At 72.6% G+C, this 46,437-nt stretch carries 40 protein-coding genes and 1 pseudogene (1 of these 41 cut by a window edge); 17 read left to right on the forward strand and 24 right to left on the reverse strand.

Annotated elements, in window-relative coordinates:
- The 4 genes from ACYVPE_RS11805 to ACYVPE_RS11820 form a co-directional block, all read right to left on the reverse strand.
- Window positions 1–2,799: the 5' portion of a hypothetical protein gene (locus tag ACYVPE_RS11805; protein ID WP_461033450.1), read on the reverse strand. The gene continues 312 nt to the left of window position 1, outside the view; the window shows 2,799 of its 3,111 coding nt (coding positions 1–2,799); the start codon lies at window positions 2,797–2,799; its stop codon lies beyond the left edge, outside the window.
- A 98-nt stretch (window positions 2,800–2,897) separates the two neighbouring features.
- Entirely contained in the window at window positions 2,898–3,677 is a 780-nt protein-coding gene (locus ACYVPE_RS11810) for a nickel/cobalt transporter (protein WP_461033451.1), read from the reverse strand.
- The gene (locus ACYVPE_RS11815; protein ID WP_461033452.1) at window positions 3,674–4,375 is read right to left on the reverse strand and encodes a hypothetical protein; all 702 of its coding nucleotides are present in this window, start codon (window positions 4,373–4,375) and stop codon (window positions 3,674–3,676) included. Before ACYVPE_RS11815 ends, ACYVPE_RS11810 begins: the two co-directional genes overlap by 4 nt.
- A gap of 100 nt (window positions 4,376–4,475) precedes the next feature.
- Window positions 4,476–6,140 (reverse strand): purple acid phosphatase family protein, encoded by a 1,665-nt coding sequence (locus ACYVPE_RS11820; protein WP_461033453.1) that lies wholly within the window; start codon window positions 6,138–6,140, stop codon window positions 4,476–4,478.
- 305 nt (window positions 6,141–6,445) lie between these two features.
- Between ACYVPE_RS11820 and ACYVPE_RS11825 the strand changes: the two genes are divergently transcribed.
- Both ACYVPE_RS11825 and ACYVPE_RS11830 read left to right on the forward strand, forming a co-directional pair.
- Window positions 6,446–6,922, forward strand: coding sequence for a hypothetical protein (locus ACYVPE_RS11825; RefSeq protein WP_461033454.1), 477 nt, complete (start codon window positions 6,446–6,448; stop codon window positions 6,920–6,922).
- Window positions 6,923–7,018: 96 nt separating this feature from the next.
- Window positions 7,019–9,889 carry a family 43 glycosylhydrolase gene (locus tag ACYVPE_RS11830; RefSeq protein ID WP_461033455.1) on the forward strand — a complete coding sequence of 957 codons (2,871 nt, stop codon included), beginning with the start codon at window positions 7,019–7,021 and terminating at the stop codon, window positions 9,887–9,889.
- A 55-nt stretch (window positions 9,890–9,944) separates the two neighbouring features.
- Here the strand turns inward: ACYVPE_RS11830 and ACYVPE_RS11835 are convergent, their stop codons facing one another.
- From ACYVPE_RS11835 to ACYVPE_RS11850, 4 genes are all read right to left on the reverse strand, one after another.
- A complete protein-coding gene (locus ACYVPE_RS11835; protein WP_461033456.1) occupies window positions 9,945–10,796 on the reverse strand; it encodes a hypothetical protein in 852 nt (283 codons plus the stop codon).
- Complete coding sequence (locus ACYVPE_RS11840; RefSeq protein WP_461033457.1) at window positions 10,793–12,811, reverse strand: hypothetical protein; 2,019 nt, start codon at window positions 12,809–12,811, stop codon at window positions 10,793–10,795. Before ACYVPE_RS11840 ends, ACYVPE_RS11835 begins: the two co-directional genes overlap by 4 nt.
- Window positions 12,808–13,653 (reverse strand): hypothetical protein, encoded by an 846-nt coding sequence (locus ACYVPE_RS11845; protein ID WP_461033458.1) that lies wholly within the window; start codon window positions 13,651–13,653, stop codon window positions 12,808–12,810. The genes ACYVPE_RS11840 and ACYVPE_RS11845 overlap by 4 nt, the downstream gene beginning before the upstream one ends.
- Window positions 13,654–13,764: 111 nt before the next feature.
- The gene (locus tag ACYVPE_RS11850) at window positions 13,765–14,397 is read right to left on the reverse strand and encodes a Crp/Fnr family transcriptional regulator (RefSeq protein WP_461033459.1); all 633 of its coding nucleotides are present in this window, start codon (window positions 14,395–14,397) and stop codon (window positions 13,765–13,767) included.
- Window positions 14,398–14,723: 326 nt separating this feature from the next.
- Here ACYVPE_RS11850 and ACYVPE_RS11855 point away from each other — a divergent pair, with 326 nt between their 5' ends.
- Genes ACYVPE_RS11855 through ACYVPE_RS11870 form a run of 4 tightly spaced genes read left to right on the forward strand, consistent with a single transcriptional unit; the run spans window position 14,724 to window position 18,044 of the window.
- Complete coding sequence (locus tag ACYVPE_RS11855; protein WP_461033460.1) at window positions 14,724–15,029, forward strand: hypothetical protein; 306 nt, start codon at window positions 14,724–14,726, stop codon at window positions 15,027–15,029.
- An 8-nt stretch (window positions 15,030–15,037) separates the two neighbouring features.
- A complete protein-coding gene (locus ACYVPE_RS11860; RefSeq protein WP_461033461.1) occupies window positions 15,038–16,363 on the forward strand; it encodes a putative T7SS-secreted protein in 1,326 nt (441 codons plus the stop codon).
- A complete protein-coding gene (locus ACYVPE_RS11865; RefSeq protein WP_461033462.1) occupies window positions 16,360–17,061 on the forward strand; it encodes a hypothetical protein in 702 nt (233 codons plus the stop codon). Before ACYVPE_RS11860 ends, ACYVPE_RS11865 begins: the two co-directional genes overlap by 4 nt.
- A complete protein-coding gene (locus ACYVPE_RS11870; RefSeq protein WP_461033463.1) occupies window positions 17,061–18,044 on the forward strand; it encodes a hypothetical protein in 984 nt (327 codons plus the stop codon). The genes ACYVPE_RS11865 and ACYVPE_RS11870 overlap by 1 nt, the downstream gene beginning before the upstream one ends.
- Before the next feature lie 13 nt (window positions 18,045–18,057).
- Here the strand turns inward: ACYVPE_RS11870 and ACYVPE_RS11875 are convergent, their stop codons facing one another.
- Window positions 18,058–19,185, reverse strand: a complete 1,128-nt coding sequence (locus ACYVPE_RS11875; RefSeq protein ID WP_461033464.1) for a helix-turn-helix domain-containing protein — start codon at window positions 19,183–19,185, stop codon at window positions 18,058–18,060.
- A 203-nt stretch (window positions 19,186–19,388) separates the two neighbouring features.
- On the opposite strand from ACYVPE_RS11875, the gene ACYVPE_RS11880 reads away from it, so the two are divergent.
- Window positions 19,389–20,087, forward strand: coding sequence for a DUF4232 domain-containing protein (locus tag ACYVPE_RS11880; protein WP_461033465.1), 699 nt, complete (start codon window positions 19,389–19,391; stop codon window positions 20,085–20,087).
- Window positions 20,088–20,351: 264 nt separating this feature from the next.
- The gene (rpmB, locus tag ACYVPE_RS11885; protein ID WP_132819321.1) at window positions 20,352–20,579 is read left to right on the forward strand and encodes a 50S ribosomal protein L28; all 228 of its coding nucleotides are present in this window, start codon (window positions 20,352–20,354) and stop codon (window positions 20,577–20,579) included.
- Window positions 20,580–20,708: 129 nt separating this feature from the next.
- On the opposite strand, the gene ACYVPE_RS11890 is transcribed toward rpmB, so the two are convergent.
- The 3 genes from ACYVPE_RS11890 to ACYVPE_RS11900 all read right to left on the reverse strand — a co-directional run bounded on the left by ACYVPE_RS11890 (window position 20,709) and on the right by ACYVPE_RS11900 (window position 23,874).
- Window positions 20,709–21,911, reverse strand: a complete 1,203-nt coding sequence (locus ACYVPE_RS11890; RefSeq protein ID WP_461033466.1) for an aminotransferase-like domain-containing protein — start codon at window positions 21,909–21,911, stop codon at window positions 20,709–20,711.
- Between the two features lie 53 nt (window positions 21,912–21,964).
- Window positions 21,965–23,569: an esterase/lipase family protein gene (locus tag ACYVPE_RS11895; protein WP_461033467.1), complete on the reverse strand. Its 1,605-nt coding sequence runs from the start codon at window positions 23,567–23,569 to the stop codon at window positions 21,965–21,967.
- A 107-nt stretch (window positions 23,570–23,676) separates the two neighbouring features.
- Entirely contained in the window at window positions 23,677–23,874 is a 198-nt protein-coding gene (locus ACYVPE_RS11900; protein WP_461033468.1) for a hypothetical protein, read from the reverse strand.
- Window positions 23,875–24,159: 285 nt separating this feature from the next.
- On the opposite strand from ACYVPE_RS11900, the gene ACYVPE_RS11905 reads away from it, so the two are divergent.
- Window positions 24,160–24,987: a helix-turn-helix domain-containing protein gene (locus ACYVPE_RS11905; protein ID WP_461033469.1), complete on the forward strand. Its 828-nt coding sequence runs from the start codon at window positions 24,160–24,162 to the stop codon at window positions 24,985–24,987.
- Complete coding sequence (locus ACYVPE_RS11910) at window positions 24,977–25,183, forward strand: DUF397 domain-containing protein (RefSeq protein WP_461033470.1); 207 nt, start codon at window positions 24,977–24,979, stop codon at window positions 25,181–25,183. Before ACYVPE_RS11905 ends, ACYVPE_RS11910 begins: the two co-directional genes overlap by 11 nt.
- Before the next feature lie 9 nt (window positions 25,184–25,192).
- Here ACYVPE_RS11910 and ACYVPE_RS11915 read toward each other — a convergent pair whose 3' ends face one another.
- The 3 genes from ACYVPE_RS11915 to ACYVPE_RS11925 all read right to left on the reverse strand — a co-directional run bounded on the left by ACYVPE_RS11915 (window position 25,193) and on the right by ACYVPE_RS11925 (window position 27,250).
- Window positions 25,193–26,065 carry an alpha/beta fold hydrolase gene (locus ACYVPE_RS11915; protein WP_461033471.1) on the reverse strand — a complete coding sequence of 291 codons (873 nt, stop codon included), beginning with the start codon at window positions 26,063–26,065 and terminating at the stop codon, window positions 25,193–25,195.
- 33 nt (window positions 26,066–26,098) lie between these two features.
- Window positions 26,099–26,563 (reverse strand): hypothetical protein, encoded by a 465-nt coding sequence (locus ACYVPE_RS11920; protein ID WP_461033472.1) that lies wholly within the window; start codon window positions 26,561–26,563, stop codon window positions 26,099–26,101.
- 81 nt (window positions 26,564–26,644) lie between these two features.
- Entirely contained in the window at window positions 26,645–27,250 is a 606-nt protein-coding gene (locus ACYVPE_RS11925; protein ID WP_461033473.1) for a dihydrofolate reductase family protein, read from the reverse strand.
- A gap of 161 nt (window positions 27,251–27,411) precedes the next feature.
- On the opposite strand from ACYVPE_RS11925, the gene ACYVPE_RS11930 reads away from it, so the two are divergent.
- The 3 genes from ACYVPE_RS11930 to ACYVPE_RS11940 are packed head-to-tail and all read left to right on the forward strand — an operon-like array spanning window position 27,412 to window position 31,252.
- Entirely contained in the window at window positions 27,412–27,987 is a 576-nt protein-coding gene (locus ACYVPE_RS11930; RefSeq protein WP_461033474.1) for an ArsR/SmtB family transcription factor, read from the forward strand.
- On the forward strand, window positions 27,984–28,724 hold the full coding sequence (locus tag ACYVPE_RS11935) for an ABC transporter ATP-binding protein (RefSeq protein WP_461033475.1): 741 nt from the start codon (window positions 27,984–27,986) through the stop codon (window positions 28,722–28,724). The genes ACYVPE_RS11930 and ACYVPE_RS11935 overlap by 4 nt, the downstream gene beginning before the upstream one ends.
- On the forward strand, window positions 28,724–31,252 hold the full coding sequence (locus tag ACYVPE_RS11940; protein WP_461033491.1) for an ABC transporter permease: 2,529 nt from the start codon (window positions 28,724–28,726) through the stop codon (window positions 31,250–31,252). Before ACYVPE_RS11935 ends, ACYVPE_RS11940 begins: the two co-directional genes overlap by 1 nt.
- Here the strand turns inward: ACYVPE_RS11940 and ACYVPE_RS11945 are convergent.
- From ACYVPE_RS11945 to ACYVPE_RS11955, 3 genes are all read right to left on the reverse strand, one after another.
- A complete protein-coding gene (locus ACYVPE_RS11945) occupies window positions 31,245–32,102 on the reverse strand; it encodes a glycoside hydrolase family 16 protein (protein ID WP_461033476.1) in 858 nt (285 codons plus the stop codon). The genes ACYVPE_RS11940 and ACYVPE_RS11945 overlap by 8 nt on opposite strands.
- A 140-nt stretch (window positions 32,103–32,242) precedes the next feature.
- On the reverse strand, window positions 32,243–33,100 hold the full coding sequence (locus ACYVPE_RS11950; protein WP_461033477.1) for a glycoside hydrolase: 858 nt from the start codon (window positions 33,098–33,100) through the stop codon (window positions 32,243–32,245).
- Between the two features lie 91 nt (window positions 33,101–33,191).
- Window positions 33,192–33,620, reverse strand: coding sequence for a helix-turn-helix domain-containing protein (locus tag ACYVPE_RS11955; protein ID WP_461033478.1), 429 nt, complete (start codon window positions 33,618–33,620; stop codon window positions 33,192–33,194).
- Between the two features lie 69 nt (window positions 33,621–33,689).
- Here ACYVPE_RS11955 and ACYVPE_RS11960 point away from each other — a divergent pair, with 69 nt between their 5' ends.
- Window positions 33,690–34,901 carry an MFS transporter gene (locus tag ACYVPE_RS11960; protein ID WP_461033479.1) on the forward strand — a complete coding sequence of 404 codons (1,212 nt, stop codon included), beginning with the start codon at window positions 33,690–33,692 and terminating at the stop codon, window positions 34,899–34,901.
- Here the strand turns inward: ACYVPE_RS11960 and ACYVPE_RS11965 are convergent.
- Window positions 34,871–39,115, reverse strand: a complete 4,245-nt coding sequence (locus ACYVPE_RS11965; protein ID WP_461033480.1) for an aKG-HExxH-type peptide beta-hydroxylase — start codon at window positions 39,113–39,115, stop codon at window positions 34,871–34,873. The two genes, ACYVPE_RS11960 and ACYVPE_RS11965, sit on opposite strands and share 31 nt — an antisense overlap.
- Window positions 39,116–39,235: 120 nt before the next feature.
- On the opposite strand from ACYVPE_RS11965, the gene ACYVPE_RS11970 reads away from it, so the two are divergent.
- Together ACYVPE_RS11970 and ACYVPE_RS11975 are read left to right on the forward strand one after the other, a co-directional pair.
- On the forward strand, window positions 39,236–40,468 hold the full coding sequence (locus ACYVPE_RS11970) for a KAP family P-loop NTPase fold protein (protein ID WP_461033481.1): 1,233 nt from the start codon (window positions 39,236–39,238) through the stop codon (window positions 40,466–40,468).
- Window positions 40,469–40,587: 119 nt separating this feature from the next.
- Window positions 40,588–40,788 (forward strand): hypothetical protein, encoded by a 201-nt coding sequence (locus ACYVPE_RS11975; protein ID WP_461033482.1) that lies wholly within the window; start codon window positions 40,588–40,590, stop codon window positions 40,786–40,788.
- Here ACYVPE_RS11975 and ACYVPE_RS11980 read toward each other — a convergent pair.
- Entirely contained in the window at window positions 40,778–41,953 is a 1,176-nt protein-coding gene (locus ACYVPE_RS11980; RefSeq protein WP_461033483.1) for a cytochrome P450 family protein, read from the reverse strand. The genes ACYVPE_RS11975 and ACYVPE_RS11980 overlap by 11 nt on opposite strands.
- A 182-nt stretch (window positions 41,954–42,135) precedes the next feature.
- Here ACYVPE_RS11980 and ACYVPE_RS11985 point away from each other — a divergent pair, with 182 nt between their 5' ends.
- A complete protein-coding gene (locus ACYVPE_RS11985; protein WP_461033484.1) occupies window positions 42,136–42,930 on the forward strand; it encodes a VOC family protein in 795 nt (264 codons plus the stop codon).
- A 20-nt stretch (window positions 42,931–42,950) separates the two neighbouring features.
- Here the strand turns inward: ACYVPE_RS11985 and ACYVPE_RS11990 are convergent, their stop codons facing one another.
- From ACYVPE_RS11990 to ACYVPE_RS12005, 4 genes and pseudogenes are all read right to left on the reverse strand, one after another.
- A complete protein-coding gene (locus tag ACYVPE_RS11990) occupies window positions 42,951–44,441 on the reverse strand; it encodes a tripartite tricarboxylate transporter permease (protein WP_461033485.1) in 1,491 nt (496 codons plus the stop codon).
- A gap of 55 nt (window positions 44,442–44,496) precedes the next feature.
- On the reverse strand, window positions 44,497–45,009 hold the full coding sequence (locus tag ACYVPE_RS11995) for a tripartite tricarboxylate transporter TctB family protein (protein ID WP_461033486.1): 513 nt from the start codon (window positions 45,007–45,009) through the stop codon (window positions 44,497–44,499).
- On the reverse strand, window positions 45,006–45,995 hold the full coding sequence (locus tag ACYVPE_RS12000; RefSeq protein ID WP_461033487.1) for a tripartite tricarboxylate transporter substrate binding protein: 990 nt from the start codon (window positions 45,993–45,995) through the stop codon (window positions 45,006–45,008). The genes ACYVPE_RS11995 and ACYVPE_RS12000 overlap by 4 nt, the downstream gene beginning before the upstream one ends.
- A 20-nt stretch (window positions 45,996–46,015) precedes the next feature.
- Window positions 46,016–46,437 (reverse strand): annotated as a pseudogene (locus ACYVPE_RS12005) (hypothetical protein); the annotation flags it as partial.

Consider the following 46,437-nt stretch of genomic DNA (forward strand, 5'->3'; position numbering starts at 1 on the left):
CGCGCCGGTGTAGGTGATGCGGGAGTCGCCGTTGTCGAGGCGTTCGGTGGCGTAGGGGGCGTGGCCGGGGATCGAGCGGACCTCCAGGTTGTCGAAGCGGTTCTGGTAGAAGCCGCTGGAGATCACCACGCGGCCCGCGACGGTGTCGGCGGTGGGGTCGGTGTAGGTGAATACCTGTTCGCCGTCGAGGTAGCCGGTGTACTGGTTGCCGCGCAGGTCGAGCCGGATGGTGTGGGGCGCCGCCGGGTCGAGGTCGGGGAGGGTGCCGCTGAGGAGTGTGCCGCGGGCGCTGCCGGTCGGGAAGGCGGTGACGTTGCCGCGCTTGAGGAGGCCCCAGGTGCCGTCGGGTTGGACGGCGAAGGTGATGCCGTCGTGGGTGTCGCCGCCGCTGCCGCGGGAGTTGCGGCCGCCGAGCGCCACGTAGTTCTCGTAGTACGCGTCGGGGTCGGAGTCGACCCTGCGGGCCGGGTCGAAGGGGGTCAGGTCGAAGGCGAAGTCCAGCGACGTGGAGTAGTTGGTCCAGTGGTCGTCGCCGATCAGGGTGTGGGGGTAGGAGTTGCCGCCGTACCGCCACAGGCCCGGTTTGTTCCAGTAGGGGATGTTCTGCTGGAGGTGGTTGCCCTCGCCGGGGCCCGTGCCGGTCGTCTCGACCTCGAACGCGCCACCCATGTCGGTGGCGTAGCGGGGGCTGCCGCCGCGGCGTGCCACGTAGTCGCCGGGGTAGTCGGCGTACTCGAAGTCGTCGCGGTAGAGGACGCCGCCGGGGCGGCCGACGTCGAGGACCGTGCGGGGGTGGCGCTCGGAGGAGCCGGGTTGGTACGAGGGGACGCCGCGGAGCGTGGTGATGGTGGAGAGCGAGTGCGGTGCGAGGGTGACGGTGAACGTGCGGGCGCCGTCACCGGCGGGCCGGGTGGCGACGCGGCCGGTGTTCTGGAACCAGTTGGCGTCGTAGGCGTCGCCGGCGTCCGGGCCGCGGGTCTCGAACCTGGTCAGCGGCCGGTGTTGGGCCCGGCCCATGTCGCGGACGGTGACGGTGACGGAGACCGGGGCGGCCGTGTCGTTGGTGAGGACGGTGGAGAAGTCGGTGCGGCGCGGGTCGGACAGGGTGAGCCAGCTGGCGTCGCCGTCCGAGATCCCGTCGCCCGCCGACCAGCCCGTGCCGTACGAGGCGCCGCCGTCGACGTACTGCCAGGCGCGGCCGTGGCCGGTCTCGGCGAAGGCCGTGAAGTGCCGCACCAGCTGCACGCCGCTGTCGAGTTCGTACCAGCCCGACCACGGGTCGTGGGCGCCGATCAGCTGCTTCGCGCTGTAGGTGCCGTTCTGGTAGAAGGCGCTGATCGCGGGCTGGAAGAGGTAGCGGGTCTGGCTGGAGTCGGACGGCAGCGGGCCGGCGCCGGCGTCGTTCCGGCCGGCGTTGTGGTAGCCGAAGATGACGCGGTTGGCGATGTCGAGCGTGCCCTGCGGCCCGGTGAGGCCGCCGTCGCCCGCAAGGTTGACGCGGTTGCGCGACATGGAGGTGGGGGCGATGCCCTCGGAGTACCAGAACTCCTTCGCGTACACGGTGTTGAGGATCCGGATCGCGCGGTCGGCCTGCGAGGTGTAGTGGATCGAGACGGCGTCGACGGCGGTCAGCAGCTCGGCCGGGTCGAGCGGGGCGCCGTCGGTGCCGGTGGTCGGCTCGTCCGGGTCGCCGATGGTGTAGTGGTACGTGGCCGAGTCGCCCTCGGCCGGCGGGTGGACGGTGCCGTCGGCGCGGGTCCAGCCGTCGTACTCGCGGCCGGGGAGGACGACGCGGTAGACCTTGGCGCCGTCGAACTCGCCGACCCAGGTGACGTCGTGGGCGACGTTCGTGTAGACGCCGTCGGCGTCGACCGGGTGTTCGGGGTCGGCGTCGTCTGCGTCGAGCGGGACGGGCGCGTCGAGGGGTTCGATCGCGGCGACCTCGTCGGCGGTCAGCGGGTGCACCAGGTCGCCTGCGAAGCCGCGGCCCTTGATCTCGTCGGCGCCGACGAGCCGGATCGTCGAGGCGTAGTCGTAGCGCGGCTCGGCCTCCGGGCGCGAGTCCTCGGCCAGCCGGCGCTCCAGGTAGTCGAGGAACGGCAGCACGTCGGCGCGGTCGTAGTCCTCGTTCTTGCCGATGCCGATCCAGTCGACGGTGATGCCGAAGGTGTCGTGGACGGCGTCGATGGTCCGCTTGTACCAGGTGTAACGGGCCTCGATGCCGGCGGCCAGGCCGCCCTCCGCGGCGTCCTCCACCCACCTGGGGTCCGCCCAGCGCAGCAGGCTGACCTCGATGTCCGGGTTGATCGACTTCGCGTCGGCGGCGAGGTGCCAGCCGGCGCCGGCGAGTACGTCGGCCGCCTCGTCCGCCGCCCGCATCGAGGCGGGCTCGGTGCCGGACGAGGTGTTGGCGTCGGAGCCGAGCTCGACCTTGACCTCGGTGAGCCCCATCCCGGTCTCGGGGTTGAACAGGTGGTTCAGCAACTCCCAGTAGCGGTCCGGGTGTTCCTCCTTGTAGTCGAGGAGGAGCCGGGAGGTGTTGTTGCAGGAGACGGCGCCGAAGCCGCGGAACAGGTCGGCGGGGTTCCGGTTGATCGCGTCGCCGTCGATGGTGAACGCGCGCTCGATCGGGGTGGAAGCGGCGGTGGCCGTGGTGGCGGCCGTGGTGTCCGTGGTGGCGGCCGACTCTGGTGCGCCGCTCAGCCAGGAGACCAGGAGGGCGATGAGGAGGGGGAACGTCAGGGCCGTGCGTCTGAGGGCGCGGAGCATCAGCATCGAAGCCTCGATTCCGGTCGTCAACGCGACGCGGCACACGCTAGGGGCGGCCCGGGCGTTCCGGGACCACCCTCGCGCGCAGGCGAACAGAATCGATCAGGTTCGAAAGTGCGGGGGGCTTGTTACGTGGCGAGCGTGCTGACCGCGGCGACGAGGTAGAGGCAGCCGCCGGCCGCCACCGCCGCGCCGGCCACGGTCGGCGTCCAGGTCGTGACGGCCGCGGCGAGGCGGGCGCCGCGGATCCGGCCGGCGAGCAACGACCGGCCGCGGACGGTCAGGACGCCGACCCCGGTCAGGGTGGCGGCCATCCCGAGGCCGAACATCAGCACCAGGAGGACGGCGTTCACCGAACGGCCCGTCAGCATGCCGCTCACCAGCACCAGGAACGCGGAGGGGGAGGGGAGCAGGCCGCCGGAGACGGCGAGGGCGGTGAGGCCGCGGCGCGACCAGGGGGAGGCCACCTCGTCGTGGTGATGGTCGTGGTGATGGTGGTGGTGATCGTGGTGATGGTGCCCGTGGTCGTGCCCGGGGCGGCGGGCGCGCAGCTGGCGGTGGACGAGGTGCCCGCCGACGGCGATGACGACGAGGCCGGCCGCCACCTGCATCCAGGCGGTGACGGTCTCGGTGGCGAACCCGCCCGCGCCCGTCACCCCCACCCAGGCGCTGGCCAGCAGCAGCACGGACACCGTGTGCATGGTCGCGACGATCAGGCCGAGCCGCAGCGCGTCGCGGTACCGGCCGCGCACGCCGACCAGGTAGGCGGCCGTGATGCTCTTGCCGTGGCCCGGCGCCACCGCGTGCGCCGCGCCCACGCCGAGCGCCACCACCGCCGCCAGCCAGAAGACGGCGCCGCTGTCGAAGAGCGCGACCAGCCGGCCGTCGAGTCCGTTGACGTCGGTCATGCCGCCGCCGCCCGTCCGCGCCCGGCCCGCCTCCGCCTGACGACCGCGTAGGCGCCGGCGCCCGCCGCGATGGCGAGCGCGCAGCCGGCGACGCCGAGGGCCGCGGGGTTGCCGAGGGCGCCGCCCGGGTGGCGGGCGAAGGCCACCCGCTGGGTGCCGTCGGTGGCGGTGAGCAGGGTCTGGCCGGGGCTGCCGCCCGACTCGGCGGTGAGCATCGTCCGGTACGCCTCGTTCAGGTCGCTCAACGCGCCGACGGTGACGTCCACTTCCTCGATGTCCCGGGGGCAGCGGTACTCGAGCACGGCCCCCTCGGCGAGCAGGTCGTCGAGCGAGGTCACCTCGCCCGCGCACCTGGCGCCGTCCTGGGCGACGTGGATCCGGTCGAGCAGGTACGCCCGCAGCTCGGGGGAGCGTTGCAGCTTCTGCTCGCCGGTGAGCTCGGTCGAGACCGTGTCGAGGGCGGGGTCCTCGAAGGCGCCGACCGCCTCGCCGAGCGCCACCCAGTCGTCCTCGGCGGCGTGCCAGGTGAGGGTTGCCAGCGGTCCTGCCACGCTGACGGTGGCGGTGGAGGGTGGGCCGAACGGATGGGCCGCGGCGGACGGGGCGGGTCCGACGGCGGTCCACAGCGGGGCGGCGGCGCAGGCCGCGAGCGCGAGCGCCGCGGCCCGGCGGGTGCGTCGGGTGGGGTGGAGGGGCACGGTGTCGTCGATCTCCTGGAGGGGGCGGCCCGGGTGCGGCGCCGCGCGGTGCGGCGCCGCACCCGGGAGGGACGAACTACCTGACGAACTACCTCACCAACTACCGGGTGATGGCGATCGCCGGGCTGTCGATCCGCTGGTTCTCGCTGGTCAGGTACACCTCGTAGGAGGAGCCCTGGTTGGTCCACATGGGTACCGTGAGGGAGTAGGACACGCGGCCGAGCTCGTCCGCCGTGACGGTCCTGATCGTCCGGCCCTCGCCGTCGTCGCCGTCGGGGCGGAGCCGCACCGTGACGCGCTCGCCCGGGTCGTAGCCGAACGCCGAGACCTGGACGCGGCCGCCGGGCCGCACCGAGGTCCGGTCAACGGTGACCTGCTCGCCGACGGTGTTCTCCGGCGTGCGGATCTCGTTGACGGTGCGCTCGCCCTCGTCGTTCTTCCGGATGAGGAAGCCGTCGTGGTGCTCGCCGTTGGCGTACCGCGCCTCGTACTGGATGGTGTCCTCGGTGACGTCGATCAGCTGGTAGAGCTGCATGTCCTGGCCGTCGGTGACGATCTCGCCGCCGTTGTCCGTCCAGTTCTCGCCGTTGTTGAGGTCGTACATCTTGCCGCCGGAGACGGAGACGGCGTACGTCACGCCGTTGTGCACCGTCACGGACTCGCGGGAGTCCGCCCGGTTGCCGCGGCCGTAGGCGTGGTCGTGGCCCTGGAGCACCAGGTCGACGCCGTACTCCTCGAACAGCGGGCCCCACTGGTTCCGCACGTTGGGGTTGTTGCGGGTGCCGGTCATCGAGTAGACGGGGTGGTGGAAGGAGACCACCGTCCACGTGTTGGGGTTGTCCCGCAGCAGGCCCTCGAGCCACTCGGTCTGGGCGGCCATGACCGCCGCGTTGTTCTGGAGGTTGGAGTCCAGGGCGATGAAGCGCACGCCCTGGTAGTCCACCGTGTAGGCGGTCTGCTCGGTCTCCGCGTTGCCCGGGCCGTTGTCCGGGTACGGGAACTGCGGCCGCCAGAACGCCGAGAGCCGGCCGCTGCTGTACTCGTGGTTGCCGGGCACCGAGAAGTTGTTGACCTGGGCGTCGATGAAGCCGTCGGCCTGGTGCCACTGGCCCCACTCCTCCTCCGAGTTGGGGGAGTTGACGAGGTCACCGGCGTTGACGACCATCCGCGCCTCCGGCCGGTCGGCGAACGCCTGGCGGAAGACGCGGGGCACGGCGGAGTCGATGTAGTTCTGCGCGTCGCCGTAGTAGATGAAGGAGAACGGCTCGATGCCCTCGGCGGCGGTGGTGAAGTCGACCCACTCGCTCCAGTTGACGCCGTCGCCCACCCGGTAGGTGTAGCGGGTGTCGGGCTGGAGTTCGGTGAAGTTGACCGTGTGGTAGGTCGAGGCGTAGCCGAGGTCCGTGTTGACCGGCGTGCTGGAGACGGCCATCACGGTGGCGACGTCGCCCTCGGCCGGCCGGACGTCGCCAAGCGCGCGCGGTGCGGCGAGGATCTGGGCCTGCGCGGAGCCGTTCGGGGCGTCCGCCCGCCAGGTCACGTTCTGGCTGGTCGCGGGGGCGGTGGTCGGGGTGAGCACGACGCGGTCGGGCATCGGCGACGGCCGGTGGATGTCGGCGGCCGGGTACTCGGTCGGCGGGGTCGGCGAGTCGCTGAACGCCATCGGGGTGGCCAGCAGTCCGCTGACGACGAGCGTCGCCGTGCCGAGCACGGCGACCTTCGTACGGGTGGACCGCTTGGCCCAGACTCTGGGGATCTCGCTCACGGGACGAAGGACTCCTCACGGGGGTGGGGCGCCCCCGGGCGGTGGCGCACCGGAGGCGACTGGATTCAGCCAGGGGCAGCCGAACGGCTCGCCGGTCTTTCCTGTCCGGGCGGTGAACACTTGCGCGCCAGGTGCGTCGGGTGTGGTGGGCCGGTGGCCGGCGCGTGCGGGTTCGCCCTCGCGTCGCCGGCCGTTCGTCGGGCGTTCGCCGCCGGCACGTGGCCGGCCGGTAGCTTCCGGGCACGTCGGACGGCGGCGGAGAGAGGCGGAGGCGGATGGCGGCGATGCCTCGGCGGAGTTGGTTGGTGTCCTGTGCCGTGCCCGCGGTGTGCGCGCTGCTCCTGTTGCCCGCGGCCGACGCGGCGCCGACCGGGTCGACGGTCGAGAAGGGCGAGGCGTTCATCACCGCGGACACCGGGGGTGTGTTCGACCTGGAGGCGGGCGAGTGCTTCGTCGACCCGGCCTACTCGGAGGTGTTGGGGCAGGACACGGTGCTCTACACCCCGTGCGACGAAGGCGCCGACAACCAGGTGTACGGCTTCGTGGCCGCGCCGGACGACATGACCGCGGGCGCGTACGACGCGGAGCGGCTCGCGGCCTTCGGTTGGGAGATCTGCGGGCGCGGCTTCGCGAGCTACTGGCCAGGCGAGGCGGCGGCCGGCCTCGACTTCTACCCGGTGCTGCCGACCGAGCGCACCTGGGGCTTCGGCGACCGCGACGTGATGTGCGTGGTCCACCGGCCGGGGGCCGAACTCACCGATTCGCTGCTGCCGTTGGCCTGATCGGCGCCCCGCCCCGGGTGTTCGGTTCTGTGCGGCCCTGTGCCCCTGTGCGCGCGAGGTCTTGACCGTGGTCGGTCATTTCGAATACTGAGGCGTATGCCCCCCACCCGACCGTTGTCCCGTCTCGCCGCCGCACTCGGCGGCGCGTTGGCGCTCCTGGCGGCGCTCCTCACCCTCCCCGCGCCGGCGCACGCCGCCCCCGACGACGAGCCGTACGCCGAACCGTACGCCGAGCCCTATGCCGAGCCCTATGCCGGCTATCTCTTCACCTACTTCACGGGGGAGGGCACGGCCGACGGCGAGCAGGTCCACTTCGCGCTCAGCCGCGGCAACGACCCCCTCAACTGGCGCGAGCTCAACGGCGGGAACCCGGTCCTCACCTCCACCCTCGGCGACCTGGGCGTGCGCGACCCGTTCGTGATCCGCTCGCCCGCCGGCGACCGGTTCTACCTGATCGCCACCGACCTGCGGATGTACGGCGACGGCGACTGGGACGGTGCGCAGCGGCACGGCAGCCGGTCGATCATGGTGTGGGAGTCGACGGACCTGGTGAACTGGTCGGCGCAGCGCTCTGTCGAGGTGGCGCCGCCCACCGCGGGCAACGTCTGGGCGCCCGAGGCGTACTGGGACCCGGAGCGGAACGCGTACGTCGTCTTCTGGGCGTCCAAGGTGTACGCCGCGAACGACCCCGACCACACCGGCGACACCCACAACCGCATGCTGTACGCGACCACCAGCGACTTCAGGACGTTCAGCGAGCCCGAGACCTGGCACGACCCCGGCTACTCGGTGATCGACTCCACGGTGATCGAGGACGACGGCGTCTTCCACCGCTTCACCAAGGACGAGCGGAACCCGTCCTCCTCCACCCCGTGCAGCAAGTTCGTCACCCAGGAGAGCTCCACCGATCTCCTCGACCCCGCCTGGGACTTCGTCGCCGACTGCCTCGGCCGCGGCACGCTGTCGCAGGGCGAGGGGCCCACCGTCTTCCGGTCCAACACCGAGGAGAAGTGGTACCTGTTCATCGACGAGTTCGGCGGCCGCGGCTACGTCCCGTTCGAGACCACCGACCTGGCGTCCGGCCGGTGGACCGAGTCCACCGGCTACCGGCTGCCCGCCTCACCCCGGCACGGCACCGTGCTGCCCGTCACCCAGGCCGAGTACGACCGGCTCGCCGAGCGCTGGGGCGTGCCGCCGGTGCTCGCGGACGAGGACGGCCTGGTAGCGCACTGGCCGCTGGACGGCACCGCGGCCGACGCCTCGGGCCACGGCTACGACGGCACCCTCGCCGGCGACGTCTCCTGGCGGGACGGCGCGCTCGCCTTCGGCGGCACCGAGGGGCACGTCAGGCTGCCGAACGACCTGCTCTCCGGCGTCGACGCGGTGACCGTCTCCGCCGACGTCCTCGTCGATCCCGCCCAGCGCGCCCCCTACTTCCTCTTCGGCTTCGGCAACACGGCCACCAACGGCCGAGGCGACGGCTACCTGTTCGCCACCGGCGGCACCGAGGAGAGCGGCTTCCGCGCCGCGCTCTCCGACGGCGACTGGACGCGGGAACAACAGGCCGCCTCGGCCGGCGGCCTGCCGCGCGGCCGGTGGGTGAACGTCGCCTACACCATCGGGGGTTCGACGGCCGCGCTCTACCTCGACGGGGTCGAGGTGGCGCGCAACGACGCGATGACGCTCCGCCCCTCGGACCTCGCGGGCGGCCGCACCGCCGCCAACTACCTTGGCCGCTCGCAGTACACGGCGGACGCCCGCTTCCGGGGCTCGATGCGGGACGTCCGCCTCCACAACCGGGCGCTCTCCGCCGACGAGATCGCCGCGCTGCCCGCCAACGCGACCGCCGTCCGGGCCGTCGACCTGCCCGGGCTCCGGGTGCCCGCGGTGATCGACTCCGCCACCGACACCGTCACCCTGCCCGTCCAGCCGGGCACCGATCTCCGCCGGCTGCGCCCGGAGTTCACCCTCGCGCCAGGTGCGCGGATCTCGCCGCGCGGCGGCCGCCCCGTCGACCTGCGCCGGCCGGTGACCTACACCGTCACCTCGGCCGAGGGCGCGACCCGGGCCTGGACCGTCCGCGCGGTGGAGATGCGCAGCCCGGTGCTGCCCGGGCTCACCGCGGACCCCAACATCGTGGCGTTCGGCGACACCTACTACCTGTACGCCACCACGGACGGGTTCCCCGGCTGGAGCGGCACCACCTTCAGCGCCTGGTCGTCGCGGGACCTGGTGAACTGGCGCGACCACGGCGTGATCCTGGACCTCGGGCCCGACGTCTCCTGGGCCGACTCCCGCGCCTGGGCCCCGACCATCGCCGAGCGCGACGGGCGCTACTACTTCTACTACTGCGCCGACGCGAAGATCGGCGTCGCCGTGAGCGACTCCCCGACCGGCCCGTTCACCGACTCCGGCGCCCCGCTGATCGCGGCCAACCCCGACGGCGGCGGCCAGCCCATCGACCCGGCCGTCTTCACCGACCGGGACGGCAAGACCTACCTCTACTGGGGCAACGGCTCGGCCTGGGTCGTCCCGCTCGCCGACGACATGGTGTCCTTCGACCCGGCCGAGGTGCGCCGGATCCCCGACCTGCCGGACTTCCGCGAGGGCCTGTTCATGGTCGAACGCGCCGGCCGCTACCACCTCACGTACTCGATCGACGACACCCGCAGCCCGAACTACCGCGTCGGCTACGCCACCTCGGACAGCCCCTACGGCCCCTTCACCTACCGCGGCGTGATCCTCCAGCGGGACACCTCGCTCGGCATCCTCGGCACCGGCCACAACTCCGTGCTCCAGGTGCCGGGCACGGACGACTGGTACATCGCCTACCACCGCTTCGCCATCCCCGGCGGCGACGGCACCCACCGCGAGACCACCATCGACCGGCTCACCTTCTCCCGCGATGGCCTCCTCCAACCCGTCCGCCCGACCCTGGAGAGCGTCCGCCCGCAGCGGATCCGCTGACCGACGCCGACCCGTCCGCCGGGCCGAGCCTGGTGGACGGGTCGGCGCGGGCTCGCTACTCGCCCTGAAGCCGGTTGAGTGCGTCCTGTGCCTCAGGGACCCCGAGATCGTTCAGCAGCTTGGCCATGTTGACGCCGACGAACGCGCGGTCGGCGGGGGACAGGTCGCGCAGCGCGACGGCCAACGACCGTTCCCAGCTGTCGGGTTCGGGCTCGCCCTCGGCCGGGGCCCGCTTCGGCAGGAGGAGTTCCCGGTTCGCGACCGTCCAGTCCAGCACGTTCCTGGCGTCCTGGGGGTGGTACAGCAGCCACAGTGCGGCGAGTCCGCGGGGGTCGTCGCTGATGAGCTCGCGGAAGAACGTGAACGCGTTGAGCAGTCCGCTGTCCCAGGAGAACGGCAGCGGCGGCGCCGCGTTCGCGCCCGTGGCGTCGGTCGCCGGCTGTTGGAGGACGCGATAGGCGATCCCGATCTCGGCGAGCACGTGGACGCCACCGGAGCTCGCTCCGTTCTCCTCGATGTGACGGGCGATCCAGGCGGAGGCCGCGTCGGCGGTGATGTGGTGGCGCACCACCCGTGCCGGGTCACTCACCCGCCAGCTCACCGAGTACCTGACGGCCGGTTGCGGCAATGTGCCGTCACGCGGAGCCGCGACGTCCACCCAGTCCTGCCGCTCGACGAGTGAGACCCAGCCGGACCGAGGGAACGCGGCGCCCAGCACGCGCAGCAGCCGGGGATGCGGGTAGTCGTAGCCACCCCACTCTCCAGCGGGGACGCCGACCATGGCCGTGCCGTCCTGGGCGATCAGGACCAATGCGCGATCAGGACGCGGGTTGTTGGCCGAGCGCAGGAACAGTACGGAGCGGAACGGTGAGGCGGTCAACGGCTCCACGAGCGGCGTCGTGTTCATGCGGCGGTCCCTTCCGCGGATTTGGTGGAATGGGCGGACTGACGAAGGCGGGCGACGAGCAGGGCCCGCACCCCGCGCCGGTCGCCCGCCGCGGTGGCGAGCGCGGTGATGAGGGCGGTGGCGCGGGCACGGGTGCCGGGGATGAGGGAACGCTCGGCCCTCAGAAGCACGTCCACCACGGCCTGCCGCGCTTGGTCGTCGTCGAGGGACCGAATGACCAGAGGGAGCAGCGGTCCGGGGTCGTCGACGTCCAACTGAAGAAATTCCGTGATCAGTTGCGGGATGGCGCCGAGGGCGTAGGCCCGTTGCCCACCATCCTCGGGGCGGGCGATCCACTCCGCGTAAGTGGCCAGCACGAGTTCGGTGTTCGCGGCTTCCGTAAGCAGGACCGCGAGAGCCTGCGAAACGGCGGTCCTGACGGTGTACCGATCGGGGCCGTCCAGCACGTGGTCCAGCATCCGTAGCGTCCGCTCCGGGCGGACCAGGCCGAAGCCGCCGGCGCAGGTGTCGGCCACCGTCGCGCGCAGGTGATCGTCTTTGGAGTAACTCCAGTCCCACAACTGGTCGCGGACGGCGCCCGCCAACAGACCGTCCTCCGCCGCCTCGTTGAGCGCGTACGCCACCAGCCGGCGCCGCCACCGGTCGGACGAAGCGGCCAACGGCGCGAGCTGCCGCAGCACGTCAGGACCGGTCGCGCGGCGCAGTACCCGGCCGATGGCCAGCCCCGCCACGTAGTCCATGCCCGGGGAGTACCTGGTGGACTCCGCCAGTAGCCAGGTCAGTACGGCGTCGCCGATTCCGTCGTGGTCCAGCCAGAGCCGGGCGAGGATGGTCTCCGCCAGGTGCTTCCGACGGAACGCGACCGGCTCCACCCAGTAGCGGTACCAGTAGCGGCTGCCGCTCTCGACGACGCGAGGGAGGGCCTGGGCGTTGATCTTGTGCAGGCGGGTGGTGAGGTCGTCGCCCAGCACGTCATCCCGATCCCGATCCCGATCCCGATGCCGATCCCGATCGTGCTTCCGACCTCGATTCCGGTCCGCGTCGTCCCGGGGCGGGTCGTCGGGAGGGGGGTCGAGCAGGGGCCGCAACTCGGCCGCGCAGCGGGTGATCAGCGTCCGGTCCTGGCGCTCGAGCAGGGCGATCGAGGTGGCGAGAGCCAGGCCATCCGCGTCGGTGCGGACCTCGAGAAGGGTGTCGGTGGCCTCGCCTGCGGCGTTGCGCGTCAGGTTGGTCATGGCCTCGGGTAACTGCCGGTCCCCGAGCGCGACATGTCGCAGTTCCTCGGCCACCTCAACGCCGACGCCCGGGGGTTGGCCCTCCAGGTGCCCCTTGACCAGTGGATGGCCCAAGTCAGCCATGGCGATCGAGAGTTGTTCCTCCGTCAGTTCTGCGGCCGCGAGATGTACCCGGGCCACGTCGGAGGCGAGTGGCGGCTCGTGGTCGGCCCGCCAGCGGGCCGTCGAGCCCGGGAGCCGCAGCGCCGGATCGACGATGATGACGAGATGGGCGTTGGCGGCTCTGAGACGGTTCTGGAGTGCCGCCAGCGCGACATCGGTAAGCGCCTTGGCAGACTCGGCTGACAGCCCCCGAACCAGATACCCGCAGGCTTTCGACGGCTTCAGGTCGGTGAGCGAGGAGCTCGGATCCAGACCGATGATCTGGCCGCCGCTGTCGCCCTCGCTGTCGCCGCCGATCCGCTCGCGCAGCAGCGCGAAGGCGGCGGTGCTGACGCCGCTGCCGTGGGAACCGGCGAGAAGGAGCACGCGGCGCCGGTCGATCGTGTCGCGGCAGCGTCCGATCGACGGAGGTTCGACGAACGTGCGCAGCCGCTCGGCCACGTCCTCGGCCGGGTAGGGGCCTTCCCGGAATCGGGGCTTGACCACCTTCTCGGCGGCGGCGAACTCGGAGTTTCCGAACATGAGGTTGATGCCGCCGTGCACGTTGCCCTGGACGGCGGCACCCTGGTCGATGCGCTGGTGGTTGCCGTCGTGGTCGGGCCGGGGCTCGTCGCTCACCGCCGGCCCTCCGGGGCGCCGAAGGTGAAGCCCGAGATGCCGCCGGAGACGTCACCGATGACGGCGTTTCCCTGGCCGATGTGCTGGGTGTTGCCGGCACCGGTCCTTCGCGCCTCGGCCTCCTCGGGTGCGGTCCGTCGCGGGCTCGCGGCGTCGGTCGCGCCCGGGTCCTCGATGGTGGCGACGATGCCGTGGCTCAGGAGGTGGCCGGAGGGCGACGGGATGTGGAGCCAGGCCGGTTGGGCGAACCGCTTCCCTTCGACCGTGGCGGTGACCGGGATGAAGTGGTCGGGCCCAAGACCGGTGTAGCCGCCCAGGACCACGTCCTCGTACACCCGGTCGGAGAGGATCGCGGCCAGGTGGGTGGTGCGCTCGCTGCCGGGGGCGGCGAGGATCGCCTTGACGGCCTGGGAGTCCAGGAGTCGGTGCGCGTCGTTGCGCGCGGTGCCGTTGCCGTCGGCCTCGGGCAGTGGGCCGAGGTGGAGGCTGGCGCGCAACCGCAGGCGTGGGGTGACGTACTGACCGTTGTGCCGGCCGAGGATCCCGTCGAGCGTCTTCAGGAAGGGGAAGATAACGAAGGGCAGATGCTCCGGGTCGAAGCCGAAGACGACGCCGTCTCCGGTGTTCGCCGGGAAGCTCTTGGCGTTCTTCAGGGTGGTCAACCCCGCTTCGTCGAGTGCTCGGTCGACGAGCTCGGGGATCACCATGCTGACCGCCGAGTGCTCGATCGCGGCGAGCCCGGTGAAGTCCTTGGCATCGACGGCGAGCAACGCTCGGTATCCAGGCAGCGCGCGACTCTCGGCGTTGGGGGTGGGGATGGGACTGGAAGTGGGGGCGGACATGACGACGCTGTCTCTCCTCTGGGTCGGATGCCTCGTGACGGGCGTCGCCGATCCTCGCGGCGGAGCGTCGAGCGTTGTGTACGCCAGTGGGCACAAACAAGGTGAGGGCGCTCACAGTTCTTCGTCAGCCCAGGACTTCAGAGTGGTCCTGTCGATGATGCTGATCACCTTCCGGCCCGTCGCCACCGCTCCTACCGCGCGCAGGCCTTGCAGGCCCTCGGCCACGCCGTTGCGTGAACCGCCGACGGCCTGAGCCAGTTCTTCCTGGGTCAGCCCGACCAGGCGGGTGGAGCCGGCGAGCTCGGACAGTCGTAGGAGGGTGCGCGCGAGCCGGGCCCGCACGGACAGGGTGACCAGCTCGGCCCGGTACTCGTCGGATTCTCGGGTTCTGTCCATCGCCTGTTGCAGCAGATCGGGGCCAAGTCCGTGTGTCTGGACGAAGGGCCGGAACCATGTGGCGTTCAGTAGACGGGTCACGCACCGGGTGACGGCGATGACGTCCGCGCCTCGTGTCTCCTGCCGGGTGCTGAGCACCGAGACCTCGCCGAGCAGTTCTCCCGGCCCACGGAAGGCCAGCCACAGCTTCGTGCCGTCCGGCCGCAGCTGCACGACCTTGGCGAGCCCGGCGGTCAGCGCCAAGAGATGGGTGCCCGTGGTCCCTTGGTGCAACATCACCTCCCCGGCGTCGAAGCGCCGTTCCACCCCATGCCGAATGATCGATTCCCACATCTGCTCTGACAGCATCCGACCCTCCCCGGGGCGCGGCATCGGGCTCGCGCTCGCCCATCGCCGGCCTTCGACAACCCAATCCTGAGATCGATCCCCCGCCGTCGGGCTCGCGCACCATGGCGGAACCACGCGGGCCGCTCGCCCGCGGCGCGCGGCGCCCCGGCCGTGTCGTTCTGTCACCGGGCCGTGACACATGTGTTGCGTCTTGAGGCTGTCCTGAGGGTTCGGCGTCAATACGATGTCAAAATCACCGGTCTGTCATTGACGGACGGGCGGAGTGCCCTGCCTCGGCGACACGTCGGAGTGGGGGTGGACATCGTTACGGGGGAGCACGGAAAACCATGTCGTTTCTACGTTTTCTGGAAGACGACGTCAGGGAGATGGCCAGGCGACTCGCGGCCAGCGGTGAGGAGTTGCGGTCGGCCTCGCAGCGGTTGGCGAACACCGACGCGGGGCAGATCGGCACGTCGAGCCTCGCCGGCCAGTGCGAGGACTTCGCCGACTCGTGGGACTACGGCTTCGGGCAGCTGTCCGAACTGACCCGCGGCATCGGGGACGTGGCCACCAACGCGGCCGAGGCGTACACCCAGGCCGACCAGGACCTGGAGCGGACGGCCCGCGAGGCCAGGACCGGGACGGGGAGCTGAGCGAGAGGATGGCTGAGTACCCGCACCTCGGATTCGACCCCTGCCCTGGCGACGTGACCATCGCGGACGCGATCGCCGGCACCATGCGCGACGTCACCGCGCGGAGTTCGAGCACCCACACCACCCTGACCTCCATCAACACCGCCGACGGCGTCTGGGTCGGCCGCGCCGCCGACGCGTTCGGGGACGCGTTCGGCGAGGTGCCGCCCCAACTCGACCGGGCCGTCACGGCCATGGACGTCGCCACCCGCGCGCTGAGCGGCTGGGCCGGCGAGCTGGCCGGATTCCAGGCCAGGGCGCGGGCGTTGGAGGAGGAGGCGGCCTCGGCGCAGTCCGCCGTCGACGCCGCGCAGGTCGCCGTGGACGGCATGCCGACCGACACCGAAGGCATGACGGACGACGAACGCGGCCGCCACGAGGAGGACACGGAGCAGGCCGGCAACCGGCTCTCCACCGCCAACGCCAGCCTGGCGTCGATACGTTCGCGCGCCGAGGGCCTGAACGCCGAGTTCGTCTCGGCGGCCGACGACACCGCGCGTCAGCTCCAGCGGGCCGGCGAGTCCGCGCCGCCCGAGCCCGACCTGCTCGACCGGATCGGCAGCGCATTGGAGGACATCGGCGACTTCCTGGCCGACGTCATCGAGTTCCTCGCCGACCCGGCGGTGTGGCGGGCGCTCGGCGACCTGTTCTCCAACATCGCCATGGTGCTCGGCACCATCTGCATGGTCATCATGCTCTTCTCCAACCCCGCCGGCTGGCTGGTGATGGCCGCCCTGGTCGCCTCGACCCTGGCCCTCGGCTTCCACGTCGCGGCCAAGGCCGGCGGCGAGGACATCGGCTGGGACACCATCATCTGCGACGCCGTCGGCGTCCTCGGCGGCGCCCTCGGCGTGGGCGCCAGCCGGGTGGTCGCCGCCGGCCGGGCGGGGGTCGCCGCCGGGCAGGGGATGCGGGCCGCCGGCTTCGCGCAGGCGGTGAGCGGCCCAGGCCGGCTGGCCGGCCTCAGCCAGTGGTTCCGCGGGGTCGGGATCACGATGCGCGGCTGGAGCCTGGTCGGCGTCGGCAACGGCCTGAACTGGACCGGCACGGTAGGCGGCAACGGGGCCGCCTACACCGACCTCTTCCGCAACTTCTCGGTCCCCTTCATCGCGCCGTTCAGCAGCCTGGGCGAGGCGTGGTCGCGAGCCAGCGGCGACCATGTCCAGGCGCCGGGGGAGCCACAGGCGCAGCCGCAGGCCGACGCGGCCCGGTTCAACCCGACGCAGCGGCTGACCGCGTCGACCGACGCGTTCGCCAACGGCCTCGAGCAGGACGGCCTGGTGACCGCCGCGTGACGACGACGCCCAGGGCCAGGTTCGGCTACCACTTCACCTGCGAGGTCCCCGACGACTACGTGCCGCTGCCGACCGGCGGCTCGGTGGAGGACTGGCAGGCGGCGCTCGAGGAACTGCTGCCGGCCTCCGACGAGGCCCAACTGGCGGTGAGCGCCGGCGTGCTGCGCGAGGCACACGACAAACTCTCCACGCAGAACACCGTGCGCACCGCGCTCTGCGTCGGCCACCGCGACGAGTCGATGGTGCTCGGCGTGCTGATCGTCTCGGTCGAGCACACCGGACACGACCACGACCTGGCGGCGGCGGAGGGCATCTACCGCGGCCTCAAGGAGTCCTACTTCGCCGGCACCCCGGGGCACGAGCCCGAGCTGACCGAGATAGACCGGGCCTCGGTCAAGGGGGTCCAGGGCCCGGAGGACACCCTGCTGGCCGCCCGGCTGCCCTGCGGCCCCGCCGTCTCGGTCACCTCGCTGCGGGCCATGCTGCTGCCCTCCGCCGAGGACCCGGCGCGCGAGGCCAGGCTGGGCATCGCCACCCACCAGCTGATCGTGCCGGCCCCGGCCGAGTACTGCCTGTACGTCACGGTGTTCACGCCCACCCTCGACCACCTGGACCTGTTCGGCGCCCACCTGGCGCACATCGGGCGCACCATCGAGTTCGACGGCGCGCTCCCGGAAGCGGCGGCGGAGGCGGGCTGATGTCCGAGGAGCGGCACGAGGCACTGCTGGCCGGGCACCGGGCGTTGACCGCCCGGCTGACCGAGCTGGACGCGGCGCACCTGCGGCGGGTCGGCGCCGGCGCCTGGTTCGGGGCGCTGGGCGCCACGGCGGCGGCCACCGCCGTCGCCGTGCTGGCCGTGACGCCGCTCCTCGACCCGGCGGGGCTCGGCTGGTTCGCGCTGCTCACCCTCCCGGTGGGCGCCGGCGCCGGCGCGCTGGCCTGGCGCGCGGTGCGGCGGCTCACCACCCCGTACGGCCCGGTGGGCGCGGAGTGCCAGGCCGCCCTCCGTGAACGGGACGGCCTGCTCGACTCGTTGTACGCGCTGCCGCCCGCCGCCACCGCCTCGTCCGACTGGGCCGGCATCGACGACGTGCACCGGTGGATCGCCGAGGCCGACGCCGCCGCCGCGCTCACCGCGCCCGGCGACGCGGGCCGCGTCGCCCGCCGGGCCGGCCGCGGACTCCCGTGGCTGCTGGCCGCGTTGGCCCTGACCGGCGTCCTGGCCCCGCTGGCCGTCGTGGTGCCGCTCGCCGTCGCCGCCGAGCCCGGGCTGTGGGGGATGCTGCTGCCCCTCGCCGTCCTGCTGGCCGGCGCCGGGCCCGCGCTCCGGATCGCCTACCTGCGCGCCGTCGACCCGCCGCGCCGCGTCACCCGCACCCAGCGGCGCGGCTGGCGCGCCGAACTCGCCTACCGCGAGCACCGGCTCACCGCAGGCGCCGGGATCGCGCCCTGGCGGTTCCCCGCCTTCCACACCCAACGGCTGTGGCTGGCGCTCGGCGGCCCGCTCTGGCGCCGCCTCGGCCTGCCGGCCCACTCGCCGGCCGACGTCCTCCGCGAACTCCCGGCCGGCGCCTCGCCGTTCCGCGTCTGGTACTGGCGCCACGTCGGCCCCGGCACCGTGACGCTGCTCGGCCTGGTGCTTGTCGCGCTCGTCGTGGTCACGGTGCGGACCGCGGGTTAGCCGGCCGCGCGGCTCATTCCACGTCTTGGCTGTACCACTCGGTGCCGCCGATGGGGAACGCCCACTGCGGCTGTCCCTCGGTGGCGCTGGTGCGGAACGGCCGGCCCTCGTCGTCGATCCGCAGCACGCCCTCGCGGTCGCCGCTCGACCAGTCGAGCTCCAGGTACCAGTCGACGTCGTGCGCCTCGGTGCTCGCGGTGATGTACACGACCAGGGGGTCGGTCTCGTCCACCCACAGCGGCAGCTCGGGCTGCTCGCCGGCGGCGACGGGTTCCGGGGCGGCCGCGTCCAGGTCGATGTCGAAGGCGGTGGTCTCCACGGGGCCGCCGCCACAGGCGCTGTAGCCGGTGAAGAGGTTCCAGGGAAGCGGGTCCTCGGCCCTGGACACATTGACTCGCAGGTCCCGCAACACCACCGTCTCGTCGCCCGCGCTCTGGATGGTGAGCTCGATGTACTGCTCGTCGGCCGAGACGGCGCCCATCGCGGCGGCCCAGCCGGGCGCGGCCGCCTCGTCGGGCGGCGGGGGCACCTGCTCGGGCTCCGCGTCGACGAGGTACCAGTTGCCGCAGGGGGAGTCTTCCTGGAACGCGTGCGGGCGGGTGGCCACCGTCACCGGCGCCGGCTCACCGTCGCCGGCCGGCCCCTCGTCCTCCGTCGTCTCACCGGAATTCCCCGCGTCCGGCGCGTCGTCGCCTGACGAGGCGAGCCACAGGCCGCCGGTGACGGTCAGGGCCACGGCCAGGGCGGCGGCGCCGACGAGGAGCGCGGTCCGCCCGCGCCGGGGTGCGGGCGGTGGTGCGGGAGCGGGGGCGGGCGCCTGCGACGCGGGGGGCGCCGGGGGCGCGGCGGCGGGTGGCTCGGACTCGGGCGCCCGCCGTTCCCGTTGCCGTTCGCGCGCCGTGTCGGCCGCGATCCACCGCCGATGCAGCTCCATCAGCTCCTCCGGCGTCGCCTTGCACAGCCGGGCGAACCGCTCCACGGTCGCGAACTCGGGTGGCAGGCCGTCCCCCTTGCAGTAGCGGTGCAGCGTCGAGGCGCTCATGTGCAGCCGCTTGGCGAGCACTCCGTAGCTCAGCCCGGAGCGGCTCTTCAACTCCTCGAGCAGCGCTCCCAGATCGGTGATCTCCGCCTCCGCTGTCATGCGTCCCCCTCGTTTCCGCGTCCCGGCTGGACATTCGACGCGGGTCACATCCTCCCAGCTCACCGGCCGTTCGAACGTCCCATCCCCCCGTCCCGGCCATCGTCGCTGGTGGGCGGGACGGAACCCGGCCCAATCTGTGGTCGTCCGGCGGTGACTCGCCGCCGACAAGCACCTGACAGCCACTCGAGAAAGCAGCACACGACATGAACGCCTTCACCCTCCGCCGCCGCACCCGGACCCTCGTTGCCGCCGTTGCCGCCGTGGCCGCCCTCTCACTCACGGCCTGCGAGGACGACGAGCTCGCGGAGGTCGGCAGCGGTGGCCAGACCGAGGCGCCCGCCGAGCAGGACGGTGGCAGCGACGGCGGCACGGACGACAGTGGCACGGACGACAGCGGCCAGCCCGAGGAGCCCGAGGAGGAGGGCGGCGAGAACATCGTCGAGGGCGGGGGCCAGGGCGAGGACGGCGAGGCCGGCGACGAGGTGGCCGTCATCCCCTGCGCCGACCAGAACACCCAGGTGACCGTCTCGCCCGTCGAGCGGCCCATCAACCACCTGCTGCTCACCGTCACCAACACCGGCGACGAGGTGTGCGACGCCATCAGCTACCCGCTCGTGCAGTTCGAGTACTCCGTGGGCACGCTGCCGGTCGTCGAGGACAGCGTTCCCCAGGCCGTGGTCTCGCTCCAGCCGGGTGACTCCGCGTACGCCGGCGTGATCACCTCGTCCGCCGACTCGGCCGAGGGCTTCGACTCGCCCTCCATGACCCTCACCTTCATGGACCTCAACGGGAACGCGGTGGGCGAGGCCGTCTACCCGGACCTGCCGGGCGGCGAGGTGTTCGTCGGCGACGCGTCCGTCACCTACTGGCAGACCGAGATGGACGCCGCCCTCATGTGGTAGCCGGCCCGAGGGGGTCAGAAGGCACGAAGGGGCGTGCCAGGGCACGATGGGGCGTGCCGCGAAGCGCGGGTGGCGGGTCGAGGCCGACTACGGGAGGCACCGGCTCACCACCCGCTCGCGCGTGGGGGCGGGTGCCGCGGGGCCGGACCGCCCCGGGCGGTCCGAGGCACGGTCGGGCGTGCCTTAGACTCAAGGGATGTATGCCCGCTGAGGGCTAGTTGTCGTTGCAGTACCTAGGACCGGTCCCGTACGGAGAGTAGTCGAATGTCTAACCGTTGCGATGTGTGCGCCAAGGAACCCTCCTTCGGCAACAGGGTCTCCCGCCTCGGCAAGAACGCCATCGCGCGTCGGGTCAAGGCGCGGTCCCCGCGTAAGTTCACCCCGAACATTCAGTCCGTGCGCGCGGTCGTGGACGGCACGCCGCAGCGCGTGAAGGTCTGCACCTCCTGCCTCAAGAGCGGCAAGGTGACCCGCAGGTCCCAGGCGGCCTGACCGCTCCCGGGGACTCCCAGGGACACGGAACTCCGACGCCGCGTCGATCCACCGCCCGGTTCTCCGGGCAGCGGGCCGACGCGGCGTCGTCGTTGTCTCCCTCGGACAGCCCGGGATGGCCCCGGCCGCTCAGCCCAGAGCCCGGCCCAGCCGGCGCAGTCCCTCGGCGATCTCGTCCGGGGTGTGCGTGGTGAAGGAGAGCCGCAGCGTCGTCGGATCGGCCGGGCCCGCGTAGAACGGCGCGCCCGGCACATAGGCCACGTCGTGGTCGATGGCGGTGCGCAGCAGCGCGGTGGCGTCGTGTCCTGCGGGGAGGCCGGCCCAGACGAACATGCCGCCGGCCGGCCGGTTCCAGGTGCTGCCGGGCGGCAGCGCCGCCGGCAGTCCGGCGAGCAGGGCGTCCCGGCGCTCGCGGTAGGCGGCGCGGACCCGGGTGAGGTGCGCGTCCAGATCGCTGTCGGCGAGATAGCGGGCGGCCGCGGCCTGGTCCACGGTGGAGGAGTGCAGGTCGGCGGCCTGCTTGGCGATCACGCAGGCGCGTCGTAGCGCGGCGGGGGCGCGCAGCCAGCCGAGGCGCATGCCGGGCGCCATGATCTTGGAGAAGCTGCCGAGCAGCACCGCCCGGTCCTCGACGCCGGGGTACGCGGCGAGCCACGGGGCCGACTCGCCCTCGAACCGCAGCTCGCCGTAGGGGTCGTCCTCGACGAGCCAGATCCCGTGCCGCGCCGCGGACTCCGCGACCGCGCGGCGCCGTTCGGCCGGCATGGTGCGGCCCGTGGGGTTGTGGAACGTCGGTATCAGGTACAGCAGCCTGGGCCGCTCGGCGACGATCAGCCGCTCGAGCGCCGCCGGGTCGACGCCGTCCGCGTCACAGGGCACCGGCAGCACCCGGGCGCCGGCGAAGCCGAAGCACTGGAGGGCGGCGAGGTAGGTCGGGTCCTCGACGAGCACCACGTCGCCGGGTTCGAGCAGCGCGGTGGCGAGGATGGCGAGGGCCTGCTGGGAGCCGGCGGTGATCAGCAGCTCGTCGACCTCCGTCGGCAGTCCGCGCCGGCCGAGCCGGCCCGCGACCGAGGCGCGTAGCGCCGGGTCGCCCTCGGTCGTCGCGTACTGGAGCACTTTCCGCGGCGCCTCGGCCAGCACCCGGTCGTACGCCGCGCGGATCGCCGCGGCATCGAAGAGCTCGGGCGCCGGCAGCCCGCCGGCGAACGAGATCACCTCGGGCCGCGCCGTCAGCGCCAGGATCTCCCGCACCGGCGACGCCCCTACCGCCGCCACCCGCCCGGCGAGCGGGGGGACGGGGGCGCGGGTGGCGAGCGGCGCGGGGTTCATGGGGGCAGGGTACGACTGATCGGTGTAGATGCCACCTACTTTCCGGCATGTGGTCAGGCGGGGGTGAGGCGGTCGCGGGCCTCGACGCGCAGGGCGGCGTTCGGGCCGAGGACGGACAGGGCTCGGGCGGCGCCTGGCAGCGGGATGTGGGCGACGCGGGCGACGGTGGCCCCGGCCGCGCGTTCCCAGGTCATGGCGGCCCCCGCGTCCTGTCCCGGCAGCCCGTCGGTGATCGGGTCGAAGCGCTCGGGCGGCCCCTCGACCATGCTGTTCCAGGCCGCCCAGGCGGCGATGCCGCCCTCTTCGGCGCCGGGGCGGACGTCCACGATGAGGGTGTCGGCCCACGCCGGCACCTGCTCCAGGTGGTCGGTGAGCCGCAGGCGGCCGTCGTCCTCGTCCAGCGCGAACACCCGCAGTCCGAGGGCGTAGCGGAGGCGGTCCCTGTCGAGCAGGAAGGTGCCGGCCACCGGGACGGCGACCTCGCCGTCCCCCGCCCCGCCACGGCGGCGGATCTCGTCGCCGAGCTGCACCGGGCACCAGTGGGCGGCGCTCTGCTCGGTCATCACGATGGGCAGGCCCCGGATGGTGAGGCGGGTGTCCGCCTGCCAGACGGGCGCGTCCGGGAGGTCGGCCGGCAGGCCGACCAGGTCGAGCCCGACCTGCCAGCGTCCGAAGAGGAAGCGCCGCAGGTTCTGGTAGCCCTCCTCGGAGTTGACCTCCCCGTAGGTCCCGGAGTGCGACCGGTAGACGTAGGCCCGGTGCGCGCCCCGGACGTAGGCGCGCTCGATGCGCACCAGGCCGTCGCTCTTCGGCCCGACCGGCACCCGGGAGAGGCCGTAGTCCTTGGGGTCGGTGCCGATCAGGCAGAACACGTCGTCCGGGTCGAAGGCCCGCTCCGGGAGGCGCTGCGGGTCGAAGTCGGCCGAGCGCGGCGGCAGATCACCGAAGCGTGCCCCCGGCTCCAGATAGCCGTACATCTTCTCCGGCGCGAAGATGTCGGAGCCGGCCGGGCCGAGGGTCTGCTCCGCCCAGTCAAGGACGCCGAGGCGGAAGGCGATGCCGCCGTGCGGGGTGCCGTAGGTGAAGAACCTGGCCACCAGTTCCTTCGCCGGCAGCCGGTCGCGGCCGTCCGCGTCGGGCTGGAAGCAGGTCTTCTGCATCATGCAGCGGACGACGAGCCCGCCCATCGAGTGGGCCACCAGGTACACCCTGGGCGCGCCGGTCTTCCGCCGGATCAGGCCGATCAGGTCGTAGAGCCCGGCCGCCGCCGTCTCGATGTCGAAGCCGTCGGCGGAGACCCGGCGGTGGAACCGGCCGAGCAGCCGCTCCGGCAGGCTCTCGTGCTGCGGCGCGGCGAAGGTGGTCGCGGCCTGGTCGTAGAAGCGGTACACCCAGAGCGAGGCGGGCGGCACGCCGGCGTCCGCCGCCCCGCGCAGGTAGCGCTGCTGGTCGCCCTGGACGAGCAGTTGGTACCCCTCGTCGGTCATCAGCCGCAGCAGCGGCCCCTCGAACTGGTAGAACGCCGGGTCGCCGTCGCCGCCGACGCGCACGTGGGTGGCGCCGCGGTTGAAGCCGTAGAACGGGTCGTCCACCTGGGCGTCGATGCCGGCGGTCGGCCCGGCGTATCCGCGCACGTAGACGATCGGCAGCCGATCCATGGGGCCCTCCTCGGGTGTCGCTGCCGCACCAGTCTCCGGACCGCTCGCCGCAGGCGACGGAGAAACCGCCCGGCGCCGGCCGGCGCTCACCCGGACGGGCGCCGCGGTCACACCCGTCGCCGGTACGGACGGGCCGCCTTGAGGATCGTGTTCCAGCGAACGGTCAGGCAGTCGCCCGACAGGAACTCCAGCCGCTTCGCGCCGCCGTGCAGGCTGACCAGGTCGCGCACCACGAAAGGTTGGCCGCCGATGGTGATGACGTCGCCGCGTCGCACGGTCGCCGCGTTCACGGTGATCGACTCCACCGGCCGGTAGTACTCCGTCACCGCCCCTCACCCCGCACGACCGGACAGCGATGGTGGCACTCGCACGAGCACGGCTCGAACCGGATGCCGACCTCGGGGATCGGCGGGCGCACCGCGCCCTCCCGGCACTCGTCATGCCGACGGAGACAGCAGCTCACGGACCGGTGTGAATTTTGAGTCTGTGGGGTAATCACGCCCCTACCATCGACGCATAGGCATGTCCGGACACCGTCCGGGCTGTTCCCAATTCCCCCGCGTTAACAGGGGAATTGAATGGAGGTTCGAATGGAGCTGAACCCCGACGACGACCGGCTCACCCACCGTATGGTGCTGGCCAGGCATCTCAAGCGACTCCGTAAGAAGGCGGGCCTCTCGCTGCGCGAGTTCGAGAGCAGGATCGGCTACAAGTACTCGTATCTCAGCCGTGTGGAGAACTGTCATCAGCTTCCGTCCGTCGAGTTGGCAGAGGCGCTGGACAAATTCTTCGAGACGGATGACCTGTTCGTCGAGCTCCTGAAGGCAGACGAGAACGCGGCGCTACCGGATTACGGGATGATGCTGCGCAAGGAGCAATCGGCCGTTCGCATCCAGGAGATGACCAGCACGGTCGTTCCGGGGTTGCTACAAACCGAGGAGTACGCACGCGAGTTGACCATCGTGGGATGCTCCTGGGAGTCCGAGGCGCAGATCGAGAAATGGGTGGCGGAGCGCATGCGTCGGAAGCGCATGTTCAATCGGGAGACTCCGCCGCATTACTGGGCGATCCTGGATGAAGCGGTGCTAGCCAGGCCGATCGGTGGTTCTCGGGTGATGTGCGGGCAGCTTGATCACCTGCTGCGTGTCGGCGAGAGCGTCTACACCAATGTGCAGGTGATTCCCTTCTCCTGTGGGGGGCACCCCTTGACAGGGGGCAGTGCTATGCTCGCGACGTTTCCGGACGGATCCACGATCGGCCACGTCGAAGGCGTCATGGCGGGGGAGCCAGTGATCTCGTCGGAACGGCTCCTCAAGCTGATTCGGAAATTCGACGTCGTCCGATCGATGGCTCTCTCGGAAGAGCGATCAGTTGGTGTGATTCGGCGATATTTGAAGGAGTACGAGCGTGCTTACTAGACCTATTGCTGATGCCTCCACCATCGCCACTTGGCGCAAGTCGAGCTACAGCAACGACGAGGGTGGGACGTGCGTCGAGGTGGCCGACGGCCACCCCCGCGTTGTCCCCGTCCGTGACAGCAAGAACCCGGCCGGTCCGGCCCTCGTCGTTCCCGCTGCCGCCTGGCAGGCGTTCGTGGCGGACGTGCGGGCCTGAGGGCCGTCCTCAGGCGACGGATGCCCAGAAGTCGGCGAGCGCGCCGGCCGCCTCGGCTGGGTGGCTGATGTTGGGGGAGTGGCCGGCGTCGGCGATCACCACGCGGCGGGCTCCGAGGCGGTGGGCCATGTCGTCCTGCCAGGGCACCGGCCAGGTGAGGTCTTCGCCGCCGGAGATCACCAGCGTGGGGACTCCGACCCGGGCCAGTTCGGTCACCCGGTCCGGCTCGTTGAGCAACTGCTCGCAGGTGGCGATCAGTTGCTCCGGTACGTGGTTGAGCCAGCGCCGGCGCATGAAGGAGGCGACCTCGGCGTCCTCATCGGCCGTGGTGCGCGGGTCGAGGGCCCGCATCGCCTCCCAGATGTCCGCCATGTCCATCGTGCGGAGGGCGTCGATCAACAGCCTGGTGCGGCCCTGCTGGGAGGCGTCGACGACGGCCGGGCCGACGTTCATCAGGGTCAGGGACGCCCAGGGCGGCGGGGCGGGCGAGGACAGCACCGCGGCGCGGGCGACCAGGCCGCCGAACGAGTGGCCGAGCAGGTGTACCGGGCTCGGCTCCTCGGCCGCGATGGCCGCGGCCTGGGCCAACACGTCGGCGGCCAACTCGGCCTGGGCATAGGCGGATACGTGGCGAGGTCCGTCCGTCTCGTGCTGGCCGCGCCCGTCCACGGCGAGGACACGGAAGCCGGCGGTGGCGAGGGGGGCCAGCAGCGGGATGAAGTCCTCCTTGCTCCCGGTGAACCCCGGCAGCAGCAGCGCGGCGCCCCGCCGGGGGGTGCCGGGTCCTGGCGCGGCCTCGAGCACGGCGAAGGAGCCCCGGTCCGTCGCCAACTGACGGGCCTGGGCCGCGGTGGGCAGTGCGATGTCCGTGAGCCGACTCATGTTGCGGCATCCTAGGGCGAGTTGAGGCGCGTATCAGCCCCGTTGAATCCATCCTCCGGCCCGGCCAAGGGCCCGCCAGAACCGAGTCTCCGCACGTCGTTGCTGGTGTCGGTGCGTTTCCCAACTGAGCGCGGGGCGGCCATAGGCGGCGGTGGCCAGTTCGTTGACGTCTCGTTCTATTTCACGGAGGTGGTGGCCGAGCCGTAGAATGCCGAGATTGCTTCGGCGCCACCAGAGCAGGGAGAAGCCGACGATCAGCGCCGTGACGTAGAGATTGGGCCGGTCAAGGCTCAGATTCTCCGCCGACAACAGGGCCGCTATCACCCCGGCGAATCCGGCGATCTGGGTGCGGGCCGCCACGCGTTGCTGGATCTCGTTGCGCAGCGAGTCGTATTCCCGCATCCGCAGCGCGATGATCTCCGCCGCCGTCTCGCGGGTCGCCCCCGAACGCGTCATCCCAGCCCCCCGAGCGCCGCCTTGTTCGAAAAGCTTAGCCATCCGCGGGGTCGGTGGACAGGCCCTGCGTCGCCCACGCCCGCCGGCCTGGGTGCGGGCCAGACCGGCGGACCGGGGGCGACGTCACGCGGGGGCGCCGAGCGGTGGGTACTCGAGCACGCGGGGCTTGTACTCGACCAGCTGGATGCGGCCGTCGAAGGTGCGGTGCTCGATCATCTCCAGGGCGACGTCCGGATAGCCGTCGTAGATGCGTTCCGCGCCCGTGGCCCCGGTGATCACCGGGAACATCACGACCCGGAAGCGGTCGACGAGTCCGGCTCGTAGTAGGGACCGGCACAGGCTCAGACTGCCGATCGTGCTGAGGAGCCCCGAGCCACTCGACTTCATGGCGCGGACCGCCTCGACGGCGTCGTCGCGGACGAGCGTGGAGTTGGCCCACGTCAGTGGCTCCTCGAGCGAGGAGGAGAACACCACCTTGGACGCTTGCGTGAGCTCGTCGACGGACGCCTCCTCTTCGGGCCTGAACTCGTCTTGGCCACTCGGGACCTCACCGGCGGCGAAGCCCGACATCAGGCGGTAGGTGTTCGATCCCATCAGGTAGGTGGCCGCAGGCTGCTCGCCGAGCCAGGCGAGGTACTCCGGGCCCTCGAGGCCCCAGAACCCGGGCCATCCCTCTCCCGATGCGTAGCCGTCGAGGGAGGTGATGAAGTCGACGAGAAGCTCCGACATGGCGGTGTCCTTTCCTCTGGTGTCACGAGCTCTGACCGGCCGGGAGCCACAAACTCATCGGCCGTGGCTCGGCGCGCCGAAGGCCCCGGGGGTTAACCCCACCCCCGGTCCGGGGGGTCGTCGGATCGTGCACAGCGGGGTGTGCACAGGAGTCTGTGCACATGGCGTTCACCCCCTCCTTCGACGGTCTCAAGGCCCTCGCGCATCCTCGGCGCCTCCAGATCCTGGAGCGGCTCGGGATGCACGGGCCCGCGACGTCCGCGATGCTGGCGCGGGCGTTGGGGCTCAACACGGGGGCCACCAGCTATCACCTGCGGGAGCTGGCTCGGCACGGCTTCGTGGTGGAGGAGGCGGGGGCGGGGCGCGGGCGGGAGCGGTGGTGGCGGGCCGTGTCGCGGGATCTGCGGTTTCCGCCGCGGAGCGAGCGAGACGAGCGCACGCGGGCCGTGGTGGACGAGATGAACCGGCTGGCGTACGTCGCCGACCTGCGGATGTTCGAACGGCTCCAGACGCGGCCGCCGGCCGAGGACGGCTGGCAGGACGCGTTCCCGTACTCGCGCGGCACGATCCGGCTGACGCCCGACGAGTTGCGGGAGTTCTTCGAGGCGTACATCGCGCTGCTCAACCGCTACAAGCGCCCCGCCGGCGAGACGCCGCCGGAGGCGCGGACGGTGCTCACCCGGCTGCTCGCCTTTCCCGCGCCGGACGATGACCAGACAGGAGAGACGGCGGAATGAGTGACGAGGCGACGGCGCTCCGGTTGGACGGCGTCAGCAAGGTGTACGGGCGGAACGGCTCGGCCGTCCGGGCCCTGGACGGGGTGAGCGTCGCGATACCGCGCGGCAGCTTCACCGCCGTGATGGGGCCCTCGGGCTCCGGCAAGAGCACGTTCCTGCACTGCGCGGCGGGGCTCGACCGGGTGACGTCGGGGGCGGCGTGGCTCGGGGACACCGAGCTGACGGGGCTGAGCGAGCGGCGGGCCACCGAACTGCGGCGGGAGCGCGTCGGGTTCGTGTTCCAGGCGTTCAACCTGGTGCCGGCGCTGACCGTGCGGCACAACGTGGAGCTGCCGCTGCGGCTGGCCGGGCGGCGGATCGACCGGCGGCGGGTCGACGAGGTGCTGGCGCGGGTGGGGCTGGGGGAGAAGCGGGACGTCCGGCCGGCGCAGCTCTCCGGTGGGCAGCAGCAACGCGTGGCCGTCGCCCGGGCGTTGATCAACCGGCCGGAGGTGATCTTCGGCGACGAGCCGACCGGCGCGCTGGACACGATGACCGCGCGGTCGGTGCTCGAGCTGCTGCGCGGCATCGTCCGGGACGGCGGGCAGACGGTGGTGATGGTGACCCACGATCCGGTGGCGGCCTCGTACGCCGACACCGTGCTGTTCCTCGCCGACGGGCGGCTGGTCGGGGAGCTGGCGGAGCCGACCGCGGAGCGGGTGGCGGACCGGATGACGCGGCTCGGGGCGTGGGCCTGATGCTGCGCTACGCGTTGTGGACGCTGCGGGCCCGCCGGGCCGGGTTCGCCGGGGCCTTCCTCGCGCTGTGCTGCGCCGCCGCGCTGGTGACGGCGTGCGGCGGGCTGTTGGAGACGGGGCTGCGCGGCGAGATCCGCGCCGAGCGGTACGCGGCCGCGCCGGTCGTGGTGGCGGCCGACCAGAACGTGCACCACGAGCAGCGGAAGGGCGACAAGGTCAAGCACAAGGCCAAGCCGGTGAGCGAGCGCGCCTGGCTGCCGGCCGGCACGGCGGAGGCGGTCGCGGGCGTGCCGGGCGTCGGCCGGGTGGTGCCCGAGGTGATGTTCCCGGCGGCGCTGGTCGGCGTCGGGGGCGGGCCCGAGTCGCTCGGCCACGCCTGGAGTTCGGCCGCACTGACGCCGTTCGTGATCGGGGAGGGGCGGGCGCCGGAGGCGCGCGGCGAGATCGTGCTGGACCGGGGCCTGGCGCGGCGGGCCGGGGCCGGCGTCGGAGACGTCGTGACGGTGCAGGCCACGGCCGCGCCCGCCGCGTACACCGTGGTCGGCGTGGCCGAGGGCGCGGTCGTCGAGCAGGCGGCGGTCTTCTTCGCCGAGGACGAGGCGCGGCGGCTGGCCGGGCACGAGGGCCGGGACACGGTGGTGGGCGTCGTCCCGGCGGACGGCGTCCCGGTCGACGAGTTGGCCGGCCGGCTGAGCGAGGCGCTGGCCGGCACGTCCGCTCTGGTGCGCACCGGCGGGGAGCGCGGCGAGGTCGAGTTCCTGGACGCGGCGCAGGCCCGGGTCCGGCTGGTGAGCATGGGCGGGGCGATCGGCGGCACGGGGCTGCTGGTCGCGGTGCTGGTGGTGGTCGGCACCCTGGCGCTCGCCACCCGGCAGCGGCACCGCGAGCTGGCGCTGCTGCGCGCCGTCGCCGCGACGCCGCGCCAGGTGCGGCGGCTGATCGGCCGCGAGGCGCTGGTGGTCGGCGCGGCGGCCGGGGTGCTCGGGGCGTTCGCGGGGCAGCCGCTCGGTGGCCTGCTCCACCGGCGGTTCACCGAACTCGGCACGATCCCCGAGACGTTGGCGCCGGTGCGGAGCGTCTTCCCGGCGGCGGCCGCCGTGCTGGCGACGCTGCTGGCCGCCCGGCTGGCGGCCCGGCTCGCCGGCCGGCGAGCCGCGCGGATCAGGCCGGCGGAGGCGCTGGCCGAGTCGGCGGCCGACGTGCGCCGGCCCGCCACGGGGCGGCTGCTCGCCGGCGGACTCGTCCTGGCGGGCGGGGTGGTGCTGCTGGTGGTGCTGTCGGCGTTGCGCACCGAGCCGGCGGCCACCCTCCCCCGGCCTGGCGGCCGGGAGGTGCCCCCAGTCACCTACCTCGCGGTGCTGGTGCTGTGCGTGGCGGTGGCGCTGCTCGGCCCGGTGCTGGCCAGGGCCGCGTTCGCGGCGCTCGGCGCGCCGCTGCGGCTCTCCCGGGTGTCGGGCCACCTCGCCGCGCACCACGCGTCGGCCGGGGCGACCCGGCTGGCGGCCGTGATCACGCCGCTGACGCTGCTGGTGGCGATGGCCGCGGTGATCGTGTTCGGCCAGACGACGCTGGGCGTGGCGGCCGAACGGGAGGCCAGGGACGGGGTGGTGGCCGATGCCGTGGTCACCTCGAAGGGCCTCGGCGTGCCGGGCGCGGCGGCCGACCGGCTGCGCGCGGTGCCGGGCGTGACGGCCGTCACCGAGGTGCTGCGGACGGAGGTGCGCACCCCGGGGCTCGACAGGTACCGGGCGGAGGGCGTCACGGCGGGGCCCGGGTTGGCCGAGACGCTGGATCTCGGCGTCACGGCCGGGACGTTGGCGGATCTTGACGAACGGGGCGTGGCGGTTGGCGAGTTGGTCGCGGACCACCACGGGCTGCGGCCGGGTGATCCGTTCCCGCTGGTGCTGGGCGACAACACGCCGGTGGAGTTGACCGTGGTGGCGGTCTACGAGCGGCGGCTCGGTTTCGGCGAACTGACCCTGGACCAGGGTCTTGTCGCGGCACATGTGGACAACCCGCTGGCCGACTCCGTGCTGGTGACCGGCGCCGACCACGACCGACTCGCCGCCGCCGTCGGGGAGTTCCCCGAGCTGGCGGTCGCGGACGGCGGCGCGTTCGCGGACCGGGTGGCGGCGGGCCGGCGGGCCGACGCGGAGGTCGCGTTCCTCGGCATGGGCCTGGTGCTGGCCTTCACCACCATCGCCGCCGTCAACACCCTGGCGATGGCGACCGCCGACCGGGCCCGCGAGTTCGCGCTGCTCCGGCTGATCGGAACCAGCCGGCGGCAGGTGCTGCGGATGCTGCGCCTGGAGTCGCTGGCGGTGGCGGCCACGGCGGTGCTGCTCGGCACCGGCATCGCGCTGGCCACCCTCGCCGCGCTCAGCGCCGGGATGACGGGCCGGGTCGCCCCCGCCGTGGCGCCGGCCGGCTACGTGCTGCTGGTGGCGGCGGTCGTCGGCCTGGCCCTGCTGGCCACGGCGATCCCGGCCCGGGTGGCGCTGCGGGCGGCGCCGTCGGGCGTCAACTGACCCTGGTGCGACCGATGGAGACGTTCCTGGCCCGGTAGTGGGTGTCGGTGGTGGGCCCTGAGCTCCCCGAGGGGCCCTCCATCTGGAGGTTGCAGATCAGCACCATCGGCTTGCCGACGAAGCCGGTGCCGCGGTGCGTCGCCATCCAGGTGCCGTCGAGGTAGTAGTCGATGTCCACGTCGGTGTTGTTGGCCTTGGTGATCCACACGTGGTACCTGTGCCAGGCGCCGGGCGAGGAGACCGGGACGATGGTTCGCTGCACGTCGGACTCGGTGCGCCAGGTGTTGAACCAGTTGCGGTTGTCGCCCATGAACTCCACGATGTCGCTCTCCGGCGGCCAGCTGTCGACGCCGTTCAGCCAGAACGCCGGCCAGGTTCCGGGGGCGCTCGGCACCTGGAACTCGCCGCCGACCTCGTACTCGGGGAACTGCTCGGTGACCGTGATCCGGTGCCTGGTGTGGACCGCGCCCGAGTGGTAGCGGATCGGCAGGTGGGGTTCGGAGGCGCTGGTGCCCTCGTCCTCGGCGACGCGGGTGGCGAGCAGCGTCAGCACGCCGTCGCCGGAGAGGAACACCTGGTTGTGGTCGGTGGCGCTGGCGTACATCCGGGCGCTGCCGTTGTGGTCGGGACCCCAGGGGTAGCGGTAGTTCCAGTTCGCCTCCAGGGACGGGTAGTCGGCGAACGAGTCCGGGGCGAGCACGGTCTCCCAGGTCCCGGCGGCGTGGGCCCGTCCCGCCGCGCCGAGGCTGCCGGCGGCCGTCGCGGCGGCGACGGTCGCCGCTCCGGTGAGCAGCCGGCGGCGGCTCACCCCGTTCGGTGCGGCAGGGGATCGGGCCACGCGTTCGGTCATCGTCGACCTCCAGGCGGAAGCGGCGGTGGTGATCGGAAGTGATCAACACCCACCAGATTTTCACTATAGTGAAGCCGCCTGGGTCGAGGTCAATACGCCCGCTCGGTCGTCGCCGGCGGTACGGGCGGTGCCGTCGGGCGTCAACTCACCCTGGTGCGACCGATGTAGACGTTGCGTGCCCGGTAGTAGGTGTTGGAGGTCGGGCCCGAGTTCCCCGAGGAGCCCTCCATCTGAAGGTTGTAGATCAGCCACAGCGGCTTGCCGACGAAGCCGGCGCCGCGGTGCACGGCCTTCCAGGTGTCGTCCAGGTAGTAGTGGATGTCCACGTCGGTGTTGTTGACCTTGGTGATCCACGCCCGGTACGCGTGCCAGCTGCCGGGCGAGGAGACCGGGACGATGGTGCTCGAGACGTCCGAGGAGGTACGGAAGGTGTTGAACCAGTTGCGGTTGTCGCCCTTGAACTCCAGGATGTCGCTCTCCGGCGGCCAGCTGTTGACCCCGGTCAGCCAGAACGCGGGCCAGGTGCCGGGGGCACTCGGCGCCTGGAACTCGCCCTTGACCTCGTAGTTGGGGAACTGGTTGGTGACCGTGATCTGGTGCTTGGCGTGGATCGCGCCCGAGTGGTAGCGGATCGGCAGGTGCGGGTCCGCGCCGCTGGTGCCCTCGTCCCAGTTGATGCGGGTGGCGAGCAGCGTCAGCACGCCGCCGCCGGAGAGGAAGACGTGGTTGTGGTCGGTGGCGCTGGCGTACATCCGGGCGCTGCCGTTGTGGTCCGAGCCCCAGGGGTAGCGGTAGTTCCAGTTCGCCTCCAGGGACTGGTAGCTGGCGAACGAGTCCGTGTTGAGCATGGTCTCCCAGGTCTCGGCGGCGTGGGCCTGCGTCGCCGTGCCGAGGCTGCCGGCGGCCGTCGCGGCGGCGAGGGTCGCGGCCCCGGTGAGCAGCCGGCGGCGGCTCACCCCGTCCGGCGTGGTGCGGGAACGGTCGGTGCGTTCGGTCATCGTTGACCTCCAGGCGAATGACGGTGGTGGGTGAACAGAAGCGAACAACACCTCCCAGCTTTCACCATCGTTGAGCCGTGACGGGCCCATGTCAATACGCCGGATCGGTCCTCGCGAGCAGCAGGAGGTCGAGCAGCCGGTCCAGGTCCCGCTCGGTCGGCTCGCGGCCGGTCACCGCGCCGATCGCCGTCAGTGCCGCGAGCAACCGGCCTTCCCCGCCCGGGAGTTCCGCGGCGACGGCGCGGGCGCGCTCCGTCCCGAGCAGTCGGCGGGCCGCCGCGGCGCCGGTGTCGTCCGCCGCGGCGGCGACCTCCCCGGCCTCGGCGAGCTCGACGGTGAGCCGCGCGCCGAGCGCGTCGGCCAGCCTGGTCAGCGCGGCGAGCGTCGGGTTGCCCCGCCCGTTCTCCAGGTTGGCGATGTACGGCACCGAGAGCCCGGCGTCCGCCGCCACCGAGGCGATCGTCCGCCCGGCCGCCTTCCGGCGTGCCCGCAGCTCCCGACCCAGCTCCGCGCCCTCCATCTGACCTCCTGGTCTATCTTCATCGAAAACTATTGCCGAGAACTATTCTGTGAGGATAGTTTCTCCCGGGTGAGAAACCCCGTGCTGCGCGACCCCGCCTTCCGGCTCCTGCTCACCGGCGCCGGCGTGGCCGGCCTGGGCAGCTGGCTGCTGCTCGTGGCCGTGCCCGTGTACGTCTACCAGCTCACCGGGTCGGCCACCGCCACCGGACTCGCCATCGCCGTCGAGGCGACGCCCGGGCTGCTGATCGGCCCGTGGGCCGGGGTGCTGCTCGACCGGGTGCGCCTGACCCGGGCCCTGTGGCTGGCCCAACTGGCCTGCGGCGCCGCCGTCTCCCTGATCCTCCTGGTCGACGACGCGTCCGACGTCTGGCTGATCTACCTGGCGGTGCTCGGCGAGAACGTCGCCGCCACCGTGCAGCGGCCGGCGATCCGCGCCCTCATGCCGGCCGTCGTCGGCACCGGGCAGCGCGAGTTGGCCGCCGCCAACTCCCTGGACTCACTGGTCGGCAGCCTGCTGCGGCTCGGCGCGCCGCCGCTTGGCGCGCTGCTCCTCGCCGGCCCCGGCATCGGCGCGGTGCTCGCCGTGGACGTCGCCGGCTGTCTCGTCTCGGCCCTGCTGTTCGCCCTCCTCGGCCGCCGGGTCGCCGCGCCCACCACCGCGCCGGCCGGCGGCGGGCTGCGGGCCGGCCTGACCCTGGTCGCCGCCGACCCTGCGCTGCGCGGCCCGCTCCTCGCCAACACGCTCTTCCTCACGGCCAACGCCGGTCTCACCGCGCTGCTCGTCCCGCTGCTGGTGACCCGGCTCGACGCCCCGGGACACGCCGTCGGCTACGTGATCTCCGGGCTCGGCGCCGGCTTCCTGCTCGGCGCCGCGCTCACCGGCCCCGCGCTGGCCAGGCTCGGCACCCTCCGGGTGCTGACCATCGCCAGGCTCGGCACCGGCGTCGCCTTCTTCGCCCTGGCCAACGCCCCGGCGCTGCCGGCCGCCGTGCTCGCCGGCTGCCTGGTCGGGGTGCCGGGCAGCATGCTGCTGATCACCGTCGGGACCCACCTCCAACACACCGTGCCGGCCGGCATGTTGGGCCGGGTGACGGCCCTCTTCCTGGCCGCCGACTCGGTGGCCGCCATCCTCGGCGGCCTCGCCGCCCCGGCCCTGGCCGCCGCCCTGGGCATCGGCGCCGCGCTCAACGCGCTCAGCGCGCTGGCCCTCGTCCCGGCCCTGGTGGCGGTGGCGGCAGCGGCATGGGATCAGGCGCGGAAGGCCGGGGGCGTGTCCTGATCGCCCGGCGCTCCGAGCCGAATGGCCACGGCGATGGGGTCGGGGGACGTGCCCCGAACCACGGCGGCGTGTCGGAATGGTGCGACGGCGGAGTCCAGGTTCGTGGCCGGGGGAGTGGTGCCGAAGGAGGGGCGCACGGAGCCCGCGCCGAGAGCGGGCGGGAGGTCGACGCGCCAGTTGTCCGCGAGCGCGCCGACGGTCTCCGGCGCGGCATGCGAATGAACCAACCGCCACAGGACGCGATGGGCGAAGACGGCGTCTCGCGCGAGCCCGGCGATGTCCTCGGGGACCGGCTCATCCCGCCACACTGTGGCGCTCTCCGCCGTCGCGCGTAGGAACCGGCGACCGGCCGCGGTGAGCCGGGGGTTGGTGCGCAGCGCCGCGAGGGTGTCCCAGGTCTGGATCCGCCAGTAGGCGAACTCGAACCGGGCCTGCCGACGCGCTCGGTCGTCGCCGGCCGCCCGGCTGGCACGGAGCCAGAAGTCGGTTACCCCACAGAAGGCGAACACTCCGTGGAACAGCCCCTCCAGTGGGCGTGGATCGTTCCGCCACGGGGCGTAGAACCTTTCATCCGGCGACATCACTGGCGGTTCGATCAACTCGGTCGTGTCGAGGATGGCGTTGAGCCACATGTGCCGGAACTCGTGTACCAGCGTGACCGCCAGTTGCGTCGCGTCCGGTGGCTCGGTCAGCACCACTCCGCCGAACGCCTCGCTTGAGGAGAGTGACGACGTGCCGCGGTGGGGCCGGGCCGGCTGGGGTGTCAACGAGCTCAGCGCCGTGGCGATGTCCGTCGCCTGTGCGGCGTCGAGGTCGACGAGCAGCCGCCACGCGTCCTCTGTCAACCGTCGCCAGCGGACGTCCGCCTCGGCGGAGAGCGGAGCTGGTGCGGCTGGGGGAGCGGTGTCCCGGAAGGTGTCGAGGTCGTCCAGCCGCAGGGTCAGCGACCGTGCCCCGAAGCTGGCTGTCACCTGGCGCAGGGGATGCCAGTCGGGAGACGGCCCGGTGAGGGGCACCCGCGTCGTGCCATGGCTGATCACGGCCCGGCCGTCAACCGTCGTGACGTGGGCCGAAACGGTGCCCACATCGCCCAGGCGCGCCAGGCCCAGAGTGGGAAGGAGCACCGCGCCGTCGCGCGCCGGGGCGTGCAACTCGAAGGTGAGCTTGGCCCTGATGGCGGCGGCCGAGGCGATGGCGTGCAGATGCCCCAGGTCGACCCAGAGGGGGACCGACCCTTCGTTGGTGGAGTGCAACCTGCTCAGCAGACGGCTGAGCCAGCGTCCCGTGCTCGGGTAGAGGAGGACGTCCGCGACCGCCGCCGGCGCCGCTCGGTCGGCGCGCACCAGCAACTCGCGTGCGGCCGCGAGCGGAGGCAGCGGGCCGGTCGGCCTTTCGGCCGCGGCCCTCAGTAACTCCCCCAACATCAACCGCCGGATGCCCTGCTGTTGGCGGCGCAGCGTCTCGATGTCCTGGCTCTCGGAGTAGCCGGTCGTCGGGTCGGGACGCGCGGAGTACCTGACGGACGAAGACGAATCGCCGTTCCCCGAGGCGTTCCAGCCTGTCGAGTACTCGCCCGTCGGGTCGGGACGCGCGGAGTACCTGGCGCGACGCGCGGAGTACCTGACGGACGAAGACGAATCATCGTTCCCCGAGTGGGACTGCCAGCCTGTCGAATACTCGCCCGCGGGTGAGGTGGTGCCGCCCCGGCTCAGCCAGGGCCGCGTGAACCTGGACCGTAGGCGCTCGGCCGCGGCCGCTCCCCCGGGAAGCTCCGCCGAGAGGGCGGCGTCCAGGGGTAGGTCGGCCACGCCGAGGAGGTCAGCAACGATCGGGTCGCCTTCTCGCGTCAGCAGGTCCCCTCGGTCTCGGTCTCGTCCGAACCACCCCTGCCCGCCTCGCCTCACGTAACGCAGCACGATCGCCAGGTTGTGGCGGATGGTCCACATGATGCGGTGGTCCACGTCGTAGTGTTCGCGGTTGGTTGCCAGCACGGCACGGAAGTGGTCGGCGGCGGCGTCGAGTTGGCCAAGCTGGTGGAGGACCGTGGCGAGTTCGTGTCGGCTGGCCGAGGCGCCGGGATGGCCCGGGCCGAGACGTCGCAGATATGCCTCGGTGATCTCCGCGAATCGGTCCCTGGCCTCCTCCAACCTCCCCTGGTCGCGGACCACTCGGGCGAGTTCGTGCCGGGCGATCAACGCGTCCGGATGCTCGGAGCGCCCTGTCCTCTCGTACGCCATGACGATCGTGATCCCGATCTCTTCGGCCTCGTCGAGCCGGCCGCCGTCGCGCAGCGCTCGGACCAGCAGGGTGCCGATGCTCAACAGCTGGGGGTGGGCACTCTCGTAGCGCCGCCGCGCTTCCTGCCAGATCTCCTCCAACTCGGCGATGGCCTGCGCGAGCCGCCCCCGCAGGTGCAGGACCGAGGCCATGCTGTAGCGGGTGCGCAGCAGGGCATGATGGTCTCGCGGGTCGCGCCGCCGCATCGCGAGCACGTCGCGTAGTTCGGCCTCCGCGGTCGCGAGGTCCCCGAGTTCGCTCAGGACTCGGGCCCGGCCGCCACGAGCCGACTGAATGATGCGGTGTTCGGCCGGCACGACCATTCCGGCGCACTGGGCGACGGAGAGGTATTCGGCCTCGGCTTCGCGCAGCCTGCCTGCGTGGTGCAGGGTGTACGCCAGCGCGAGGCGGCCGTCGAGGGTGGCCGGGTGCTCGGCGCCGAGGCGGTTCCGCCGAACGTCGACCACCGCGCGCAGGTCGTGCTCGGCCTCGGCGTAGAGACCGAGCCCGTGGCGGTACTGGCCGGCACGCAGCGCGGGTTGGGTCGCCGCGATGACGTGTTCCGGCGGAACGTCCGCGTTCTCACCGGAGCTCAGGGCCTGGATCGGCGCGGCGCAGTGGGGTGCCAGCAGGCGCCAGCGCGCCCAGTCGGCGCGGTCCTCCGGGGCGATCAGCGGGGTGACGGCCCTGTTCACCAGTTCCGTCAGTGGCACGAGCAGATCCGGCAGGAGGTGGTGGTAGCCCGTCTGGGCCCGGTTGCTGGCTCTGACCAGCGGATGGACGTCGATGCTGCGCCGAAGTTCGGTGTCGTCGGCACCCGAGCCGTCGGATTCTGAGCCGTCGATGGGCATCGTCTCCAGCTTGATGAGCCGAAGCCCGAACAGCCCTCCGAGGGCGTCGCCGAGCTGCGAACGACTCGTGCCCGCCTCGAACAGCCCGCTCGCCAGCAGCACGTCCGGGTCGAGTAGGGAGAGCGGGATCGGAGCCTGCCCAAGGCTGGAGAGCAGCCACAGGAGTGTCTGGGCCGCGTCGTGCCCCTGGCGTTTCAGCAGGTCGAGCGAGAGCTGCCAGGTGGTGGGAATGGCCCGGCGCCGCCGTTCGTCATTCCCGAGGAGGGAGTCCCGGTCGGCGGCCAGTTCGTGGAGCCGCTGGTCGACGCTGTCGCGGTAGGCCGCGAACGTCCCGGGCGTGTCCGGGCTCGGCCACACCTCCTCGGCCGCGCGGGCCAGATACCAGCCCGCGAGCTCCAGGGCCAACGGCAGGCCGCCCAGGTGCCGCGCCAGTTCGCCGGCCGCGCGCTCGTCGCCAGCCTTCGGAGCCAGGTCCAGCAGCACCCGGGCGGCGTCGTCGACGTCCAGGACGTCCATCGCCTCGATGTGCGCCCAGGGTGCCCACTGCTCCTGGCGCGACTCGCGGCTGGTGATCAGGATCGTCCCCCGGGACGGTCCGGGGTGGCGCAGCCATCCCACGGCCTGCGCGAGGTGCCGGTCCGGCGTCCGCAGGACCGCCGGGTCGTCGACGTTGTCCAGCACCAGCAGCCAGGGGTCGACGAGGTCGTCGAGGTGCCGCCACAACACGTCGGCCGGATGGCCGCGGCCGAACTCCCCTTCTTGGGCGCCGGCCTGGTACGCCACCGCCTGCAGCGCCGCGGAGAGCCCGTGGCGGTCGCCGGCGGAGACCCACCAGACGTGCCGCATCGCGGCGGAGAGTCGGTGCGCGACCTCCAGCGCGACGGTGGTCTTGCCGCATCCTCCGAGCCCGGAGAGCACCCACACGCCCGGCACGTTGTCGTCGCCCCGGACACGCTGTCCGATGGCGCCCGTGACCGCCGCCAACACCCGGTCGCGGCCGCGTAACCGGTCGGGCTGCACGGGGCGCCGGGGCAGGGCCAGGGGCGGGAAGGGGCTCTCCCCCATCGATCTCAGACGCGCCGACACGGACCCACCCCCGCTCGTCTCCTGGTCGAGTATGCCGGAAGTCGGCCGTCCGCCGTCGGTCCTCTGCCACAATCGCGGGGAATTCCCGGCGACTTGGGACCTCGAAGAAGGAGGCGATCGATGCGCCCGGCCCGGCCCCCGCTCACCGACAACCCGGTCGCCGGGCTCGGCGACGACGAGTACGGCTTCCGGCCGTACGTGGAGGTGCTGGCGAGCACGGTCGAGGCGGCGCGGCCGCTCCCGCTGACCGTGGGCGTCTTCGGGCCCTGGGGCTCGGGCAAGTCGAGCTTCCTCCGGATGTGGCAGGACCTCCTCGGGCCCGAGGCGCACTCGGTGTGGATCAATCCGTGGAAGTACGCTCAGAAGCACGAGGTGTGGAGCGCGGTGATCACCTCGGTGCTCGCCGAGATCCAGCGGAACGAGCGCACCAGGGGCAAGGCACTGCGGCTCGCCCGTTCCATCGCCTGGCTCACGGTGCGGGGCGCGCTCGGCCAGGCTGGCGCGCTGGCCACCGGTGGCCTGCTCGACAGGGAGACGACCGAGTCGGCGCTCGACCGACTGGCGGAGAGCGACGCCGAGTTCCACCGGCACGTCAACGTCTTCGAGCAGGACTTCGCCGAGGCCGTCGGCGAGTTCGTCGGGGACGACGGCCGGTTGGTCGTCTTCATCGACGACCTGGACCGCTGCGCCCCGGAGACCGCGGTCACCGTGCTGGAGTCCCTCAAGCTGTTCACCGGCGACTCGCGGTGCGTCTTCGTGTTGGCGATGGACTACGACCTACTGTCGGCCGTGGCCGCCCGGAAGTTCGGCGAGCGAGCGCCGGCGGACGGCGCGGCCTACCTGGAGAAGATCGTTCAACTGCCGTTCTTCCTCCCGGAGGTGCACGACTCCGTCCTCCGCGAATCCCTCGCCGGCCACGTCCACCCCGCACTCGCCGCCGATGATCCCTTCTGGTGGCTGATCCGGGTCGGCCTCGGCGCGAGTCCGCGCAAGGTCAAGCGGTTCGTGAGCGTGCTCAATCTGACGGCAGCCGTGCTGGAACGGACCGGCGGGGCTCCGCTCGACCGCGAGGCCCTGCTGAGGCTGGCCGAACTGCTGATCCTGCGGAGCGAACACCGTGGCTTCTACGCCCGGTTGGTCGACGAGCCCGACCTGTGGCAACGGCTCAAGGCCGTCGCCTGGCGGCGCGCCCAGCCGAATCCGTCGCTCGGCGGGCTCCAGGACGACGAGGCCTTGATGCGGTTGCTCGCCCTCGGTTCCGACGTCGACCTCGTCGACTTCTCGACGGCCCCCGACGCCCAGCTGGTGCTGCGCATGATCGCCACCGTGCGCACGACGGCCCCGTCACCGTAGCCGCGCTGGCCGTGCATCCGAGAGCCGTCGTGCGCCGGCGATCAGAGGGGGCGGATCGCGGGTATCTCTCTCCTGCCGGCTTGTCGCCGCACCGCACGCGGAGAGGGAGGGGGCTGCGCATGAGGGGGGTCGAATGGGGCGGTACTCAGGAGACGCCGGAGCTCGACCGGCTGTCGCCTGCGCAGCAGATGGGGATCGCCTGCGTGCGCTGCGGCCGGCGGCTCGGGGCCTCGGGGCGGCGGGTGGGGACGCTGCGGGACCGGTGGGGGCACTCGTTCGTGCTGTGGATCTGCGCGCCGCACTGCCCGCTCAGGCGGTGAGCGGTCGGTCCTGGTGGAGCGGCAGGGCGGCCAGCGCGTGGGAGCGGAAGCTGGTGCGCCAGCGCGCCGCCTCGGCGGCCGGGCGCGGGAACCCGGGGAGCAGGGTGGTCAGCGTGATCTCGAGCTCCAGGCGGGCCAGCGGGGCGCCGAGGCAGTAGTGCATGCCGTGGCCGAGCGCGAGTTGGGGCGCGTGGTCGGTGCGGCGGACGTCGAACGTCTCGGGGTCGGCGTAGCGTGCCGGGTCGCGGTTGGCGGAGGCCAGGCAGAGCAGCACGGTGTCGCCGGCCGGCACCTCGGTGCCTGCGATGTCCAGGTCCTCGGTGGCGAAGCGGCGGATGGCCATCAGGTTGGGGTGCGCGTAGCGCAGGAGCTCCTCGACGGCGCCCGGCACCAGGGTCGGTTCTGCCTGGAGGGCGGCCACCTGGTAGGGGTGCCGGGACAGCGCCAACAGGCCGGCCGAGATGGTGTGTTGCACGTTCTCGATGCCGGCGCCCAGGATCAGGAAGGCGAGCGAGACGAGCTCGTCCTCGGAGAGCCGGTCGCCCTCGTCGCGGGCCGCGATCAGCGCGGAGAGCGGGTCGTCGCCCGGCGCCGCCCGGCGGGCCGCGACCAGTTCGGTGAGATAGCGGTAGATGGCGGCGATCGCGGCCGCCGTGGCCTGCCGGCCGGTGGGCGCGATCACGGTTCCGACCCACTCGGCGAACGGCGCCCGGTCGGCCTCGGGCAGCGCGAACAGGTCGCTGATCACGGCGAGCGGCAGCGGGGTGGCGAACTCGGCGACCAGATCCTCGCGCAGCGCGCCGGCCAGCCGCTCGGCGGTGGCGCTGATCGACGGGCGCAGCGCCGCCACCTGGCGCGGCGTGAAGCCCTGCGAGACCAGCCGGCGGAGCCGCAGATGGTCGGCCGGGTCGATGTTCAGCAGGTTGCGGTCCAGCGCGGGCGGCAGCGAGAAACCGGCGTAACCGGTGGTGGAGTGCCGCTTGTTGACGGAGAGCCGGTCGTCCGAGAGCAGCGGGCGCACCTCGGCGTCCCGGGTGACGATCCAGGCCGGGGTGCCGTCCGGCAGCGCGACGTGGTGCACGGGCGCGGCCTCGCGCAGCCGCGCCAGCGTGCCGTACGGGTCACGGACGAAGTCGTCGGTGAAGGGGGTCAGGGGGGTCGCCATCGACATGAGAGGAATTCTCGCTCCTGCGCTCGGCGCCGCATTCCGAGGTGATCCCGGGGGCGTTCTCGCTGGTGGTGGGCGGGCCGGCGGCTCGCCGTGCCGATTGTCCTCCCGCTGGTTAGCGTGGAGGAAGGGGCCCGAGTGACAGGAGAGAGATCTGGGGGAGAGGGGAAGAGAAGGACATGACTGCCTACCCCGAGGGCGCGCCCTGCTGGGCTGACGTGACCCTGCCCGACCTGGAGGCCGGCAAGCGCTTCTACGGCGGGCTCTTCGGCTGGACGTTCGAGACCGCCGCCAAGGAACACGGTGGGTACACGCAGGCCTACTCGGACGGCAAGGCCGTCGGCGCGCTGGCGCCGCAGATGCCGGGGCAGAACGACGTGCCGCCGGCCTGGACCGTCTACTTCGAGTCGCCCGACGTCTCCGCCACGGCCGGCAAGGTCCGGCAGCACGGCGGCGAGACGCTGATGGGGCCGATGGAGGTCGACCCGTTCGGCAGCCTGCTGATCGCCCGCGACCCGGCCGGCGTGCTGTTCGGCGTGTGGCAGGAGGGCACCCACCACGGCTTCGGGAAGCGCGACGCGCCGAACTCCTTCTGCTGGGCCGAGGTCCACACCAGGGACGCGGCCAGGACCGACGAGTTCTTCACGTCCGTCTTCCCGCTCGACGCCAAGCTGATGGAGGGCTCGCCCGAGATGGACTACGCGGTCTGGATGATCCACGGCGAACCCCGGGCCGGCCGCTACCTGATCCCGGGCGACGCCCCGGCCGAGCTCGGCCCGCACACCGAGACGTACTTCGCGGTGGCGGACTGCGACGAGGCGGTGGCGAACCTCCAGCGCCTCGACGGCCGGCTGATCAGGGGCCCGATGGACAGCCCCTACGGCCGCTTCGCCGCGGTCGCCGACCCGCAGGGCGCCACGTTCGCGCTGATCGACCCCTCGACCACGACCGGCGAGCCGCCCGGCACGGTCTGAGGACCGGTGGGGCGGGGGCGTCAGCCCTCGCCCTCCACCATCGGCACCTCGCGGCGGCGTAGCACGACCCCGAGCAGCACGGTCCCCAGCGCCGCGCCCGCGAAGCCGAGGAAGATCGGGCTCTCCAGCAGCACCGTCAGGTCGAGCGCCACGGTCTGCTGGAGGGCCAGTTCGAGCCGTGGCCCGAGGATGAAGCCCATCACCAGCGGCGCGATCGGCAGCCCCCAGGTCGCCATCCCCCAGCCGACGAGGCCGAAGACCAGGCAGGTCCAGACGTCGAAGACGCTCGACCGGTCGGTGTAGGCGCCGACCAGGCAGGAGGCGACCACGATCGGCGCCAGCACGCCGTAGGGGATGCGGGCGATGCGCACCCACAGGCCGACCAGCGGCAGGTTGAGGATCAGCAGGATGACGTTGGCGACGAAGAAGCTGGCGATGATCGCGGCCGTCAGGTCCGCGTCCGCGGTGAACATCGTCGGCCCCGGCACCACGCCGTAGACCAGCAGCGCGGCCAGGATCAGCGCCATCGTCGGCCCGGTGGGGATGCCGAGCGCGAAGAGCGGCATGAACCCTGACATCGCCGAGGCGTTGTTGGCCGCCTCGGGACCGCCGATGCCCTCGATCGCGCCGTTCCCGAACCGCCGGTCGCCCCTGCGCTCGCCGCGCCGCCGCTCGTAGGCGTAGCTCAGGAACGAGGTGATGGAGGGCAGCAGGCCGGGTATCAGGCCGAGGAAGAAGCCGATCACGGTGCCGCGGGCGCCGGAGGCGGTGCCGCGCCTGAGCTCGTCCCGGTTGGGCAGGATCCGGCCGATGGGCTGGGCGGAGAGCCGCGGGGTGCCGCCGCGCAGCGTGCTCAGCACCTCGCCGAGCCCGAAGAGGCCGATCATCACCGGCACCACGTTCAGCCCCTGCATCAGGTCGGGCGAGCCGAACGTCAACCTGGCCTCGCCGGTGGACTGGTTGAGCCCGACCGAGGCCAGGATCATGCCGAGCACGCCCATGCCGATGCCGCGGGCCACCCGTCCTGAGGAGAGGCCGGCGATCGCCAACAGGCTGAACAGCAGCAGGCCGAGCATCTCGGGCGGGCCGAAGTCCAGCGCGAACCTGGCCAGATGGGGGCCGATCAGGATCAGCCCCACGGTGCCCGCGATGCCGGCGATGAACGACACGATCGCCGCGGTGGCGAGCGCCGCGCCGGCCCGGCCCTGCCGGGTGAGGGCGTATCCCTCGATCGCCGCCGGCACGGACGACACCTCGCCCGGGATGTTGAGCAGGATGGCGCTGGTCGAACCGCCGTACATGGCGCCGTAGTAGATGGCGGCGAGCACGATGATGCCGGCGGCCGGGTCGAGGTAGGTGGTGAGCGGGAAGAGGATGGCGATCGCCGAGACCGGGCCGAGGCCCGGCAGCATCCCGACCAGGGTGCCGGCCAGGCAGCCGAGGAAGGCGAGGAGCAGCACGTCGGGGCGGAGGACGTCGGCGAAGCCGCCGAGTACGTCGGAGAAGCCCATGCGCACCTCCTTTCGGGGGATGTGGGGGCCTCGCGGGGGGCGTGGCAGAGGGGGATCAGTAGCGGAAGGGGCCGTGCGGGAGGGAGATGCCGACCGTCGCGAAGAAGGCGACGAAGGCGGCGTCGAGCAGCGCGGCGTAGGCCAGCGAGCGGAGCCAGCCGTAGCCGGCGACGGCCCTGAGGTAGAGGAGGAGGAACGCGCCGTTGGTGGCGGCGAAGCCGATCCAGGGCAGCGCGATGATGTAGCCGGCGATCAGCGCCAGGCAGGCGGTGAGGCGGAACACGACCGGCCCGTCGGTTTCTTGCTCGCCTTCCTCGGTGCTCTCGGCCGGCACGCCGGCGGCCCACTCCCGCCGCGCCGCCAGCACCGTGGTGACCAGCGAGATGGCGCCGAGGGCCGTCAGGTACCAGCCGGAGACGGTGGCCGCCTCGCCCGCGTCCGCGTCGAGCGCGCCGCGCAGCCCCTCCTGGACGGCGAGCGCGGCGACGATCGACAGCACGACGGTGACCGGCAGGGCCGGCCTGGCGGTGAGCCGGCGTGCCGCTGTGCGGAGCCGGTCGCCGCTCATCCCGCGTCCCCGAGCCGGGCGTCGAGCTCGGCGAACAAACCGGCCTCCTCGTCCGCCGCCTGGGCCGTCGCGTCCCCGTCGCGGACATCGGGGATCATGCCGATGGACGCCAGCGTCTCGCCGAACTCCGGGTCCTCGCCGATCCTGGTCAGCGCCTCGCCGAGCCGGTCGGCGACCGGGTCAGGCAGCCCGCTGGGTCCCGAGAGGCCGACCCAGAACTGGACGTCGAGTTCGGAGAGCCCCAGGTCGCCGGTGAGCGGCACGTCGGGCAGCCGCTCCAGCGGCTCGGCGCCGGTGGAGGCGAGCACCCGCAGGTCGCCGCTGCCGGCGAGCGCGAAGGTCGCGCTGGCGCCGCCGGCGCCGAAGTCGATGTCGCCGGCGGCCACCGCCTGCATCACGTCGCCGCTGCCCTGGAACGGCACCCGGCGCACCTCGGCCGGGTCGACGCCGGCCGCCTCCAGGAACTGGAGGGTGGCGTAGTCGCTGGTGGAGGTGCCGCCGATCCAGCCGACCGAGAAGCCGCCGGGGTTGGCGCGCGCCGCCTCGACGACGTCCTGGAGGTCGGCGTACTCGGAGTCGCCCGGGACGGCGTAGACGTGCGCGCCGCTCGCCGCCCGGCCGACGAAGGCGCGGTCCTGCCAGTCGTACGGCACGTCGGGCAGCAGCGACTGCAACGAGCTGGAGCCGGCGCCGTCGGCGAGCAGCGTGTAGCCGTCGGCGCCGGCGGAGCGGACGGTGTTGACGGCGGTGATCTGGTTGGCGCCCGGCTGGTTGACGACGTTGACCGGTACGCCGAGGTCGTCGGAGAGCGCGGTGGCGACGGCGCGCGCCGCGATGTCGGTGGCGCCGCCGGCCGCGAACGGCACGATCAGGTCGATGGCCCGGCTCGGATAGTCGGCGGCCGCGGCGTCGTCCTGCGGCGCGCAGGCGGTGCCGGCCAGGGCGGTGGCGGCGAGGACGGCGAGGGCCGGTCTGAGGAGTCGCATGGTGGTGGTGCCCTTCTGCGCTACCGCTGTGTGCGGTGGGGACGTTGCGTGGCGCCAGCGGCGCCAGCGGCGCCGTTGGCGCCGGCGAAGCCGGCCCGCGCGACGCCGGCGGCCACGGCGCCTGCGGCGCCTGCGGCCTTGGCGTGGCGCGCGGCGGTGGCCGCCGCGCGTGCGGCGTGGGGTGCGGCCCCTGTGGCGGTGCGGGCCGTGGTGGTGGTCATCGCGCCCGCCCGCCGGGCGCGTTGGGCGTCCGGGCGCCCGCCGCCGGCGTAGTGGCGGCGCCAGGGGCGCCGGATGTCGCGCCGGTCGTCGGCGGCACCGGCCGCCTGGTTGGCCGGGCCGGCGCGGGCGTCACGAATGCCTCCGGGCCTGGTTGGGCGGGGTGCCGGCCGGCAGGCCTGCGGCGCCAGCCGTGCCCGCGCCCGCGCCCGGCCCCGCGCCC

This window comes from Streptomyces mayteni (assembly GCF_054783955.1).

Bases quoted from the DNA above. Each gene is read 5' to 3' on its own strand.
- ACYVPE_RS11810 (WP_461033451.1), bottom strand. From the start codon at position 3,677: ATGACCGACGTCAACGGACTCGACGGCCGGCTGGTCGCGCTCTTCGAC.
- ACYVPE_RS11830 (WP_461033455.1), top strand. From the start codon at position 7,019: ATGCCCCCCACCCGACCGTTGTCCCGTCTCGCCGCCGCACTCGGCGGC.
- ACYVPE_RS11835 (WP_461033456.1), bottom strand. From the start codon at position 10,796: ATGAACACGACGCCGCTCGTGGAGCCGTTGACCGCCTCACCGTTCCGC.
- ACYVPE_RS11845 (WP_461033458.1), bottom strand. From the start codon at position 13,653: ATGTCCGCCCCCACTTCCAGTCCCATCCCCACCCCCAACGCCGAGAGT.
- ACYVPE_RS11850 (WP_461033459.1), bottom strand. From the start codon at position 14,397: ATGCTGTCAGAGCAGATGTGGGAATCGATCATTCGGCATGGGGTGGAA.
- ACYVPE_RS11855 (WP_461033460.1), top strand. From the start codon at position 14,724: ATGTCGTTTCTACGTTTTCTGGAAGACGACGTCAGGGAGATGGCCAGG.
- ACYVPE_RS11860 (WP_461033461.1), top strand. From the start codon at position 15,038: ATGGCTGAGTACCCGCACCTCGGATTCGACCCCTGCCCTGGCGACGTG.
- ACYVPE_RS11870 (WP_461033463.1), top strand. From the start codon at position 17,061: ATGTCCGAGGAGCGGCACGAGGCACTGCTGGCCGGGCACCGGGCGTTG.
- ACYVPE_RS11875 (WP_461033464.1), bottom strand. From the start codon at position 19,185: ATGACAGCGGAGGCGGAGATCACCGATCTGGGAGCGCTGCTCGAGGAG.
- ACYVPE_RS11880 (WP_461033465.1), top strand. From the start codon at position 19,389: ATGAACGCCTTCACCCTCCGCCGCCGCACCCGGACCCTCGTTGCCGCC.
- rpmB (WP_132819321.1), top strand. From the start codon at position 20,352: ATGTCTAACCGTTGCGATGTGTGCGCCAAGGAACCCTCCTTCGGCAAC.
- ACYVPE_RS11890 (WP_461033466.1), bottom strand. From the start codon at position 21,911: ATGAACCCCGCGCCGCTCGCCACCCGCGCCCCCGTCCCCCCGCTCGCC.
- ACYVPE_RS11895 (WP_461033467.1), bottom strand. From the start codon at position 23,569: ATGGATCGGCTGCCGATCGTCTACGTGCGCGGATACGCCGGGCCGACC.
- ACYVPE_RS11905 (WP_461033469.1), top strand. From the start codon at position 24,160: ATGGAGCTGAACCCCGACGACGACCGGCTCACCCACCGTATGGTGCTG.
- ACYVPE_RS11915 (WP_461033471.1), bottom strand. From the start codon at position 26,065: ATGAGTCGGCTCACGGACATCGCACTGCCCACCGCGGCCCAGGCCCGT.
- ACYVPE_RS11920 (WP_461033472.1), bottom strand. From the start codon at position 26,563: ATGGCTAAGCTTTTCGAACAAGGCGGCGCTCGGGGGGCTGGGATGACG.
- ACYVPE_RS11925 (WP_461033473.1), bottom strand. From the start codon at position 27,250: ATGTCGGAGCTTCTCGTCGACTTCATCACCTCCCTCGACGGCTACGCA.
- ACYVPE_RS11930 (WP_461033474.1), top strand. From the start codon at position 27,412: ATGGCGTTCACCCCCTCCTTCGACGGTCTCAAGGCCCTCGCGCATCCT.
- ACYVPE_RS11935 (WP_461033475.1), top strand. From the start codon at position 27,984: ATGAGTGACGAGGCGACGGCGCTCCGGTTGGACGGCGTCAGCAAGGTG.
- ACYVPE_RS11940 (WP_461033491.1), top strand. From the start codon at position 28,724: ATGCTGCGCTACGCGTTGTGGACGCTGCGGGCCCGCCGGGCCGGGTTC.
- ACYVPE_RS11945 (WP_461033476.1), bottom strand. From the start codon at position 32,102: ATGACCGAACGCGTGGCCCGATCCCCTGCCGCACCGAACGGGGTGAGC.
- ACYVPE_RS11950 (WP_461033477.1), bottom strand. From the start codon at position 33,100: ATGACCGAACGCACCGACCGTTCCCGCACCACGCCGGACGGGGTGAGC.
- ACYVPE_RS11955 (WP_461033478.1), bottom strand. From the start codon at position 33,620: ATGGAGGGCGCGGAGCTGGGTCGGGAGCTGCGGGCACGCCGGAAGGCG.
- ACYVPE_RS11970 (WP_461033481.1), top strand. From the start codon at position 39,236: ATGCGCCCGGCCCGGCCCCCGCTCACCGACAACCCGGTCGCCGGGCTC.
- ACYVPE_RS11975 (WP_461033482.1), top strand. From the start codon at position 40,588: ATGAGGGGGGTCGAATGGGGCGGTACTCAGGAGACGCCGGAGCTCGAC.
- ACYVPE_RS11980 (WP_461033483.1), bottom strand. From the start codon at position 41,953: ATGGCGACCCCCCTGACCCCCTTCACCGACGACTTCGTCCGTGACCCG.
- ACYVPE_RS11985 (WP_461033484.1), top strand. From the start codon at position 42,136: ATGACTGCCTACCCCGAGGGCGCGCCCTGCTGGGCTGACGTGACCCTG.
- ACYVPE_RS11990 (WP_461033485.1), bottom strand. From the start codon at position 44,441: ATGGGCTTCTCCGACGTACTCGGCGGCTTCGCCGACGTCCTCCGCCCC.
- ACYVPE_RS11995 (WP_461033486.1), bottom strand. From the start codon at position 45,009: ATGAGCGGCGACCGGCTCCGCACAGCGGCACGCCGGCTCACCGCCAGG.
- ACYVPE_RS12000 (WP_461033487.1), bottom strand. From the start codon at position 45,995: ATGCGACTCCTCAGACCGGCCCTCGCCGTCCTCGCCGCCACCGCCCTG.